Origin of the sequence: Saccharomonospora sp. CUA-673 (assembly GCF_001942305.1) — a bacterium.
Classification (GTDB): Bacteria; Actinomycetota; Actinomycetes; order Mycobacteriales; family Pseudonocardiaceae; genus Prauserella.
The window spans coordinates 1-55,403 of sequence record NZ_MKKE01000027.1; the positions used below are offsets into that span (position 1 = coordinate 1).

Here is a 55,403-nt window from a genome sequence, read left to right on the forward strand (position 1 = left end):
TACCGCTTTGGCTTTGACTTATCGCATGCCTCGGCTGTTGCAGGCTATGCGCGAGGGGCAGGTGGATCGGTATTGCGCCGAGCGGGTGCTGAATACTGTCGCGCCGGTCTCTGATCTCGATGCTCTTGAGGTTGATCGGCTGTTGGAGGAGAAGCTTTCTCGATTGTCTCTGACGGCGTGGCAGCCTCGGAATATGGCTTGGCATGCTTCGCAGATCGTCAAGCAGGTCGATCCTGGTGCCGAGACCGCCGCAGCGCGTATGGCGCACGAAGGTCGGAAGGTGACGCTCGACCATGGCGTGTATGCCCAGTCGCGGTTGTCGGCCGATCTGCCTTCCGACGTTGCCTCAGCGGCCTACGCGCGGGTGGATGCGATGGCGCGCAAGCTTCGGCTGAACGACTCCTCACGCAACCTCGACCAGCTTCGCGCTGACGTGTTCGCTGACCTACTCATCGGCAACGACCCCGGCGTCACCGTGCCGCAGTCGGCCGCGATGGTCTATCTCCACATGCCCATCGACACCGCCCTGTCGATGTCCGAGACGGGAGCCTCGATCGACGGCGTTGGACCGATCCCGGCGACCTATGCCCGCGAAATCATGACCAACCCCAAGTCCATCTGGCGCAAAGTCCTCTGCGACCCGGCCACCGGCAACCCCGTTGACCTGGGCCGCACCAGTTATCGTCCGAATTCGACGATCCGCAAGGTCGTCGAGGTCCGCGACCGCATGTGCATCGTCCCCTGGTGCCGACGACCGGCCCGGCATTGCGACTTCGACCACCACAAGCAGTGGGCCAAAGACCACGGCTCAACCGCCGTCGACAACGCGGCGCCCCGATGCCGCAAACACCACCGACTCAAGAACGCACCCGGCTGGATCCACGCCTACGACCCGCTCCACGGAACGTCGTCGGTCACCACCCCGCTCGGCGCGACCTACGCCGACAAACGCGAGACCGTCCTCGAACCCCGATCGTCGAGACCCGACCACAGCGGTGACGCCGATGGTCCGCCGTAGTCGAGGCGAGGCCTCGACTACGGCGGGATCAGACTCCGGCGTCGGCGGCGGCGTCCGTGCCCGGGAGCACGCGACCGAGGAGGTCGGCGATCGTCAACACCTGGCGGCCGTCCGGAGTGGACACGATGGCCAGGTGCTGCGACGTCTCGCGCATCCGCGTCAGCACCGTGTAGAGTGGCACATCGGGCGGCAGTTCGAGCACCGGGTGCGTCACCGGGGTGACAGGGGCGTCGTCGGGCAACATCAACGAATCGCGCACGTGGACCACAGACTTGGAGTCGACGCCGACCAGGATGCGCAGGTGACCCGACTCGCGCGCCACGCGGCGCACGTCGGCGGCTGTCGCATCGGCAGGCACCGTCACCGGTGGGCCCGACACGATGTCACCGGCACGCACCCGCTGCAGATCGAGCGCACCCGACAACTGCTCCGACGACGCGCCGTCCAGCGTGCCGGCCTCGACGGAATGCTTGACCAACTGGCGCAAACCCTCCGGCGTCTGCCCGGTCGCGACCTCGTCCGCCGGTTCCACACCCACACGTCGCACCAGGCGGTTCGCCGCGTCGTTGATCAACCGCAGCAACGGACGCAACACCGCGATCAACCCGCGCGCAGGCAGGGCCAACACCGTCGCCGACCGCTCGGGATGCGCGATCGCCCACGACTTCGGCATCATCTCGCCGATCACCAGATGCAAGAACGTCATGGCGATCAACGCCAACGTGAACGCAGCCGCATCGGCCAACCACAACGGCGCACCCACGGCATCGAGCAACGGCGTCAGCCAATGGTGCACCGCAGGCTTGCTCACCGCACCCAGCGCCAGCGTGCAGCCCGTGATCCCGAGCTGACACGCCGCCAACAACAACGTGAGCTCCCGCGAACTCCGCAACGCCGCCCGCGCCGACCGGCTCGTGGCCGCGGCCTCCTCGAGACGATGCTTCTTCGCACCGAGCGTGGCGAACTCGACGGCCACGAAGAACGCACTGGCCGCGATGATCAACACCGTCGCCGCGACGACGACCCACGGGTTACTCATCGGCTCTCCTCCTGCCCGGCCATGTCGACCCGGTCCGCGCTCGTCTCCAGCCGCAACCGCAACCGCGACGGCACGTGCGATCCACATCGAGCACCTCGATGTGCAGCTCAGGCAGCCGCGCCGGCTCGTCGAACACCAGATCCGACGCCGACGGCGGCAACTCGACCGCCACCGTCGTGCCCGGCTCGGGCAGCGAACCATGTACGGAGATCGCCAACCCGGCGATCGTTTCCACGTCCATCTCGGGCAGATCATGGCCCACGGCCCGCTCCACCTCGTCGACGTGCAGATCGCCCGACACCACCCAGGTGCCGTCGTCCTCCGGGGTCAACGGCGCAGGCTCGGCGTCGTCGTGCTCGTCCTGCAACTCGCCGACCAGCTCCTCGGCCAGGTCCTCGATCGTGAGGATGCCCGCGAAACCGCCGTACTCGTCCACGACGCACGCCAGCTCGTTGCGCGTCGTCGTGAGCAGGCGGTACGCCTCCGGCAACGCCATCGCCGTCGGCAGGATCAACGGCTTGCGCACGATCTCCGGCAGCGGCGTCGGATCGTCCTTCGGGCGCGCCAACACATCCGTCAGATGCACCACGCCGACGACATCCTCGGCGTCGTCGACCACCGGGTACCGCGTGTGACCTGCGGCCATCAGCTCACGGACGTGCGCGACCGTGTCATCGGCCTCCGCGACGTCCACGCGCGACCGCGGAATCATCGCGTGCTCCACGTCCTGATCGGGAAAGTCGAGCACCCGGTCCAACAACACCGACAGGTCGGCGGGCAGATCACCGCTCGCCCGCGAATCCGCCACGATGTGCTCGAGGTCGCGGGCGGTCGCCGAATGTTCCACATCGTGCACCGGCTCGATGCGCAACAGGCGCAACAGCGCGTTCGACGCGGTATCGAAAAACCAGATCAACCAACCGAACAGTTTCAGATACACCGTCGTCGACGTCGCCAACATCAGCGCGATGCGCTCCGGCGCGGCGATCGCCAGGTTCTTCGGGAACAGCTCACCGATGAACATCTGGACCAACGTGGACAACACCAGCGTCAGCACCGTGCCGACGGTGATCCCGACGGCCATCGGCACCCCGACGCCGCCGAGTGCGGTGCCGAGCGCGCGGCCGACCAGCGGTTCGGCGACATAACCGACGACCAGGCCGGTGACGGTGATGCCGAGCTGGGCGCCCGAGAGCATGAACGAGGTACGGCGCGTGATCGCCAGTGCACGCTTCGCGGAGCGGTCACCGGCCTCGGCGCGCGCGGCGAGACGCGAACGATCCACCGCCATGTACGCGAATTCCTGGGCCACGAAGTAGCCGTTGGCCACGATGACAGCCAGGATGACGACGATTCCGAGCAGGAGGCTGAGGGCCCAGATCATGTGAGCCACCTTCCGGTCGGCTCGTCCATGGTCCGGGTGCCGGTACTACAACTGTCGTCCATCGTCCTTCCTGGTGGGATCCCGAAACAGGGTTTCCGGCGTCGCCCGATGCGGGTCTGATCCGGGTGTAGCCGGACGGTACACGGGCGAAACGCGGTACCGAAAGCGTACCGGAATGAGGTGTCGGCGGACTGACAAATGCGACGACCGCCGCATTCCTGTTCACACCCCGCCGTTACCGCTCGTGACGACCTTCGATACGAACGGTGAGATCACCGGCGGCGGCACCGACATGAGCAGGGCGGCGGCCCCGGCGGTTCCCCCGAACCACCGCCACCGCCGCCCTGCTCACCGCCGCCGGCCAGAACGCTCCGCGCTGCCTGCCGGGCAGAGCGCTCCGCGCTGCTTACCGGCCAGAGCGCTCCGCGCTGCTTGCCGGCCAGAGCGCTCCGCGCTGCTTGCCCGTCAGAGCGCTCCGCGCTCCCATGGCCCGGTGATGGCATAGGTGATGCCCGGCGACTGGACGTTGAAGAAGAGGATCTTCCCGTCCGGGGAGAACGTCGCACCCGCGAGCTCGCTCGTGTTCGACGAGTTCAGCTCGGCGAGGTCGAAGATCTCGCCCCGGTTCGTGACGCCGCGCAGCAGATCCTTCCCGCTGCCGTCCTCGCACAGCACCAACCCGCCCGTGTTCGGCGAGACGCAGATGTTGTCCGGGCTCTCGAGCAGGTCCGGGTTTGTCGACTCGTACACCAGCGAGAGCTGGCCACCCGAGTCACCACGCGGCCGGTACTCCCACACCTGGCCGATACCGGCGTCGCCGCCGTCCGTCGAGACCAGGTAGATCGACCCGCCGCCGAACCAGCACCCCTCGAGACGTGCGAACACGGCCGCGCCCTTGGCCCAGCCCTGCCGGGCCACGGCGAGGCTGTCGTCGCTGTCCGGGTCCGGATCGTCGATGTCGACCCACTCGACCGGCAACGTCCGGTTCGGCCGCTGGCCGAGCCGCGTGTCGAACCCGGGATTGTCCTTGATCGCCAGCATCTGCAGCTTGCCGCCTGCGGCGAGCTCGCCCGGCGTGTTCGGGATGAAACGGTAAAACCCGGCGCTGCCACGGTCCTCGGTCTGGTACACGATGCCCGTCGCGTCGTCGATCGCGACGGCCTCGTGCGTGAACCGGCCCATCGCCTTGTACGGCACCGGGTCCACGGGGCCGTCCGCACCGGCCGGAACCTCGAAGACGTACCCGTGCGGAATGTCCACGTCGAGGCCGGTGAACGTCTCCTCGCACGAGAGCCACGACCCCCACGGCGTCGGGCCGCCCGCACAGTTGCGGATCGTGCCCGTGAGGCTCGGGAACGTGTCGACCAGCTCCATCGCCTCCGGGTCGAACACCATCGTGGTGGTACCGCCCGCGGCGGCCGGGTCGTACGACGGCGAGGCGAACGCCGCGCCCTCACTCTGTTCGTGGTTGCGCACGAGGCGGATGCGCCCGTCCTCGCCGGCGAACGCGGCCATGCCGTCGTGCATCGCCGGTGTGGGCGTGCCGTCGCTCATCGGCGCTCCCGTGTGCCCGAACGCGACATACGTGAAGCCCGCGGGCAGCAGCAGCTCGCCACCGGGGGCCGGCTCGAGCGGGCCGTACCCGCCGTTGTTCTCGGCCTGCTGCGGACCACGGCCCGGCTTCGCCGACGCGGTCGTGGCTCCCATCATGCCGAGCAGCGCGGACGTGGCGCCGACGGCGGCTCCGCTGCGGAGGAAACCGCGGCGGGACAGGTTGGAGGAGGTGGTGGATCTGTCGACCATGACTGACACTCCTTGAAAGTTGAAAGTCCGGGAAGGTCGGACTCACCTCACACCTCCGACATGGACCGCCGTGCAGGTCGTGATGAACGAGCTTTGAACGGCCTGCGACGCACTGTCGGCGGGTCGTCACCGGGTCGTCACCGGGTCGTCACTGCGCGTGTCGTCCGCCGATACGGGTGGTGAGCTCGTCGGCGGCGTCGCGTACCCGGTCGGCGAGCTCCGGCCAGGTCAGGCCGCACGGCGGCCCGTCGCAGCGGTGCCGGAACGTCAGGCTGATCGCAGCCAGCGGACGACCGCCGTGATCGAAGGCGGCGTGGGCGACCGAGGCGAAATCGGCGGTGACGTGGCCGTCTTCGACGGCCCAGCCGAGCCTGCGGTGCTCGGCCAGCAGGGCCCGCAGTTCGGCCAGCCCGGTCGGACCACGCTCCGTGCGGCGCACGAACGCCGACGCCGCCGGGAACAACGCGCGGACCTGCGCCTGCGGCAGGTGCGCCAACATCGCCCTGCCCGACGCCGTCAGGTGCGCGGGCAGCCGCACCCCGACGTCGGTCACCACCGTCTGCGGTTGCGGCGGCCGCTCCTTGATCAGGTACAGCAGCTCGCCGCCGTGCAGGACACCCAGGTGGGCGGTGCGGCCGGTGTCGTCGACCAGCCGGCGCAGGATCGGCCCCGCCAGCCGTTCGAGTGGATCGTGCCGCAGATACGCCGAGCCCAGCTCGAACGCCGCGATCCCCAGGCCGTAGCGCCGCTCCGCCGGCAGGTGCACGACGAAACCACCCGCCTGCAACTCGGTGAGCAGGTGATACGTCGTCGACCGGGGGATGTCGAGCTCGCGCGCCAACGCCGCCGCCGACACCGGGCCCGCATGCCGTGCCAACACCCCGAGCAGCGCCAGCCCACGCCGCAGCGCCGGCACGTTCCCCTGCGCCGGCTGATCGGGAGTCGGCTCGTCGGCCACGGGCGTTCCTGCCTGCGATCGGGATGATGCGCTGTCTGAGATCCGAGACGGAAACCGTATCGCGCCCGGTGCCGCGGGGCCGCCGACGCGATGGAATGAGGGCATGTCGAACGAGGTGGTGATCGGGGCCGGACAGCTGGGCGTCGAGGACGTCGTCGCCGTCGCCCGCGCCGGGGCGCCCGTGGCGCTCGACGCGGTGGCCGGGAAGAACGTCGCGGCGGCGCGGGCGCACATCGACGCGCTGGCCGAGTCGACGGACCCGGCCTACGGGGTGTCGACGGGTTTCGGTGCGCTGGCCGTGCGCAGCATCCCGCCGGAACGCCGCGCCGACCTGCAACGCTCGTTGATCCGCTCACACGCCGCCGGGGCGGGGCCCGCCGTCGAGCCGGAGGTCGTGCGGGCGCTGATGCTGTTGCGCCTGCGCACCCTCGCGAGCGGGCACACGGGCGTGCGCGCGGAGACCGTCGAGGCCCTCGCCGCGGTGCTGAACGCCGGGATCACGCCCGTCGTGCCCGAGTACGGGTCCCTCGGCTGCTCCGGCGACCTGGCCCCGCTGTCGGCCGTGGCGCTTACGCTCATGGGGGAGGGCGAGGTCGTCGCGGGCGGGGCGCGGATGCCCGCGGCGGAGGCGTTGCGGCAGGCGGGCATCGCACCGCTGACGCTTGCCGAGAAGGAGGGCCTCGCGCTCACCAACGGCACCGACGGCATGCTCGGCATGCTCGCGCTGGCGATCCATGACCTGCATCGGCTGCTCGACGTCGCCGATCTGACCGCCGCGATGAGCGTCGAGGCCCAGCTCGGCACCGATCGCGTCTTCGCCGAGGACCTGCAGGCGCTGCGCCCGCACCCGGGACAGGCCGAGTCCGCGCGGCGTATCCGCGAGGCCCTCGCCGGGTCGGAGATCGTCGCCAGCCACCGCGGCCCCGACTGCCGCCGCGTGCAGGACGCCTACTCGCTGCGGTGCGCACCGCAGGTCCACGGCGCCGCGCGCGACACGCTCGCCCACGCCGAGAGCGTCGCCGGCCGCGAGCTCGTGTCCGCTGTGGACAACCCGGTTGTGCTCGCCGACGGGCGGGTCGAGTCGAACGGCAACTTCCACGGCGCGCCCCTGGGCTACGTCCTGGACTTCCTGGCCATTCCCGTCGCCGACGTGGCCTCCATCGCCGAACGGCGCACCGACCGGATGCTCGACGTCGCCCGGTCCCGCGGCCTGCCCGCGTTCCTGGCCGGCGATCCCGGCGTCGACTCCGGGCACATGATCGCCCAGTACACGCAGGCGGGCGTGGTCAGCGAGCTCAAGCGGCTCGCGGTGCCGTCGTCGGTGGACTCGATCCCGAGCAGCGCGATGCAGGAGGACCACGTGTCGATGGGCTGGTCGGCCGCGCGCAAACTGCGTCGCGGCGTCGACGGCCTGCGCACCGTGCTGGCGATCGAACTGCTCACCGCCGCCCGGGCCCTCGACCTGCGCGCACCGCTGCAGCCCTCGCCCGTGACCGGGGCCGTGCGCGACCTCGTGCGCACCCGCGTCGCCGGTCCCGGGCCCGACCGCCACCTCGCGCCCGAGATCGCCGCCGTCGAGGAGCTCATCGCATCCGGAGCCGTGCTGTCCTGTGTGGAGGAGACATGACCGGCCTGACCACGAAGAACTGGCAGACCGAGGCCGCGCTGCGGAGCTGCGCAACAACCTCGACCCCGCCGTCGCCGAACGACCCGAGGACCTCGTCGTCTACGGCGGCACCGGCAAGGCCGCCCGCGACCACGCCTCCTACGAGGCCATCGTGCGCACCCTCGCCACGGTCGAACAGGACGAGACGCTGCTGGTCCAGTCGGGCAAACCCGTCGGCGTGCTGCGCACCCACGAGTGGGCGCCACGCGTGCTGATCGCCAACTCGAACCTCGTCGGCGACTGGGCGACCTGGCCCGAGTTCCGCAGGCTCGAGGCGCTCGGGCTGACCATGTACGGCCAGATGACCGCCGGTTCGTGGATCTACATCGGAACGCAGGGCATCCTGCAGGGCACCTACGAGACGTTCGCCGCCGTGGCCGAGAAACGCTTCGGCGGAACCCTCGCCGGCACGCTCACCGTCACCGCGGGCCTCGGCGGCATGGGCGGTGCGCAACCGCTTGCGGTGACGATGAACGACGGCGTGGCGCTGTGCATCGAATGCGATCCGCAGCGCGCCCGGCGCCGGCTCGACACCGCCTACCTCGACGAGCTGGCGTCCGATCTGGACGATGCGCTGCGCCGGGTCACCGCCGCGCGGTCGGCGCGCAGGCCGCTGTCGGTCGGGGTGATCGGCAACGCCGCCGACGTGCTGCCCGAGCTGCTGCGGCGCGGCGTCGAGGTCGACATCGTGACCGACCAGACCTCGGCGCACGACCCGCTGGCCTACCTGCCGTCCGGTGTGGACATCGACGACTGGCACGACTACGCCGCGGCCAAACCCGACGAGTTCACCGACCGCTCCCGCGAGTCCATGGCCGAGCACGTCGCCGCGATGGTCGGCTTCCTCGACCGCGGGGCGGAGGTCTTCGACTACGGCAACTCGCTGCGCGGCGAGGCGCAACTGGCCGGCTACGAACGCGCCTTCGACTTCCCCGGGTTCGTGCCTGCCTACATCCGGCCGCTGTTCTGCGAGGGCAAGGGACCGTTCCGCTGGGCGGCGCTGTCCGGCGACCCGGCCGACATCGCCGCCACCGACCGCGCCGTGCTGGAGCTGTTCCCCGAGAACACCTCCCTCGCACGGTGGATCCGGATGGCCGGCGAACGGGTCGCGTACCAGGGGTTGCCCGCGCGGATCTGCTGGCTTGGCCACGGCGAACGGCACCTCGCGGGACTGCGGTTCAACGAGATGGTCGCCGACGGGCGGCTGCGGGCACCCGTCGTCATCGGCCGCGACCACCTCGACGCGGGCAGCGTGGCCTCGCCGTACCGGGAGACCGAGTCCATGCAGGACGGATCCGACGCGATCGCCGACTGGCCGCTGCTCAACGCGCTCGTCAACACCGCGTCCGGCGCGACCTGGGTGTCCATCCACCACGGCGGCGGTGTCGGCATGGGCCGGTCCATCCACGCCGGACAGGTCACCGTCGCGACGGCACCGACCTCGCCGCCCGCAAACTCGAACGGGTGCTCAGCAACGATCCCGCGACGGGCGTGCTGCGGCACGTCGACGCCGGGTACGACCGGGCCGTCGACGCCGCCCGGCGCGGCGGGCTGACCGTGCCGACCGCGACGGCAGGCCCGTGACAGCCGCGCCGGCCGGGCTTGCGGTGACGGAGTACTGGTGCGAACAGGCCTGGCTGCCCGGCGGTGTGCACTCGGGGGTCGGCATCGACGTCGCCGGCGGGATGATCACGGCGGTCGAGACGGGCCGGCCGCGACGCGGGACGGTGCTGCGCGGACTCACGGTGCCGGGCATGGCCAATGCACATTCCCACGCCTTCCACCGCGCGCTGCGCGGACGTACCCACGGCGACCGCGGCACGTTCTGGACCTGGCGCACGCTGATGTACCGGCTCGCCGAGCGCCTCGACCCGGACGGCTATTACCGGCTCGCCCGCGCCGTCTACGCCGAGATGGTGCTCGCCGGCTACACGACCGTCGGCGAGTTCCACTACCTGCACCACGGGCCCGGTGGGCAGCACTACGCCGATCCGAACGCGATGGGCGCGGCCCTCGTCGCGGCAGCCCGCGACGCGGGCATCCGCATCTGCCTGCTCGACACCTGTTACCTCACGGGCGGATTCGACCGGGAACTCGAGGGCGTGCAGCTGCGGTTCGGCGACGGCGACGTCGACGCGTGGGCGGCGCGCGCAGAGGCGTTCCGTCCGGAAGGGACACACGTCCGCCTCGGCGCGGCCGCGCATTCGGTACGGGCCGTGCCGTCGGAAGCATTGTCCACAGTGGCCGAGCGGGCACGCGGAAGGCCGCTGCACATCCATCTGTCGGAACAGTCCGCCGAGAACGACGCATGCCTCGCCGCCCACGGCGTGACCCCGACGGAGCTGCTGCGGCGCACCGGTTTCCTCGCCGACAACACCGTGGCCGTGCACGCGACGCACCTGACCGCGACCGACATGTCGACACTGGGTGCGGCCGCGGCACGGGCCTGTTTCTGCCCGACCACCGAACGCGACCTCGGCGACGGCATCGGCCCGGCCCGGGCCCTCGCGACGTCGGCGTGCGGTTGTGCCTCGGCAGCGACAGCCACGCCGTCGTCGACGCCTTCGAGGAGACCCGCGCCCTCGAACTGAACGAACGCCTCGCCGCGCAGGCCCGCGGGAGGTTCACCGCGGACGAACTGCTCACCGCCGCCACCGACCACGGCGCGCTCGGCTTCCCCGACGTCGGCCGGCTCGAACCCGGGCTGCAGGCCGACCTGGTCACCGTGACACTGGATTCCGTCCGCACCGCCGGATCGTCCGCCGACGGGGCGCTGCTGGCCGCGTCCGCCGCCGACATCACCGACGTGGTGGTCGCGGGGGAGCCGGTGGTCAGCGAGGGTGTGCACACGCGGATCGAACGCCCGGCCGCCGCACTGGCCGCCGAGACCGTGCCGCTGCTGGAGCCAGGGACGGCGCGGTCAGGAACGATGTGACGAGGGACGTGATGACCATGCGGACGGCGAAGTCCACGGCCATCGTCGGGATCGGTGAGTTGACGACCAACGACCCGGGCTGGGGGTGCTGCGCGACGCGGCGCTGGTCGTGGAGGGCAGCCGGATCGTGTGGGTGGGCCGGGCGGGGGTCCCGCCGACGGCGGACTCCATTGTGGACGTCGGCGGCAGGGCGGTGCTGCCCGGTTGGGTCGACAGCCACACCCACCTGGTCTTCGCCGGCGACCGGACGGCCGAGTTCGAGGCGCGCATGGCGGGCGAGGCCTACCGGGCGGGCGGCATCGCCACGACGGTCGAACGCACCCGCGCGGCGAGCGACGACGAACTGGAGGCGACCCTGGTCCGGCACGTCGACGAGGCCGTGCGGCAGGGCACGACGTACCTCGAGACGAAGACCGGTTACGGGCTCACCGTCGACGACGAGGCGCGGTCCGCCCGGATCGCCGCCCGCCGCGCCGACGAGGTCACCTACCTGGGCGCACACCTCGTCCCGCCCGGCACCGATGCCCAGTCCTATGTGGAACTCGTGTGCGGCGACATGCTCGAGGCCGTCGCGCCGCACGTGGGCTGGGCCGACGTGTTCTGCGAGGACGGCGCGTTCGACGAGGCGCAGGCCGAGCGGGTCGTCGCCGCGGCGGCCGCGCGCGGTCTCGGGGTGCGGGTCCACGGCAACCAGCTCGGCACCGGCCCGGGCGTGCGGCTCGCGGTGCGCCACAGCGCTGCGAGCGTCGACCACTGCACCCACCTGACCGACGCCGACGTCGACGCGCTCGCCGGTTCGGACACCGTGGCGACGCTGCTGCCCGCCTGCGATCTGTCCACCCGTCAGCCCCTCGCGCCCGCACGCCGGCTGCTCGACGCCGGCGCCACCGTCGCGCTCGCCAGCAACGCCAACCCGGGCAGCTCGTACACCACGTCGATGGCGTTCTGCGTCGCCACCGCCGTGTTGCAGATGGGCATGACCGTCCGCGAGGCAGTGTGGTCGGCGACCGCAGGCGGCGCGCGGGCGCTGCGCCGGGCCACCGGCGACGGCGCCGTGGGATGCGTGCGTGCGGGCGCGCGCGCGACCTGCACGTGCTCGACGCGCCGTCGGCCACGCACCTGGCCTACCGTCCCGGCGTCCCGCTCACCTGGGCCGTGTGGCGAGCGGGCACCCGGGTCGCCTGACGGCTCCCAGCCGGTTCAGTCCGGCAGTCTCAGTCCAGCAGCGCCGTGACGCCGAGGGTCTCGGCGCGTTCCTGGGCTCGTTCGCGCAGCTCGTCGTCGAGGCCCTGGGCCAGGACCGTCGCCCTGAGCTCGTCGTCGAGGTGGGCGAGCAGGTCGAACAGTGCGTGCCACAGGTCGTACTCGTCGGCGGCACGGGCGAAGTCGACGTGCCGGTCGTCGGGGATGCGCTCGACGACGGCGCCCAGTCCGGACTTGTCGTCGACCACGAACGCGACCTCGAGCACCTGCCGTTCGTTGAGCTCGGCCAGCCCCGCCTCGGTGATCTCGGTGGGCACGCCGCCGCCGACGAACCGGCCGAGGGTGATCCAGTCCTCCCGGCGGCGCAGCTCCCTGCTGACGTCGGTCACCGTCGCCACGGGCAGCCCGGAGATGATGTGCACCGCGCGCCGCGGGTCGAGCTCGCGGGCCACGTCCGCCAGGAACGGCGCAGGCAACTTCTGCGCGATCGCCACGCCGCGCTCGGTGTCCAGCATGCCCGCCAGCCGCGCGCTGATCAGCGGGCCGAACGCCTTCTGCGCCAGCGTCGCCAGCACCGGAACCGGCACGAGACCCGCCGCCGACACGAGCTTGCGCAGCACCGACTGGTGCGCCTCCTGCAGGGCGTCGGTCGCCTGGTCGCGCAGCGCGCGAATGTCGGCCGGCGGCACGTCGTACAGGAACGCCAGGCGCTCCTCGTCCTGACCGAGGACCCGGGCGAGCTTGACGACCTCGGCCCGCGCGGCCAGGTGGTCCAGAGCGTCGGTCACAGTCCCACCGCCTTGCGCACGGCGGGCCGGATGACGAACGGAACGTGTTTCAGCGCGTCCTCGGCGGCGGTCTGCAACGTCGCGGCCTGGGCACGCCTGGCATCCCGCACCGCGTCCGCGAGCAGCTGTTTGTGCTCGTCGGACAAGGTTTCGATGCCATCGGGCAACGGCCCCACCTGCTCGGCGAGCGTGCGTGTCGTCGTCATGGTCCCCTCCTGCTAGAGGCACTGCGCTGTGGCGGATAGTTTCGCACCCCATGACACGCGAGATCGACACCTCGACCGTCCGCGTCGGTGAACAGGACGTGTACCTGGCCACACCGCGGGAATCCACCGGCGCCGGCATGCTGATCCTGCCCATGATCACCGGCATCGGCGAACGGGTGCGGGAGTTCGCAGCCGAACTCGCCGGCCACGGCGTCACCGCCCTGAGCTGGGACCCCTTCGACGGGGTGAGCATGGACGACACCCCGCTCGAGTCCATGTTCGAGCTGATGCACGGCCTCGACGACGAGCACTGCCTCGGCGAGATGCGGGAACTGCTGGACCACATGTTCGGCGAACTCGGCCTGCAGAAGGTCGGCGTCGTCGGCTACTGCCTCGGCGGGCGGTTCGCGCTGCTGCTCGGCGCCCGCGAAGCACGCCTGGCCAACGTCGTCGCCTATCACCCGACCGTCTTCCCGGAACCGGCCGCCAACCACACCGTCGACGCGTTCACCGAGAGCGCCCGCATCGCCGCCCCGACGATGATGCTCTACCCGGGCCAGGACACCGCCGTGCCCCGCGAGGTGTTCGACCGGCTCCAGGAGGCGCTCCAGTCGCGCACCGACGAACGTGCCGCGACCATCGTGCACCTCTACCCGCAGGCCCACCACGGCTTCAGCGACACCCGCAGCCACGGCGCCGAGGTCAACGAACACGCCTACGCCGTGTCCCAACCCCAGGTCCTCGCCTTCGTCGACGCCACCACCCGCTGACCGCCGCCCACAGTCCGCGCGCCGCACCCGCCTGGCCCGATCCGAGCGGCCGACGGGTGCGGCGCGGCCCACAGGTCGTGATCATTGGTGGCACAATGTGCCGCCATGACCACCGGAACGTCGCGAACCGGCCGCCGGGTGAGCATCGTCGACCTCGCGATGCTCGCGTTGGCGATCGGTTCCGTGGCGCTGCTGTCGTACGTCATGTTCTTCGACGTCCCGGAGCGCACGGCCCACACGATCTTCATCATCGACGCGGCCATCTGCGGCGTGTTCCTCATCGAGTTCGTCTGGCGGTGGCGCCAGGCCGGCTGGGACAAGATGTTCCCCGTCCGCGGGTGGTACGAGATCCTCGGCATGATCCCCATCGCCCACCCCGCGCTGCGCGGATTCCGGCTGCTGCGCATCGTCGTCGTCATCGTCCGGCTCGCCCGCACCGCGACCGGGCCTTCGGGGAACGCGTCACCAGCCGCATCGTCGAGCGCTACTCGCACACCATCGTCGACGCCATCAAGAAACCGATCACCATCGTCGTGCTCGACGAGGTCGTCCGCGTCCTCGAAACCGGCAACTACCCCGAGAACCTCGCGCGCTCCCTCGGCCAGAACAAGGAAATGCTGCGCGAGATCGTCACCGAGAAACTGCGCAACGACCCCCAAGCCGGCCGCTCCGCCGCCTGCCCTTCCACGACGAGATCGTGCACTCGGTCACCGACACCGTCATCCGCATCGTCCTCGAAGTACTCGCCGACGACCGCATCGACCACTTCTTCGCCGCCGTCGTCCGCGAGAACCGGCAACAGATCCGCCAGGCCGTCGAACTCGGACTCCACCAGAAGGACGACGACGAGCTCTCCCAGCAGCTACCCACCCGCCCCGAACGTCAACTTTTCAATTGAGGTTCGGGCTCACCAGCCGTTCGGTGCAGGTAGCGGAACCTCAGCGCGGTCCTGGCTGCGGGATCGCCTCCTCACGAATGTCCAATTCTCCTCGTCGTCGCTGTCCTCGCCAGGACCACGCTGAGAACCCGCGGCGGTGAATGCTGCGTAGGCGGTCGCAGCGGCGGCTCACCTTTGTTAGTGGATCACCATGGTTGGCGCGTCGGGAGAGCGCGTCGGGGTGGCGCGTCAGGCGGCGTAGAGGTCTTGCCTGGTGGAGGCCACGTCGGCTGCGAAGTAGGGGTTGCTGAAGTCGTAGCCGATGATCAGGTCGACGTCACGTCCGAGCAGGCGTTCGAGGTCGTCCTTGAGTCGCATCCATGCGCGGATGCGGCTGGGAGCCTCATCCAGGAATTCCACGAGGAAGTCGTAGTCGCTGCGGTCCGGGTCGAAGTCGTCGCGCAGCGCCGAGCCGAACAGCGTCAGCGACTTGACGTAGTGCCGCTGACACAGCTCGGCGATCGCCTCGGTGTCGAGCTTCCGCACCATGCTCATGGTCACAACTGTACCGGCAGGCGTCGGGTCAGCTCTTGCGTTTGGTTCGGCTGGTGGGTGGGGCTGTGCGGGGGTCGTCGGGCCAGGGGTGCTTCGGGTAACGGCCGCGCAGGTCCGCGCGCACCGACGCGTAGCCGCTGTCCCAGAACGAGTCCAGATCCGACGTCACCGCGGCCGGCCTACCCGCGGGGGACAGCAGGTGCAGCACGACCGGGGTCGTCCCGTCCGCCACCGTCGGCGTGGCCCGCAGGCCGAACATCTCTTGCAGCTTCACCGCCAGCACCGGCTGCTCACCCGAGTAGTCGACCGCGATCCGCGAGCCCGACGGCACCTCGATGCGCTCCGGGGCGAGGTCGTCGAGCCGGCGCGCCTCCTGCCACGGCACCAACCGGCGCACCGCCGACGCCGTGTCGATCTTCTCCAGGTCTGCGCGGCGACGTGCCGCCGACAGCTCCGGTTCGAGCCAGTCGTCGACCCGCGCCAGCAGTGCCTCGTCGGAGACGTCCGGCCACGGCTCGCCCAACCGCGTGTGCAGGAACGCCAACCGGTGCCGCAACCGGGTCGCCGTGTCCGACCAGCGCAGCACGCCCAGTCCCTCCTGGGCCAGACCGTCTAGCAGTGCGCCGCGCAGCCGTGCCGGGTCGGGGTTCGGCAGGGGCCGTTCGGTCAGGACGATCGCCCCGAGCGACCGCACCGACCGGGCCGTGACGTCGCCGTCGGACCACGCGACCTCGTCGGCCTCGGTCAGCAGACTCGCCGCGACGCGCGTGGCCAGTTCCTCGTCGGCCCGGGCCGCGAGGCGGATGACGGCGTGGGCGCGGCCCGGTTCACGCGTGGCCTCGGCGACGGCGAGCCACTCGGCGTCGCCGAGGCCGCTGCCCGCGGCCAGTTCCGCCGCCGTGCCACCGGCCATGAGATACACGTTCGACGTCGCGTCCCGGCGCCGCGCCAACCGCTCCGGATACGCCAACGCCACCACCGCAGCCGTGTCAGCACCCCACGTCGCCGTGTCAGCATCTCGCGTCGCCGTGTCAGCAATCTGTGTCGCCGTGTTGGCATCCCGCGTCACGAGGGCGGCGAGCCGGCGGGCCTCGCGTCGCATCCGGGACGCCTCGGGCGAGCGTGACCGGCGCAGGTCGCGCAGGGCGCCGTCGACGTCGACCTGCGCGCCGCCGCGCGAGCCGTCGAGCAACGCGGCGACCTCGGCCGCGGTGTCGGCGCCGACCTCGGCCGACCCGTCGAGCAGGGCCCGCGCCAGCCGCGGGTGGACGCCGAGCGCCGCCATGCGGCCGCCGCGGTGGTCACGGTGCCGTCGCCCGTGACCGCGCCCAGCGTGCGCAGGACCTCCCGCCCGGCGGCCAGCGCGCCGTCGGGCGGCGGGTCCCACCACGACAGCCCGCGGCCGTCGGGCGTCGACCAGCACGCGAGCTCCAGCGCCAGGCGGGTGAGCTCGGCGGTGCGGATCTCGGGTTCGGGGTAGGCGGGCAGGCTCGCCGTCTCGTGTTCGGGCCAGCAGCGATAGGCGACGCCGGGCCCCTGCCGACCGGCGCGTCCGGCGCGCTGCTCGGCGACGGCCTGCGGACTGCGCACGGTCGTCAGCCCGGACAACCCGCGCCGGTGGTCGACCCGCGGCACGCGCGAGCGGCCCGCGTCCACGACGATCCGCACGCCCGGCACCGTGAGGCTCGACTCGGCGACCGCGGTCGCCAGGACCACCCGCCGTCGAGCTCCCTCGCGCAGCGCCGCGTCCTGGTCGGCGGCCGACAGCCGGCCGTGCAGGGTCACCACGTCGACGTCCGGCAGGTCCAGTTGTGTGCGCACGCGGCCGATCTCCGCGGCACCGGGCAGGAACGCCAGCACGTCCCCGTCGGCCTCGTTCAGCGCCGCGATGATGGTCCGGGCGACGCAGCCCTCGAGCCGTTCGCCGCGCACCGGTGGGCTGTGGCGCACCTCGACCGGATACGTCCTCGCCTCGGCCGTGACGACCGGTGCAGCGCCCCCAACGTCCCCAACGCCGGTGCCGAGGAGCGCCGCGAGTCGGTCGGTGGCGACGGTCGCCGACGTCGCCAGCAGGCGCAGGTCGTCGCGCAGGCCCGCTCGCACGTCGAGCAGCAGCGCGAGGAGCAGGTCCGCGTCGAGGTGCCGTTCGTGGCATTCGTCGAGCAACACCACGGACGTCCCGGGCAGCTCGGGGTCGTGCTGCACGCGCCGCACCAGCAGGCCGGTCGTGACGACCTCGATGCGCGTGCGGGCCGAGACCTTCCGCTCGCCGCGTACCGCGTAGCCGACGGTCTCGCCGACCGGTTCGCCCAGCAGCGCGGCCATCCGCTGCGCGGCGGCGCGTGCGGCCAGGCGCCGCGGTTCGGCGACGACGATCCGTCCGCCGACGGCGTCGGCGAGGTCGAGCGGGACGACGGTTGTCTTGCCCGTGCCCGGCGGTGCGACGAGGACGGCCGAACCGTGCTCGTCCAGCGCCGCGCGCACGGTGGGCAGGACGCTGCGCACCGGCAGGTCGGGCAGCCGCATGCGCGTCTCGCTCCTCGGACAGTCGGGGGTCGGGTGGTGGACAGGGTTTTTACCCGACTTCCGTAGCCTAAGAGGCGCACGTACGTGAGGAAGGACCCCAGTGGGCGGAGCGGAACGGACCGCGCGTAAGCGGCGGCAGGAACAGCAGGCACGCAACGCGGTCGCGCAGGCGCGGGGCGGCGGAAACGGGAAGCGCATCGCCCTGATCATCGGTGTGCTCGTGCTGGTGGCGGCCGTGATCATCGGCGGTGTGCTGTGGACCAACGCCTCGCAGAACGAGACCGAGGGGCAGCAGATCCCCGCGGCCGAGCCCGTGCGGTCGGAGCACCCGGAAACGCGCGACGGCGTCGTTGTCGAGACCGGTAGTCCCGACGCCGGGGCGACCATCGACGTCTACGTCGACTTCCTGTGCCCGGCGTGTGGCCAGTTCCACGAGACGTTCGGCCAGCAGATCAACCAGAAGGTCGCCGACGGTTCGCTGCGCGTGCGCACCCACATGGTGCCGATGCTGACCGAGCAGTCCTCCCCGCCCGGCTACTCGCTCGACGCGGCGAACGCGGCGCTGCTGGCAGCCGACGAGGGCCGATTCACGCGGTTCCACGACAGCCTCTTCGAGTCCCAGCCCGCCGAGCGCCCGCGCCTACGACGACGACCAGCTCATCCAGCTCGGCCGCGACATCGGCATCGAGAGCGAGGCATTCGCCGAGGGCATCCGGGGCGGCACCTACGACCAGCAGCTGCAGGACGCGTTCGAGGAGACCGCGAACGACCGCAGCCTGCACCAGGAGGGTCCGCAGGGCACGGGCTTCAGCACGCCGACCGTGACCCACAACGGCCAGGTCGTCGAGCTCGACGAGAACTGGCTCGACCGGGTCACCTCCGGAGGGGGCAGCTGACGCTTTTCTCCCCACCTGTCCTGGCCGGGTGTTCTACGCTGTGCTGCGCGGGGAACCGCTGACGGATCGGCGACGTCGAAGTCGTGCGCGCCGAGGGGGACGAGGGAGGATTCGTGAGCACATCCGGGTTTCATGTCGACGAGGGGGCCTACGACACGTACGCCCGTGCCGTCGACCCGCACGGCGAGGCGGTGCGTAGGTCCACCGACGGCAACGTCTCGTCCAACGTCGAGCTGGGCGGCGACGGGTTCTCGGCGATGGGGTCCGAGTCCGGTTTCGCCGGCGCGTACACGGGTCGGATGCGGGCGTTGCAGGAACGGCTCGGCAAGTTGGGCGGCAACTGGACCGCCGTGGGTGAGGCGGCCCGCCGCACCGGCGCCAACTACGACGTCGTCGAGGCCGACCAGTCCGAGGTCATGACCCGGATCGGCAAGGAGCTCGGATGACCGAGACCTCCGAGCTCGTCCGGACCGGCACCGAGACGACCAACCAGTTCGAACAGAAGATGCGGACCAACGACGCCGCCATCGACACGGCGTCGGCGGGTCAGGCGCAGTTGCGCGGCGAGCTCGACGGGGTGCGCTCCGAGGCCGGTAGCGCCAACACGGTGTTGCAGGCCGGCGCGACCGGTGAGACCGCCGATCGGGCGGGGGAGACGGCGCGCAGTCTCGAGGCCGAGATCGAGGACCTGCTCGAGGAGAGCAAGCAGATCGAGGACGCCGTCACCGAGGCCGCCGAGGCGCTCAAGGTCGGCAAGATCGAGAACGAGCGGCTCCGCGAGGAGATCATCAAAGAGATCACCAGCACCATGAAGGCCGTCGAGGCCGCGAAGGCCTCGCCGAACGGCGGTGGTGCGGAGGCGCGGCAGCTGCTCGTGCAGTTGCAACGCAAGATCGCCGAGCTGACCGGGCAGGCCGCCGACAGCAGCGAACGCACGCTCAACCAGCTGACGACCATCGCGTCCGGACTGGGCGGTGACTCGGGCACGTCCGCGAGCAGCGCAGGCGGCGGAGGTGGGGGCGGGGGTGCCGCCGGCGGTGGCGGTGCCGGTGGTGGCGGCGGTCAGGTCGCCTCGTCGTTCAACTCCGTGGGCACCGGCGGTGGCGGTGGGGGAGCCGCGGCCGGCGGCGGCGGTGGCGGTGGCGGCGGTACCGCGACCAAGCCGCGGTTGCCGCAGGCCATCCCGCCGCAGCCGGGAAGCGGCGTCGAGATCAACCTGCCGGGCGGGGCGACCGTCGAGGCACCCAACGAGACCGCGGCCAAGGCCGTCCGGTCGGCGATCACGCAGCTCGGCGTGCCGTACGTGTGGGGCGGCACGGCGCGCGACTCGGGGCTCGACTGCTCCGGGCTGACGATGACCTCCTACGGCGAGGCCGGCCTGGATATCCCGCGCACCTCCGGGGAGCAGGCCGTCGGCGCCGAGGTCCCGTCGCAGGACCAGCTTCTGCCGGGGGACCTCGTCGTGTGGGAGGGCCACGTGGCGATGGTGATCGGCGACGGTCAGATGATCGAAGCGGGCGACCCTGTTCAGATCGGCCCGATTCGGACCGAAAACTCCGGTATGCCGTTCAAGGGGTTCTACCGACCGACAGGGTAATGAGGGGGAACGTGGCTGAGTTCGATGCCGACCTCGAGTCGTCGCGGGTCGCCAAGCAGGTGGAGAGCACGGCCGACCGTGCGCGGGACGGTTTCGCCCGCGTCGGCGACGTCACCGGCCGCGCGGCCTCGGCCGACGGGGCGATCCGCGTCGCCGTCGCGCCCGGCGGGATGCTCACGGACGTGAAGGTCTCACCGGTGGCGTTCCACGCCGGGATGGACCACGTGGCGCGTGAGATCGTGCAGCTCGCCCACTCCGCGACGCGCAGGGCGGGCGACCGCATGTACCGCGCGATGGCGCCCGCATTGGGCCCGGAGGGGGAGGAGCATCTCGCCTCGCTCGGCTACCAGCCGCTGCCGGAGGACCCGGAGGACGAGGCCGACGGGCCGGGCGATGTGGACCGGCCGATCATCCGGGGCCGGTGACGCATGGAGCAGCAGCCGATCCACCAGACCACGCGGGAACTCATCGACGGTGCCCGCGCGCGGCAGGAGGCGTTGTCCCGGGTCGACGAGGTCATGGCCCAGGCCACCGGGACCGCGCACGACCTCGACAACACGATGGAACTCACCGTCGACGCGCGCGGGAAACTGCTGCGGTTGACGCTCACCCCGGACGCGGCGCGGTGGGGCCCCGACCGGCTCGGCTCGTTGATCGTCGAGGTCGCGCAGGTGGCGATGCAGGAGGCCACGCAGGACGGCTACAACAAGGTCGCCCTGCTGCTGGGCGAGAACATGACCTCGCTCATCGAGCAGATCTCCGGGGTGCCCGCGCCCGCGCGCGCCGAGCACGACGACAACGGCCTGACGGCGGAGGAGTTCCAACGCCGCCGTGCCGAACGGCTCGCGGCGCAGGGCGGCGGGGCCGGAGTTGTGGCTGCCGGGGCGGTTGCGCCCGAGTCGGCGGCAACCCCCGAAGCGGCTGCCGGACCCGACGACGACTTCGACGTCCACAGCTTCGACCCCGCCACCCTGCGTTCGGACCGGTGAGGCGTCAGGCTTCGCCGGGTCGACGCCGTACTTCTCGGCGATGTCGTCGAGCATGGCGTGGGCGCCCTGCAGGCTCACCGACACGTACCAGGTCTCGTCGTCGACGTCGGCGAGCTCGCCGGAGAGCTTGCCCCACAGCGGATTCGACTCGAACCGCTTCCGCGGGTCCTCGGCCTGCTGCGTGGCGTCCGCGTAGGACGAGACGAACACCTCGTCGGCGTCCAGCTTGGCGATGTCCTCCTGGCTGACGTCGACGTTGATCTCGTCCTTGCTGTCGGGCTGGCCCTCCGGCCGCTTCAGGCCGACGTCGTTCATGACGATCGCGGGGAACGAGTTGCTCGCGTACAGCCGCACCGTCTGCTCGCCCTCCATGAACCGCACGAGCGAGTAGGTGGGCATCGAGCCCTCCTTCTGCTCGATCGCGTCCCCGATGGCCTTGGCGCGCTCCTCGTACTCGCCGATCTTGCGTTCGGCGAGGTCCTCCTTGCCGAGCGCCTCGGCGAGCAGGCGGATGTTGTCCTTCCAGGTGGCGCCCGTCGACTCGCTGAACACGGTCGGCGCCACGTTGGACAGCTTGGAGTGGATCGCCTCGTGGCGGACCTTCGCCGACACGATCAGGTCCGGTTGCACGTCGTAGAGCGCCTCGACGTTCGGCGACTCCAGCGCGCCGACGTCCTTGGCGCCCTCGAGGTACTGCTTGTCCTCGCCGAGGTAGTCGGGCAGCCCGTCCGACGAGGGGTACTTGGTGTAGGCCACGACCTCGGTCTCGAGAGAGGCTGCGGCGTCGGCGTAGCTGGAATCGAGCGCCGCGACCTTCTGCGGACGTTCCTCGACGGTGGTTTCGCCCATGGCGTCGGAAATCGTGCGCGGAAATCCGCCCGAATTTCCGGATTCGGACTCACTGTCCTCATTGGACGCACACGCGGACAAACCGAGACATACGGCCAGCCCGAGGGCCACGGCTCTGCCGAGCGCGGCTCGAGAGTGAGACAAGCGCATCATTGCCTACCTTTCCCATTCGGTTAGGCTTCCCTAACAGGCCTCGAGACCATAAGCGACGACTGTCAATTCCGGAAGAGCTGTTAAGAAATACTGCAAGGAGCCGGCGCCATGAAAATCACGCTCACGGAGCAGCGTGCGACCGGGCCCTCGGCGGCCGCGGCCGCCCTGCGCCGACTGCGCGTGCGGCGCCTGGCAGGCCTGTTCGCGCTGGTCGCGGCGTTGCTGTGCGCGGTGGCCGCGAGCCTGGCCTACGGCACCAACCCGGTGCCGCTCGAGAGCGTCTGGCAGGCGCTCGTCGCCCCGGCCGGTGAGGAGCACGACATCATCGTGCGTTCGCTCCGGGTCCCCCGCACGCTCCTCGGCGTGCTCGCGGGCATCGCCCTGGGCGTCGGAGGGGCGCTGATGCAGGGGCACACGCGCAACCCGCTCGCCGACCCCGGCCTGCTCGGCGTCAACCAGGGCGCCGCGCTCGGCGTCGTCCTCGCCGTCGTGGTCCTCGGGATCACCTCGCTGAGCACGTTCATCTGGTTCGCTTCGCCGGGGCGCTCATCGCGGCCGTGGTGGTGTTCCTGCTCGGCACGGCGCGCGGCGGCGGCACGCCCGTGACGCTCGCGCTGGCGGGCGCGGCGGTCAGCGCGCTGCTGTACGGCGTGATCTCGGCGATCGTCCTCGGCAGCAGGCAGGGCATGGACACCTACCGGTTCTGGCACGTCGGATCGATCGCGGGCCGGGAACTGGCCGTCGCCGGTCAGCTCGCGCCGTTCCTGCTCGTCGGCCTGCTGCTGGCGCTGGCCAACACGCCCGGTCTGAACAGCCTCGCGCTCGGCGCCGACGTGTCGACCGCGCTGGGCAGGGACGTCCGCCGGACCCGGATCCTCGGCATCCTGGCCGTCACACTGCTGGTCGGCGCCGCCGTCTCGGCCTGCGGGCCGATCGCGTTCGTCGGCCTGCTCGTGCCGCACATCGCGCGGGCGATCACCGGCCCCGACTACCGGTGGCTCGTCCCGTACGCCGGACTGCTCGGCGCCGTGCTCGTGCTCGTCGCCGACGTCGTCGGCCGCCTCGTCGCCGGCGATCGGCTCGAGGTCGGCATCCTGCTCGCCGCCATCGGCGCACCCGCGTTCATCTACCTGGTCCGGCGGAGGGGGCTGAGCAAGATATGAGCGCTGTCCGCGACATCGACGCCGTGCCCGGGCGCAAGCACGCGCGCGTCGGCCGGTTCGCCGCCTCGTTCCGCCCGCGATCCGTGCTCGTGCCGCTGATCTGCCTGGGTCTGCTCGTGCTGGTGGCGGCCGTGAACATCGCCCGCGGCACGTCCGACATCGAGGTCCTCGACGTCCTGCGCACGCTCGTCGGCGGCGGGGACGACCGCGAGACCGGCATCATCTTCGACCTCCGCCTGCCCCGAACCCTCGCCGGCATCCTCGTCGGCGCCGCCTTCGGACTGGCAGCGCCCTGTTCCAGACGATCGCCCGCAACCCGCTCGCCAGCCCCGACATCCTCGGCGTGACCTGGGGCGCCGGCGTCGGCGCGGTGTCGGTCATCGTCCTCGGCGGCACCGCGGGCCAGATCAGCGGCGCCGTCGCCGAACTCGGCGTTCCCCTCGCCGGCCTCGCCGGGGGACTCGTCGCCGGCATCCTGCTGTACGTCCTCGCGTGGAAACGCGGCCTCGAGGGCTACCGCATGGTGCTCGTCGGCATCGGCCTGTCGGCCATCGGCAGCAACGTCGTCTACTGGCTGCTCACCGTCGGCGACGTCGACGACGCCACCCGCGCCACCACCTGGATCGTCGGCAACCTCGCCGGCGTCGGCTGGGAATCCATCGGACCCGTGGCGCTGGCCCTCGCGCTGCTCGTCCCCGTGACCGTGGCCGCCGCACACACCCTCGGCGGCCTCCAGTTCGGCGACGACACCGCCCGCGGCCTCGGCATCCGCGTCGACGCGGCCCGCGCGACCCTGCTGCTCCTCGCGACCGCACTCGCCGCCGTCGCCACCGCCGTGGCCGGGCCGATCACCTTCGTCGCACTCGCCACCCCGCAGATCGCGCTCCGGCTCGTGCGCAGCCCCCAGCCACCGCTCGTCGGCTCCCTGGTCCTCGGCGCACTGCTCACCGTCAGCGCCGACCTCGCCGTCCGCCTCGTCGCAGGCGACCTGCCCGTCGGCGTCCTCACCGCCATCCTCGGCGCGCCGTACCTCATCTTCCTGTTCCTGCGCACCCGCAAGGAGGTCCGCCGATGACCCCATCCCGCCTGCAGGCCGACGGTGTCCGCCTCGGCTACGACGACCGCATCGTCGTCGGCGCCGAGGACGGACTCGACCTCGACATCGCCGACAACGCCATCAGCGTCATCATCGGCCCCAACGGCTGCGGCAAATCCACCCTGCTCCGAGGCATGGGCCGCCTCCTGCGCCCCCGCGGCGGAGCCGTCCTCCTCGACGGCCGGCGCATCGACCGCATGCCCACCAAAGAGGTCGCCAAGACCGTCGGCCTCCTCCCGCAAACCCCCAGCGCACCCGAGGCCTCACCGTCGGCGACCTCGTCTCCCGCGGCCGCCAACCCCACCAACACTGGTACCGCCAGTGGTCGGCCACCGACGAGGACGCCGTCGCCCACGCACTCGCCGTCACCGGCATGGACGCCCACGCCGACCGCGTCGTCGACGAACTCTCCGGCGGTCAACGTCAACGCGCCTGGATCTCCATGACCCTCGCCCAGGACACCTCACTGCTCCTGCTCGACGAGCCCATCACCTACCTCGACCTGGCCCACCAGATCGAAGTGCTCGACCTGGCCCACCGCCTGCACACCGAACGCGGCACCACCGTCGTCATGGTCCTGCACGACCTCAACCTCGCCGCCCGCTACGCCGACACCCTCGTCGCCATGCACGACGGCGCCATCGTCGCCCAAGGCCCACCCCACGAGGTCCTCACCGAACAACTACTCTCCGACGTCTTCGGCCTCGACGCCAAAGTCCTGCCCGACCCCGTCGCCGGCACCCCACTCGTCCTGCCCATCAGCGCCCACCTCCACGACGCCCCCGCGCACGACCCTGCGTGACCAACAGGGACCCCCGGTGCGAACCCCCGATGGCGGTGGGGTACATTATTTCGCACAGGCAGCGGTGCGAACCGCGAACACAACACGGGGCTATGGCGCAGTTGGTAGCGCGTCTCACTGGCAGTGAGAAGGTCAGGGGTTCGAATCCCCTTAGCTCCACCCTAGGGTTGTTATTAGAACCCGTGCCCGAGTGAACGCCCTTCAGTAGGAGGGCAACACCGGAAGTCGAAAGGCCACCTGCAGGGCGGGTGGCCTTTTTGCTGTGCGTGCTTGGCGGCTGGCTTGCGGTTGCGGTGCTCTGGGTGTGTTCGTGCTGGAGGGCGTGGAGCGCGCCGAACGGCCCCTGGAGATCGTGGCCGGTGACCTCGTCGTCCTCGATGTAGAGACCTCGGAAGATGGCCTGGTTGAGCAGGCGCCGTTGTTGTTCATCACACCGTCGGTAGAGCTCCTGCGGGTCTTCGAGGAGTTTCAGCGCGGCCTTGATGAGCTGGGCGTTGTCGGTGAGGTCGGCGTTGGCTGTCTCGAGGCGGCGGGAGAGTTTGCGGCGTTCGGTGTCGATCTCGCGGAGCTTGTCCTTGACCTTGGTTCGGGGCACGGTGCCGTCGGCCACGAGGTCGATCACGTTGGCCTCTTGAGTGTCGAGTTCTTGTAGCTGGCTGGTGAGCTGTTGATGAAGGAGCCGGACTGAGGCTTCCTGTTCGTCGATGACTGCGTCGACGGTTGCGCTGACTTCTGCGATGAACGTGGGGTGGAAGCAGATGCTGGCGTAGTGCCGTTCGACGGCTTCCTCAACGTGGTAGACGTGCATGTGCGGGCCGGGGCACAGACCGTCACGCTTGTTGCGACAGAAGAAATAGAAGTACTCGTAGCCTCGGCGGCTTACGGTGCGCTGGATCACTAGACGTTGGGTCCTGCCTGTGCGTCGACAGTATCCGCAGTACACCGATCCCTTGAGGTAGTGGTGGTGGACGCGGCGGCGTTCCTTGGCGGTGGTGCGGGAGTCGAGGATCTGTTGGACCTGGTCGAACAGGTCGTCGTCGATCAGGGCTTCGTGGCGTCCGCGGATCTGTTCTCCCTGGTAGTCGACGTAGCCGATGTAGTAGCTGTCGCGCAGCATCTGGGAGAGCTTGTTGATTGAGACCTTTTTCGCGGGGTGGCGGTTGGTGGGCCGGGTGCGGAGGCCTCGGTCGTAGAGCTCGTCGGCGAGGTCGTCGAGGGAGTAGTCGCCGGTGGCGTAGAGCTCGAAGCCGAGTTTGACCAGGGGAGCGCGGTCGGGGTCGACGATGATGGTGCGGATGACGCGGCCGTCGAAGTGGTCGATGTGGTTGAGGTAGCCGAGCTTGGCGCGCCCGAGCGTGCCACCGTTGCGGGCTTTCTGGCCCATCTTGTAGGCGATGTCGGCCCCGGATTGGCGGGATTGGTACTCGTTGAAGGTGGCGAGGATGCCGTGCATGAGTTGGCCGACCGGGGTGTCGTCGATGGCTTCGGTGGCTGCGACCAGCCTGACGCCGCGTTTGCGTAGGTCGGCCATGACGATCGCGTCGTCGTAGCGGTTTCGCGCCATCCGCGAGAGCTGGTACACGATGATGGCGTCGACGTCTTCGAGGCTCCGTACGCGGGCGAGCATCTCTTGGAATGCTTCGCGCTTGGTCATCTCGAGGGCGGAGCGTCCGGGTTCGACGTACTCGTCAACGACGGTGAGGCCGAGGTCTCGCGCTTTGCGCAGACAGGCTTCGCGCTGCGCGGGGATGGAGATGCCTTCGGCGTCGTAGTCGGTGTTGACCTGGCCGGTCGAGGACACACGCAGGTAGATGACGGTGCGTGTGCCGGGCTCTACGTCATCGACAGGACGGTGGACAGCGACCGCGGGGTCCGGCTCCGTTTCGTCGGAGGAGTCAGCGTAGGCGCTGGTCATGGGCTTCCTTCGTCGTCGCACGCGGTCGCGGGCTGGCTGTCGGCCGCGTCGGCTGTTGCCGGGTTCAGTTCGTCTCGCTTCTCCACCATGTCGGTTGCCAGGCTGGCAACGACGCGCGCGAGCATGTGGATGTCCGGCGGATCGTGCCGCACACCCTGCACCACCAACTGGCGACCGTCACGACGGCGGTTATTGCGTCGTCGTGGAGCGGCCTGGTGAGGGGTGCCAGCCCGAGGCTGGTGGCTTCGGAAGGAACCGTAACGCCGGCGCCGCTGTCTGCGCGGCGCGATTCTGCAGGTAAGGCGTCCGTGTCAGCGTGATCGTCGGAAGTGTGCGCTGACCGGTGGTCCGGGTAATCAGAGCTCACGAGGATGCACCTCCGAGCCCGCGAACTTGACGTCGTGTTGGAGTTCGCGGCGCTGGTCGCTGGTTGGGTATCGGTCGACCCGGCCGGCGCATCGGAGCCGGGCACCCGCGCTTGCCTTTGACGGGTCGGTGGGCGCGGGGCGCGCCATGATGCGCGCTGTGGTGGCAGAGGGTGCCGAGCGGAGCGGTCTCGCTGCGCTTCGTCTCCCGACGGCGCGTGGTCGCTGACCGACTGGGTCTTGGAACCCCGTCGCGGCGGCGACGGGTGCGGTCGAGTAGGTCACGTTAGTCGGGGCGTCGAGGTCATGCCGCGGTGCCGGGCTCGTTGAGCTCGTCGGGTTGCTGGTTGTTGAACCGTCGGAGGGCGATGTCGTGGTAGTCGGGTCGCAGATCGATGCCCTGGTAGAAGCGCCCCAGGTGTCGCGCGGCGAGTCCGGTTGTGCCCGCGCCGGAGAATGGGTCAAGAACGCGTCCGCCGTCGGGGCTGCCGGCGGCGATGCAGCGCAGCGGCAGGTCGATCGGGAATGGCGCGCAGTGCGCCTGGCGTAACGGGCGCGTCGAGATTGACCACATGTCGCCGGGGTTCTTTCCTTTTCCTTTCGGTGTCCACGGCGTAGCGATCGCGTTCCCTTTATTGCCACCGTAGCGACGTTTTCGCCGGAGCGGCCGGTCCGTAGTGTAGGGTTCCCGGATTGCGTCCAGGTTGAAGTAGTAATCCTGCTGCTTTGTCAGGAGGAAGACTATTTCGTATCGGCACGATAGGCGGTCGCGTACCGATTCTGGCATGGCGTTGGGTTTGTGCCAGACGATCGCGTTGCGAATGACCCATCCGTCGTATTGGAGGGCGAAGGCAACTCGCCAGGGAATTCCCACGAGGCTCTTGTGTGTGATTCCCGCGGCCGGACGGTAGGAGGGTTGACGAACATTTCTGCGGCGGGTGCAAACATAGCCGTCGCTGTTGGAGCTGTATCCGTCACCGAGATTGAGCCACAACGTGCCACGCGGATCGAGGACACGGCGTACTTCGGTGAACGTGTGACGCAGCTGGTCGACGTACTTTTCCGGCGTGGGTTCGTGCCCGTATTGACGGTCATGGCAGAGGGCGCCGCAGCGGCGACACCGTGGTTCGCGATCCTCCGCCGCGTCGGCTGTGGGCCTGGCCGTGGGTGATCGGCGTTGGTGGGGTGTGGTCCCGAGGGTGTGGCGGCATCGGGGATTGCCGCCGGTCCAGGTGGCGGTGCCGTAGTCGCGGAGCCCCCAATACGGCGGCGAGGTCACCACGCAATCCACCGAGCCGCTGGGAAGCGTGGCCATCACGTCGACGGCATCGCCGAGGTGGAGTTCGGCGGCAGCGTCGCGGTAGTAGAGGCTGGTCATTGTCCACCGCCTTGCGCTACGTGGCCTGCGGCCGGCGCCCGGAAGACCAGGACGTCCACATGAGTCGGGTGAGCGGTGGGGGTGCCGTGGATGTCGCGCGTTCGCGGGTCGGCGATTCGGTTGCGGGCCTGCCGGGCGCGGACTTGAGAGTCGTGAATGGGTGAGATCAACGCGATGCAGTGATCAGCGGGTTTCAGACCGACGGCGCTTGCTGCGTCATGGATCTGACCGGGGAGGTCGACGAGGTGCCGGCGGCGTCGCCACGGGCGGCAGGTGATGATGACGTGGCCGCCGGGCCAGACCCAGTCGACGACCGCGTCGAGGTCTTCGTAGAGGTTGACCAGAAGGCGGCTGGGGTCGCCGGCAGGTGTGGGGCGTAGCCCGGTGAGCACGAGGTCGACGGCACCAGGCAGAGACGCGGCGTGAGGGTCGTCGATGCCACCTAGCAGTGTGGCCTTCCCGGTGCTGCCCGCGAGGCGAGCGAGGTCGAGGTTTGCGTCGAGCGCTGACTGCCACCGTGGGTGCGGTGGCAGCGCGACTGCGTGACGATTGGCGCGAATGCTCTCGACGAGTGCGAGGCCCGGTCCGGGATTGGGGTCGCAGACGAGGTCGCCGGGTTCGGTGTAGGTCCGGATGATCCATTGCGCGATGGCTGGTGTGAGTGCGATGTCGCTACGAGACATGCCCACGTGCCGATCACTGACCTGTCGCCGTGGCGTGGGCTGTCCTGTGGCCCACACGCTGGATGGCCCTGCGAGGTTCTTCGGCATGGCGGCTCCCCTTACGGCCCTGTGGGGCGGAAGACATGGGCGCTTGCGTGGATGCGGCGGTGCCCGTCGCGTGCCACCGCGCGGCGCGCGCGAGTGGTAACTGGGGGCGCGGTGCTGGGGGTTTCACGCGCCACGATCAGACGGTCGGTCAAGGTCAGCCCGGCGAGCGTCGCCGCGCGCACCATGGCGCCTGAGCGTGCCGTTCGCCCTCCGCCTGGCCGGTCACTGTGTGTGAGGACGATCAAGGCACCGTCGGATGCGAGCGAGGGGGTCCAGTCGGCGATGAGACTCGGATTGGGCGGGCCCCATCCGCAGCCGCAGATGATCACATCGAATCGGTCCTGGCGTGGATCGCGCGCGGGTCGGGTCGATGCGTCGTCCGGGAGGGGCAGTCCGAAACCGGACTCGGACTCCGTCCTGGAGTCGGCGCCGCGCCTGGGGTCACCGTGCTCACCGGCGTGCTCGTCGAAGCGGCGTGGGGTGGGTTCGGTGGCGGCTCCGCGAGCGAGTCGCAGCACGGTCTCGACGAGTCGGTCGCGGTGTTCGTGAGCCGACCGCGATCCGGGCGACGCGGTGTCGGTGGCGTCGGCGAGGGCGATGCGGTCGCCGGGGGCGCTGTAGGTCGTGACGATCACGCGGACGGTCGCCGCGATCCGCTCGTGAAGGGACGCGCTGGGGTCGACGCGACAGAACCGGACACTCGCCGCAGCGGCCACAGCATGATCGCCAGGGCTACCCGCGTCGGTCCCGGCGCGCGGGGTCGGTCGGAGCCTGGCTGAGGGGCTGTGGTGCTCGGGCCCGTCCGGCGTGTGCGGTGTGGGCAGTGGGGGCATGTCAGGCGCTCCGTGATCATCGCGACGTGATGTGGACGCTCCTGAAGTCCGCGAAACACGCCCGGATTGGACAGCCCGACGAAAACTTTCCATGAGCGATCGCGTCGGCGTCGCTGGTGGCGCTGGGTAACAAGCGCGGGTTAGCCGTGACCCTGGTGCCGATCACCGCGGCGGGCGTGGCGGCGCGAGTCGTCATGGGTGGGCAGCCAGCGCTCCTGGTCACCTTCCCGGCGTAAGCAAGATCGTCTCGGCACCTCGCGGAGATCGTTTCCGTTGGTCTCTGAATGGGCCGAGTGAAGGTGACAGCGCCCAAATAAGAAGCGACTAAATCGCCAGGTGCAAGGGTTGTTTTCGGCCCGATCCGCGATCTCGAATCGCGGCGGGTTGTCGATCTTCTTGTTTCGCGGCGCGGGGGTTACCGCAAGCAGTTGGTAGTACGTGGCCGTGCGGTGCGCTGTGCTCCGCCTGGCCCTCTCGGTGGCGTTGTTATCCGCCGCTTCGAGAGGAGCCAGCCATGGCACACCGTCCCGCTTTTGGACACGAAGAGTGGCCCACCAGCCCGTTGGATGCCGCCCGCGTGGCGTTCGGATGGCTGACCGCCGGGGATCACCCGGTGACCGTGGACGGGCGCGCGTTCGACTATCTACCCGACCGTGACATCCGGGTCGACGAGCTCCGCGATCTGCTGTTGCGACGGTCCTGCCCGCGCCGCGTATGGGATCAGATCTGGCGGCACGTGATCACCCGTTCCCGCGACGAGGGCGGCACGTGGACGATCGTCGCCGTCGGACTCGCCCTGCCGATGCTGACCCCGATGGCATCCCGGCTCACCGACCGCTACGCCGGCGACCCGGCCGACATTCACGCCGAGATCGTCCGAGGCTTTCTCGACACCCTCCACACGATTGACATCACCACCGGGCGGATCACCATCCGGCTGCGGTGGGCCGCCTACCGCGCCGGGCACGCGGCCCTGATCGCCGCGCTGGACGGACCCACTCCGAAGTCGCCCGGGTTCTTCTCGGCCGAACCACGACACCCATCCGGCCACCCCGACTTGGTCTTGGCACGCGCCGTGCTGGCCGGAGTCCTGACCGAGACCGAGGCCGACGCGATCTCGGAGACCCGGCTCGGCGACACCGCGCTGAACGAGTGGGCGACGCGCCGCGGCATCGAGTTCTGGGCCGCCTACAAGACCCGCTCACGGGCCGAACACCGACTCGCCGCCTGGATCACCGAGACCGCCGACGAGTCGGCCGAGGCCGACCCCACCGGCGCCGAGGCCACCACCCACACCGACATCCATCACGCCGGGACGCGGACACACAGCGTAGCGGAAGAAGTCGATGCGGCCGTGTCCAATGCGCGCCCGAAATCCGGACTTCAGGACCGCGGGTGAGTACTGCCCGCCACCCGCTCGAGACGTCCTGGAGGTTCCTCATGCGCCCGAACGCGCCCAGTACTCGACCCACCCACCCTCGCCACATCCGGCGTCGCCGCGCGCGGCGCACCGGCGTCCTCGCGGCGGCGACGCTCGCCGTGTTGCTCACGGCCACCACGACGGCCTCGGCTGAGCCCACGCAGGTGCTCGCGTTGGCCCGCTCGGTCGATGACGTGCTCAACAACGTCCGCAACTGGATCATGGGCATCCTCGCCTTGCTCGCCACCGTGTTCCTCACCATCGGAGGCGTCCGATACGTCCTGGCCAACGGCGACCCGGGCGAGGTCGAGAAGGCCAAACAAGCGTTCAAGTCGGCCGGTTTCGGCTACGGGCTCGCCGCGCTCGCGCCGTTGGTCGTGGAGATCCTCAAAGGGATCGTCGGGGCGAGCTGATCCCATGTCGGCTACCGCACTCACCAGCCCTGGGGCCGGCCGCCGGCTCGGCCGCGCGCTCGCCGCGGTGGCCGGCCTGCTCGCCCTGATCATGGTGGCCGGCATTGCCGCGCGGGCACGGCCGCGGCCCAGCCCACACCCGCCCAGGCCCCGCCGCGCCGGAGCTCCCGGCAGCCCCTCCGCCGCTGCCGTTGCCTCCGGTCGACGACTGCGGTCCGGACTCGCCGCTGCCGGTGTGCCAGCTGCCGGATCAGCCGTCGGAACCTCCGGCGCCGTCGCAGCAGGAACGGCCGTGTGAGGGGCCCGGATGCATCCCACAGCCGACAACGTCGACCCCGCCGCCACCGGACCAGGAGCGGGATCACCCCGACCGGGACGGGACCGGAGAGGATTCCTCGTGCGGCATCACCGATATCCCGGCGTGCGTCAACGACGCGATCGACTCGTTCTTCCGGGACCTGGTCACACCGGCGTTGAACAGCCTGCTGGATTTGCTGGCCAACACACTGCTGACGACACCTACCCTGGATGACCTGCCGAGGATCGGTGAACTGTGGAATTCGTCCTGGCAGATCATGCTGGCCTGCTACGGCATGCTGATCCTCATCGCGGGAATCATCGTCATGACCTACGAGACGATGCAGACCCGAACGTCTATCAAGGAGATTCTTCCGCGCGTCGTCGTTGGTTTTCTCGCGGGCGCGCTCTCGCTCTGGGCCTGTTCTCAAGCCATCACGCTCGCCAACGCTCTCGCGAAAGCCATCATGACTGGCGGTGTCGACGAGAATTCCTCCGCCGAATCACTGAAGCGATTGGTATTGAGCTCGCTGGGCGGTGGGTTTTTCATCATTTTCATCGCGCTGTTCCTCGCGGCCATGCTCGTCGCGCTGCTGCTGACCTACATCGTCCGCGTCGCGCTCACCGTCGTGCTCATCGCGGGTGCTCCGTTGGCGCTGATGTGTCACGGCCTGCCTCATACCGAGGGCATCGCGAAGTGGTGGTGGAAAGCGTTCGGCGGATGCCTGGCCATCCAACTCGGCCAGTCCTTGACGCTGATCACCGCGATGCGGGTGTTCCTCGCTCCCGGCGGGTTCACCTTCTTCGGGCCGACGACCGACGGGCTGGTCAACCTCCTCGTGGCGCTGGCGCTGATGTACATCCTGTTCAAGATCCCCTTCTGGATCATGAGCTCGCTGCGCGGCGGCGGGGGTCGTTCCCTCGTGGGCTCGCTGGCCCGGGGCTTCATCGCCTACAAAACCTTCGGCCTGCTGCGCGGCCGCGGCGGATCCGGGCGCGCGCCCACGCCTCGGAAAACAGCGAAACCCAGCGGCACGACTGATCCGTACACCGCGACCCGCGCGACACCGTCGGGGCAATACATGCTGCCGCTGGGCCGACTCCCGCGCCGGCCCGCCGCGCGAGGTGCCCACCGCGCCGGTGCCACACCCGCCTCTGGCACCCGGCCGCGCGGCCGGGGCACGCAACTGGCGCTCCCGATGGATGGGGAGTGGCCGGAGAACAAGCCTCGGCTCGGCCGTGACGGACAGTACGCACTGCCGCTGGACGTGCGTCGCCAGCCTGCGCCCAGGGCCGGGGAGCGGGCTCCGGCTCGCCGGCCATCGGGCCGCCAAGGGCGGCAGTTGCGCTTGCCGGCCAGTGGCGAGTGGCTCGAGAACCGGCCACGGCTGGGTAAGGACGGGCAGTACCGGCTGCCGATCACCGCCCAACGAGTGCCGCGCCCGACACCACCGCCGCCGCCGCCGAGGCCGCCCCGCCCGCCGATGGCCGGTACCCAGCTGAAGCTCCCCGTCGACGGCCAGTGGCCGGAGGACAAGCCGAGACCCACTAGGCAGGGCCAGTACCCACTGCCGCTGAATGTTCGAGACGCGCCCACACCGCCACGGCCCGCTCAACGCCCAGATCCACCGTCGCAATTACCACCCGAGTCGCGGCCGCGTCCGCCATCGCCGTCAGTGCCACCGCCGTCGCCGGCTCGTCGTGGTGCGAAACCGCGTCAGCAAGCGCTCCCGCTGGATCTGCCGAAGGTCTCCCCACCGCGTCCCAGTCCTCGTCGAGAAGGAGGTGACGAGACGTGAGTCAGTACAGCGTGCGTATTCCCGCGGATGTGGACCGGGAAGACAGGATCTTGGCCGGGTTCACGGCCCGTCAGGTCGCCGTCATGGCCATCGTGGCTCTGCTGCTCTACGGCGGATGGATGGTCACCCGCGACTTCCTCCCTGTGATCGCCTATCTCGTCGTGGCTGTTCCGGTCGGCGTGGCCGCTGCGGCGCTGGTGGTGGTGCGCCGGGACGGTGTGACACTCGACCGCCTCGTCGTCGCCGCCATCCGCCAGCGACTGCAGCCCCCACGGCGCGTCACGACGGGCGCGGAGTCGACACCGGTGCCCGACTGGTTGACCGATGTCGCCGGGGGTGGTGACCCGGAGACCGGGGCGCTGGAGCTGCCCGCCCACGGGGTCAACGAGGCCGGCGTAGTCGATCTCGGCTCGGACGGGCTCGTGCTGCTGGCCGCATGCTCGACGGTCAACCCGGCCCCGCTCGTCAGCACGCAGCGATCGCACGGCAGCTGGCATCACCCGGTACCTCCCGCCGCGTTCACGGTGCCGCGCCACTGGTCGACCACCGACGACGCCGACGCTTGCGCCGTTGTGGAGCCCGGCACGCCCAACAGGGACAGGTCCTCCAGCCCGATCTCGCAGCGCACGGTGACCGCGACTGTGCTGCCCGGACGCAGCGAGCCGAGCTTCGTCGTCACGCTCAGGCCTCGGCAGCTGATGCCGGCCTGGCCGAGGGCCGCCGCAGCGGTGGTCCTCGCGTCGTCGCCTGCTTGAGTGCTGGTGCGCGCGAGAGTCGCGGCGCGGACGGCTTGATGGGCCGCGTCGTCCACGCGCAGGCGTGAGTCCGCGAGCCGGCCGCAGAACACCACGAACAACAGCAGCACGATCAACACCGGCGTGAGGAGGGTCAGCTCGGTCGCCACGGACCCACGCTCGTCTCGCCCTAACCGGGCCACAACGGCGTTCATGGGCTGGCCTCCGGTTCGACGAACCGTTCGTTCGGACCAACTGCTCGCGCGCTCACCCGCAAGTCCAGGAACGGAATCACGCGTGCCGCGTACCCAGCCACCTCCACACTGGACTGTTCCGCATCGCGTGAGACGGCGACGTGAGCCGAGTGCAATGGGCCGCCACCGAGCTGCGCGAGGACCGCGCGAGCGTGCTGCCGGCCGTCGGTATTGGTGGCGCCCTGCACGCGGGTGGACGAGAGCGCTTGGGAGGCGGCTGTTTGCGCGACGTGGGAGGCGTGTGCCCAGATCGCGAACTGCGCGATCACCAGCAGCAGTAACAGCAGCGCTGGCACGGCGACCACCAATTCCGCGGTCACCGCACCGCGTTCATCACTCCCGACACGACGCCACGCACGTCTGCGGGGGCGCGTGGAGGATCCCCGTGTGTTCACATGTTGCCCCCAATCTCGTTGGCCTTCCGGGTGATGGCCGAGACGATGATCGCGATGACCACGAGCGCCGCGGCCACCAACAGTGCGGTCACCAGCACGGTCTCGGTGGAGTAGCCTCGCTCGTCCGCGCGCAACCGCTCGATGCGTGCCCGGACGGTGGTGACGACAATGCGCAGCTGTACCAGCATGTGTTCCCCTTTCCGGTGCTAGAGCGCGCCGAGCACCGTGGCCATGGCCGGGTAGGCGATGAACACCAAGAACCCGGCGAACAAACAAATGACGGGCAAGCTCATCCGCTCCGTGGCGGCCTGGGCTTCACCTTCGGCTTCGGTCAGTTCATGGGTGCGCATCGCGGCCGCCTTCGCGGCCAACGACGCGCGCACCTTGGCGCCCTCGGTGCCGGCGAGCGAGACCGACGAGGAGAGCTCGACCAATTCGCGGATGTCGAGCTCATCGCCGAGCTGGCGCAAGGTGTCCCAGGGCGTCGTGCGGGTGAGGCGCGCGGCCATCAGCGCGCGGCGGATGCGCGCGAACGCCCACCCCCGGCCGACCGTGGCGCAATCGTTCAGCGCGCCATCAACCCCGGCGCCGCCCGCTAACGACACGCGCACCAAGTTGAGGTAAGCGCTCAACGCGTGGCGAAACGAGGTGCGCTTACGATCGGCTAGTCGACGCACCTCGAGGTCGGGAAGGACAAAGCCGCCCGCCGCACAGCCGGCGCTGACCACGAACGGCACCTGCCACGGGAACCCGACTCCCGCTGCCCACAGCAGAGCCTGTGCCACCACCGGAAGCAGGAGACCGGCCACGGCCAGCACCGCCTTCTCCGCCAACAAGGCTTTCGCGGATCGGCCGAGCATCAACAGGTCCTTGCGCTGTCGCGCGGTCGGCAGTCCCACCGCGCGTAGCGGTCGCACCGCCGGCCGGCCCCAGCGCGCGGCCCACCCACCCGCGTCGACGTCGGTAATCGTCGGCCGCGTCTGACGGGGCGTCCGCACCGCCTGCAGCGCGCTCGCCAACGACGGGCGCGGCGGGAGCAGCCACACCAGTACCGCCCACAAGCCCAGCCCGGCCCCAGCGCCCCACAGCAGCGCGGTGGTGATCACGACCGCACCTCCCGCGTCGCAGGCGGTTCGGCCCCAGCGAGGTGGGTCAGGAACCGTTCCGGTTCGCCCATGCGCGAAATGCGGGCCAACCAACTGAACGCGAGCGCGAACAGGCCGCCGACCAGCAACAACATGACCTGTCCGAACGCGCTGTCATACGGGTCGAGGTAGCCGCGGTTCAGAATCACCAGGCCCACCGCGAACGCGACGGTCGTCCCGACGATGACCCGCACACTCGTGCGCGTACGTGCTCGTCCGGACTCCACCCGCAGCCGCATCGAGACTTGTTCGCGTGCCTCGGTCGCCAGCTCGCCGAGCAGATCCGTCAGTTGCCGAGCCTGATGCTCGGATGCCAGAACCAGCGCACTGATGACCAGATCCGCCGTCGGGTCATTCAGGTCGTCGGCCAGCACTCCCAGGGCGTCGGAAAGCTTGTCCCCACGTTCGATCCGCACCGCGAGCTCGCGGACATCGTCGCGGATCGCGACGGGAGCCGTCTCGACGGTGGCGTGGATGGCCTGTTCCAAACCGGCGGCCGACGAGAGGGTGTCGCGCAGCATTTCCGTCCATGCCGCGATGGCCTCGATGCGCGCCACACGTCTGTTCTGGTCCTTGTCACGCCCGAGGAGCCGCGGCAACGTCCACACTCCCAATGCCGCGAGAACCCCGCCGACGACCCAACCGGTCAGCACCCCCACCATCACGCCGCTGACCACGCTCGCCGCCAGCCACCGCGCGGGCCCGGGCCGCCGCACATCCCCGATCCACCGTTCCCACCGGCTCGGCGCACGCGGCGCTACGGCGCGTTCGCGACCCCGGACACCGACGACGAACACGACAATCCCGAGTGCGAAGCCGATCCCCAGCAGACCGGCGAGTGCGACCGAGCCCGTCATGGGTTCCACCACCCCTCCGGCCGTTCCAGGAGTCCGGGTCGAACCCGACCTCGGCCAACCGCTCGACGGTGTCGGTGCGCAACGGGACACCGGGCACCGCGCGCCCATCCGGGCCCGGGCGGTAGACCTCGTTGGACACGACCTGTTTGTCGTCGGCGCCCACGACCTCCCGGACCGAACTGACCACGCGGGTCTTGTCATCCCGCGCTTCGGCCAGATGAACCACGACGTGTACGGCGCTGGCGACCAGCAGATTCGTCGCCTCCAGCGACAATCGCTCGGGTGACTGGGCCGCGTAGGTAGCCAGCTTGGTGAAGGCGCCGCGAGAATCGGACGCGTGCACGGTGGCCATGCTTCCGTCGTTGCCTTGCGTCATCGCGTTGGCCATCGGGATCAGTTCCGAGCCGCGAACCTCGCCGACGATGACGCGATCCGGGCTCATCCGCAGTGCCCACCGCACGAGGTCGGCCTGAGAGATCGCGCCCTCACCTTCGACGTTGGACTCGCGGGCCTGCAACGCGACGGTGTCAGGGTGGTGTGGGTCGCGGTCGAGACCCAACTCGAAGTTGTCCTCGATCGTGACCAGCCGCTCATGGGACGGGATGGCCGAGGCCAGACCCCGCAGCATCGTTGTCTTCCCGATCGCGGTTCCGCCGACGACGAGCATGTTGAATCGGGCACGGACCAGCGCGCTCAGCAGGGATTCCAAGCCGGTGTCGACGGTGCCGAGTTCACGCAGTCGCGTCAACGTGACCTGGGAGAAGCGGTGCCGGCGGATCGAGACCGACGGCCGCCCAGTCACGGCCATGACCGCGAACAGCCGGCTCCCATCGGGCAGTTCCACGTTGACACCGGGCGATCCTCGGTCGAAGCGGCGTTCCTCGACACCCGATCGGGCCGCGAGCGAACGCACGAGATCGACAAGCTCCTCGTCGGAGGCGGCGACCGGTGGCATCTGCGCGCGGCGGCCGTCGCTGTAGCGCACGAACACGCGATCGCACCCGTTGACGTTGATGTTCTCGATGGCCTCATCGGCCAGCAGCGGCTGCAGCCCTGCCATACCGAAGACCTCGTCGATGACCGACGCGATGACGTGGCGCTCGACGTCGTCTGGTGGCAGCCCGGCGCCGGTCGGCTGGGCCAGCTCCGCATTGGCGTAGGCATCGGCCGCGTCGGCGGCCAAGCCCAGCGCGAGGTTGCGCCGGGCTTGATAATCCAGCGGCGGTCTGCCGAACTGCTCATCGGCGCGCACCCGCTCGGCCAACCCTTCCGACACCGCTTCGCGCACGCGGGTGCGCAACGCCGCCGTCGCCGGATGATCCCAGGAAGAGCCCGCGGCTCCAGGCGGCGATTCCGACGAGTGATCCGGCACGGGTGTGTCCGGAGCGGGGAGGTTGTGGTCGTAGGAGTGGGTCGTCATCGCGGTGACCCCCCATTTCCGTTCGCGGTCACGAACTCCGCGACCTCGTCGTGGGACGGCGCGGCGGAGCTCGGCGGGTGTTGGGCCTGGGCCACCAAGTTGGCGGCGATGCGCGCGGCGGCCCTGCCGATGGCTGACTTTTCCGGCGCACGCCCGCGTTGGCGACCACACAGCGGCGCGGCGCCCGGCGCGTCGTCGGGCATGGTGCCCATCACCGGTACGCGCAGTTCGTGTTCGACCTCGGCGCGGCTATATCCGTCTCCGACGAGTAGTAGGGCCGGCATGCGTGCCCATTTCGGAATGTCGCCGAGCATGGTCGCCACATGAGAGAGCTCGTCGGCGCGCGGCCGGGCCACCACGACCAGCGAGTCCGCGCCGCGTACGAGAGGCAGCGCTGGCGACGAGGAATCGAGGCGGCCGACATCGACCAGGATGGCGGCATCCGGCGCCGCGGCGGCCGCCCGGGTCGCTCGCACGCCGCGCGTGGTGAGCACGCCAAGTGCCGCGCGGGCTTGTTCGGCGGCGACCGGACCGGGAACGACACGCAGGCCACCGGGGAGGCGTTGACTGTGCTGGGCCAGCAATGCGGCGCTGGACTGGCGGCGAGCCGCCGCGGCCAGTGACACCAAACCCGGGTTCGCGGGAAGGTGGTGGCGCGCCGCGAGATCGCCGCCAGCGGGATCGGCCTCGACCACCAGCGGATCACCCGTGGGCCAGCGCGCCGCCAACGCCAGTGCCGTCGTCGTCACCCCGGGTGAGCCTTTCACCGAGCAGAGTCCCACGAGCATCATCGACCGCCCCTCGCAACGACGACCAGTGACAGCTGCCCCGGCGGCATCGAGGCGACTTGCCGCGCGCTGGCTGTGGGCAGTTGCAACGAGACGACCGTCGACTGGTCATGGGCGGCCGGTTCCACATCCACCACCGCCGCGTCCCAGGGACCGGCGGACGAGGCGTCTTGTGCTGAACCGTCGGCGGTACTCGCACCGCTGTCCGGTGTGACGATCACCGACACGGTCGTGCCCGGGGAGATACCGGGAGGCACGTGGCCGGCTTCGAGTGCCACCGCGACCACACCCTGTCCCGCAGGAGGAATCTGAGGACTCCCGAGCGCTGAGTGGGATAGCAGCGCGCCGGAGGGCAGGGAGTACGCGACCGGTTGCCCGAGGACCGAGGACGATTGGCTCGCCGGCACGAGATCCGCCCCGGAGTCAACCGACATCGGCACCTGCCGGAGATCTTGCGGCGCGAGGACATGTCCCACCTCGACCGGCCGCGCCAGCGCGAGCATCGGCTCACGGTCACCGGCCTGCTGCACGGCGACGATGGCTCCGGCCGCGCACACCACGACCAGGAGCGAACCCAACACCAGATAGGGCACCCGTCGGCGACGTCCGGTGCCGCCGGAGATACGCGAAGGCGCGCCGGGCTTGCGGCCCGCCCACGACCGCGAGGCGGCGGGCGGGCCCTGGGCGGGCTGATGAGTCGAGGTGGTGGTGGACATCGAACGCCTCCAGGCAATGCGGTACCCCGCACCCCTTTCCGATGCGGAAAAGGGGTGTTCTCTCGTGTGGAATCTCGTTATGTCTACAGCGGACTGAGAATCGTCAGCGCGGTGCTTGGTTGAGTGCCTGCGATTCCGCCACTGAGAACGTCGTGTTCGACGTCGTTGTCAGGCCCGGGAACGTGCCCCGTTGGCCAGCTCCGGACCATGTCACCGTCCAATCGACAGTCGCGGAAACCGGGAAACTGTCGTTCCCCTGTCCCCGTGAGCTCTGCCGATAGGTGTGGCCGCAATCCGGGCTCGCGGCCTGGGGGTCACTACCGGGCGGGAACGGAGTACCCGCACCGTCACAGGTGACGCTCGCTCCGTCTCCCATCGACCACGTCACGGATTTCGGGGTCGCCGTCGCGGTCACCGACACACCAGGCACGGACGCGGACGCCGTAACCGGCCGCCATTGACCGCTATCCATCCACAGCCACGTCGGGAGATTCACCAACTGCCGCTCCGCCGGCGAGGCGTGAATACCCAGCGAAGGAAGGCGCAGCTGGTTGTAGGCCTGCCGCGCCAGCTGCTCAGGAGAAGGGGCCGGCCGCGGTCGAGGCCGCTCGCCGTCGGCGATCCACACCGGCGCCCGGTAGAGAGCGTCGGCATAACCCTCACCCGAACACTGGTACACGTACCACGCGCCCGATTGCCTGGGTTGAGGTTGCTGTTGTTGCGCGGGTCGAACCCGCGATCCCGACGCCGCGGGCCGGTACACCGCCGGCGTGACCGTGACCGCGCCCCCGTCGTTCAGAGGACGGTACGAGACCGTGGTCGTCCCCTGAGCCGGCGGCTGGTAATCACTACGCACGTATCGGCAATCAGCCAAGTTCGGTTCGCTCAGAAGCTGATCACCCTGCGGACGCGGCGCATCGCCAGATGTCCCGCCGTCAGCATCAGACCCGCCACCGTGCTCCGGCGGAGCCTGTGGCATCGCAGGAGGCTGTGCGGGCGGGCCGTCCGCTCCGGCACCCAAACCGCAGCCGGTGTAGTTGGTCTGCCCGCAGTCCACGCCGCCCCAGATATCAGCGAACGCGACACCGGAACCGGCGACCATGAGCGTGGACACCGATACGGCGACGACCGAGACCCGTCTCAGCATGTGCCCACTCCCTCCACGGCGAACCGCTTGACCCGCCAGGCGCCGTCCTGCTGTTTGACGACCTCGGCGGTGATCGACCGCGACCGCCGTCAACGTCGCCAGGCGCGCGCTTCCCGCTGTCCTCCATGACCTTCGAGGTCCCGGACGAATCGCCGCAGTCGGAGATCATCACCGTCGTCGGTTCGTTTGGCGGGTCAGCCGATGTCACGCGCGGAGAGTTCTTCGGCGCTCCGCGCGTGACGACGTTGTTGTAGTGGTCTGCATACAACGACCTGGTGATCGTCGTCAGCGCGTTGCCCGTGGCGTAGCGGGAAAGCTCCGGCGCTTTCCAGCCCGAGGTCCGCCCCGCGCGAGCCATCGCCTGCCACATCCCCGTATACGCGTCCGTCGCCCGCTCTCTAGCGGCATCGGCCGTGCTCGGTGCTGTGGACGACGTCGCGGTGGTTTGCTCGACAGGCCGCGGCGAGCTCGCGGCGGCCGGCGCAGGCGGCTCGTTCGACGTGCACGCTCCTACGACGGAGCACAGCACTGCTGACGAAGCGGCCAGCGCGGCTAGCCGAACGATCGGACTACGCATACGACCCCCAGTGCGTTTCCCCCGACGCGGCGTCGTCGACGACGATCGGATCGACGTACCCACAACGTGTACCCCGGATGACCTCGGTCACATCAACCAGACCCAGGGGTGAATTACCGCCTACCGCGCTTCGCCGCCGATTTTTCACTCGATTGGATTAGGCATTCGCGACGGAAGCCGTTGCGGGGTTCACTGGACTACCTACCCGCGCTGCGGTGGCCGACTGCACGCGCGACGTCAGGTTGTGCATCCCATTCGGAGCGTCGCTCTCGTGAACTTGTCTCTCCCCGCCCTCGTGTCGAGCCTGACCGGCCTGGTTCTGGGCGCGATGGTCGCTTTGGCGGTGCGAACGCGTGAGCCGAAGACACCGTGGGCACAGCTCGTCGCGCAGGTTGCCCTGACGACCGCGCTCGTCGGTGTGGTCATGTGGCGTCAACGGGCCGGTGTGGAGAACTTGGTGGCGGTGGGATACGCCCTCGCTGCGGTGCCGCTGGCGTTGATCGACCTGCGTACAGGACGGCTGCCCAATTGGCTGATGTCGTTGGCCTACGCCTTGACGTTCGCCGGTCTTGTCGTGGCGGTTCTGTCTGGGTCTCGAGCCGATGGTCTTGTCGCGGTGGGCATCGGCGTTGTCGCTTCGCCGTGCTGTACGGCGCGTGGTACGTACTTCTAGCCGACCAGCTTGGAGGCGGTGACCTGAAACTCGCCGTCGTATCCGGCGCGGTGTTGGGATGGCAGGAATGGCCGGCTGTCGCGGACCAGCATTTCGTGACTGCGGCGTTCGAACTCGTCGTCCGGCTCGGTGGCGCGCTGTTGCTGATCTGGTCGCTCCAAGCGATTGTCTACCTCGCTGCCCGTGAGACCCACGTTCGCCGGCTCGACTTGGCTCTCCGACACGGTCCGTTTCTGGCGTTCGGCACGCTGGGCTTGGTCTTGGCGTGAGGATGTCCGGCCGGGCTCCCGCATTACCCGCGACCGGCCACGGTCATGACGTGCGCTGCGCTCATACGTGAACCGCACTGGATCTGCCGGCACCCGAGTGTCACTGTCAGGCTTGACCTCACGGTTCTGTGGCGCCACATCGGGTCCCTCCGCGCGCGGCAAGCGGTGCCCGACATACCAGGCGTGCGACATAGAACGATCCGGCCTGATCGGCTCGGTGCGGCGGGATCTGCACGGTGATGATCGGAGTCGATAGTCTGTGCCATGTGGATCAGCGGTGGGAACGGGCAGCGATCGACATCTACGCCACCAAAGGCACCGTCGTGCGGCACCGTGCCCAATGCCGCTATGTCGCCGACCAACTAGCCGACGCTGACGTCCTTCCACCGTGGCCAGTGTCAGGGCCGAGCGACGGACTTGCTTTGTGCGCGGAGTACTACTGGTACCGCCAGGTATTGGAAGCACCGCTGGTGGATACCGCGTTGGACTGCGGCAAGTGGCTCACCGACCACGCCGACGAGCACACGGCCGCGGTACTGGGCCGGCGATGGGCGCTGGGGTTCGGTTCTGCGCTTCGCGCCACCGTCGACTCCGACACCGACCTCGACAGCGCCGTCGGTTCGTACCTCGCGACTGCACCCGAACAGACCAGCCCGGCCGCTGCATGGTTCGCCGTCGCCTTCCACGCCACCAAACTGCAGGCCAACCTGCATGGCCTCGAGCTGGCTTCCTTCCTTGACCATTCACGCCTGGCCCTGGCAGCTAGCCCGCATTCAACGCGTTCTCCGCTGCCGGCGCTGCGCACCTTCGCGGCACTACGCGCCGGGGAATACGGCGCCGTTAGGCGGGCACGTGGCTATCTGTCGACTACGGATGACCCTGACGGCGATGACACCGCCATCGTGCTGGCCGGTTTGATGCTCGTCGACGCACGGGGCGACACTCTGGTACATGACGCCGCTCGCGCGGCTGCTCGATGGGCCACAAATGCTCTGCTCCACGCCCTCCACGCGGAGGCTCTCGCTTCGCGCGACCCACGCCGAGCTCTCGATGCCATCGACGAAGCCATTCGTCGGCTCGCCCGGGAAGGACGCCACGATTTCGCACACCGGGAGCGACGCTTCCACGCGCTCCGATCCTTCATCGACAGCTGCGTGCGTACCGGACTACACGGCTGACACTTTCCAGTGGCTGCTTTGCCGCGCGCACAGGACCCGTCGCGGCCATATCACCGAGACAGGCTCCTGCGTGTGATGCGGCGTCTTCTCCTACATGTCCCACTTTTCGCGCATAAGCTCAAGGACGCGGGCCAACTGGTGGCCGTCTAGGGGTGGTGGTTGCCATCGGCGGGGCTGTTGTGTCGGCGCCTGTTCTGTCGAAGGACGTTCGGCAAGGACGTTGTCTGAACAGTGCCCCTGTACCCTGCCGTGTGGGTCGTCCATATCGTCCATGGGCCAGTCTGGTTCGATGTCGGAGGTCGTCGGCAACGCTTGAGCGGGAGTTCCTAGGAGAGCCCTTTCGGCGGCCAGGAACGGGTTGGTGGGCGCCGCCATGGTTTCCGCGCTGTGGACTTCACCGCTGTCGTTAACCGGTGTCGTCGTGACCGGATTTCCTGCGCTGTCACGCAGTTCGTGCCGTCCCACAGCAACCTCTATCCACGGCGTGACATTCGTAGTCAGGGCGCGATGCTCACCGGCGTGCGTGCGCGGAGCGGGGACGAGACGTGGGCTTCACGTGCGGTTGCCAGTCGATCTCTGCACTCCGCACACACAGGCATTTCCTGATCGTCGTTCACGGTTGGTGGCACCAGACACCTGCGGGAACACAGCGATGACATGACGATCTGGTGTTGACCCCACAATCCGTTGCTGACGTAGGGCATCGTCACGGGCCGACCAGCCACCGTTCGTGGGTAGTGTCTCGTCCTGGTGTCATGGACGCCGGGGCAGGGCGTGGTCTCCGTGACTTCTTCAAAGGTGATGTGCATGCGGTGGCCTTCCGTAGGTGATGGAGGATTCGCGCGGTTGCAGGTGACGCGCCGTTGATAGGTGGCTGTGGGCACTTCACGCTGCCCGGATGAAGGTGCGGTCCGGGTCGATGACTGGCCATTGAGGTGGGCTGCCCGAGTCATGGTGGGGCGTCGCACCTTGCTCGGGCTGGGGCTGGACAGGCGGCGCAGTGTCCGGCGGGGCGGATTTGGCCGTGTATCGCCCGGTGCGTGCGGGCGCGCTCGGTCAGTGTGGCGAGGTGGAGGCGGCTGCTCAGGCACGAGCGGAGCACGCACCAACAATGCGTCGCGGAGGGCGGCGCGAAGTTGACCAGTTCCGACGGGAGTGAGTGTGAGTCGCCCTGAGCTGGACGGCATTATCGTGATTCCGTCCAGAGATATGCCAACTCGCAACTTCACTGTGTGGCCTTGTTCGTCACGACAGCGCACAGTCCAGGTGTCGGAAGCTCTCCAGCCAGCACGCGCGAGTACTCCCAGAACGGTGTTCACGAGCCTGCGTCGTTTCATGGCGCCCGCCAGGTAACGGGGACAACCGTGGGCCCCGGCGGGCAGACGGAGGTCGGGGTCAGTGCCTGCCCGCCGGGTGTCAGAGAGGCCATGGCGGTCCCAACGGCGTTCGGGGCACCGATGGGGCCGCATGGTGGGGCCCTGACCGATCCACTCGGGGGACCACCGCGCACGCGGCAGTGGATCGTCAGGGAGTCGGGAGAGTCGCGATCCTGGAAGCCGGGGCCTGGCTGCTCTCCTCCATCGCGCTACGGCTGTCAAGTTCGCTGGGCATGGTGACCCCGCAGGCACTGCGGCCGGGCAAGCTCGCGATCCGGGACGAGGTTGGCGCTGACCGAATCGAGTTGCGAACTGCGGACGGTCGGCTCTCGGTGTCGCAGAAGCGAGCCAGTAGTCGTCGGAGCCCATCGAGATCACCCCTGAATGTCGGCCGAGTACCCCGTACATACTCAGATGAGAGCGGACATCATCGTGAGTACAATCAGAGTAAGTAGAGAGTACTCATGACGGTATGCTCCAAACGTGTGTACTTGTTGTTCCCTTGCTGTGATACTGAGATCGGTGCACGACGTACTCAGAACAAACCTGCAGGGAGCGCCACGATGGGAAATGCGCCGATGTCGAGCACGGTGCAAGCGCTCGAGCTGGGCCTACGGCTGCGCGAGCGTCGTGAGCAGCTGGGCTTGACGCTCAGTGCGGTGGGCAAGGAAACCGGCATCGGCGGCAACAACCTGTCGTCGATCGAGATCGCCAAGCGCAAGCTGACGGCGCCCAAGTTGGAAGCGTTGGTCCAGATCTACGGGTTGTCCGAGGAACAAGCCGACGAGCTTGAGGTTCTACGGAGCCGCACCGAGCAGCGGGAATGGTGGGACGACTACGCCCGTCTCTACTCGGAGGAGTTCCTCCGCTTCATCGGCTTGGAGGCTGGCAGTAGTGCCTTCCGTCAGTACACCGCGGAGACCATCCCTGGGCTGCTGCAGACCGCTGACTATGCCCGGGCGATGATCCGCGGTGGCTCTCCCTACATCAAACCCGTCGACGTCGGTCCGCGAATCGAGTCCCGGCTCGCCCGCCAAGCACGGCTCGAGGGGCCGGATCCGATCGACCTGACCGTCGTCATCGGCCAGACGGCCCTGCGGCAGGAGGTCGGCGGCCGCGACATCATGGTCCACCAGCTCTCCCGCCTGGCGAGCCTGGCCGAGGAACGCCGCGACCACATCAAGATCCATGTGATGCCCTACAGCGCGGGTGCCCACCCGGTCATCGGTGGCGGGTTGACGATCCTCTCGTTCCACTCGCAGCTCCTGCCGGACATGGTCTGGCAGGAGGCCGTCACCACCGGCGCGCTCATCGATAAGCCGCACATCGTTCGCGAACTGAGCGCGAGCCTGGACGAAGCTATCGACCGTGCGCTGGATCTCGACGCCTCCCTTGAGATCATTCACGAGGTCCGCAAAGAGATGGAGAGACAGCCATGAACAACACTCAATCCGCCAGCTCGGCACGAGGCTGGTTCAAGAGCTCGTTCAGCAACCCGTCCCAGGAATGCGTCGAGGTCAGGTTCGACGGCGACGTCGTCCATGTTCGGGACACCAAGGACCATGGAACCGGACCGGTCCTGAGCGTGCCGGCTGGCTACTGGGCTGACTTCCTCGAAGAAGTCATGGGACGAGCCCCAGCTGGTTCTAACACGGCCATTGAGATCGTCGTCCATGCTGACGGGGGAGTCGACCTGCGGACACACCACCACGCGGCCGGCCGCCTCTCCTATACCGCAGGTGAGTGGTCCGCGTTCGTTGCGGGGGTGCGGGGCTCCGAGTTCGATCTCCCCGTGGGCGGTCTGCTGGCAGTTTGAACGGCCGTCACGGGCGCATGAAAGGGCGGCGAACCAAGGCCTGACCGCCGCGTAAGCGGCGCTGCGGACTGTCACGCACGGTCTTGAAACAGTGGCCGAGTTGCGCCGGTCGATTCGTGTGAACGCACAGGAACTGCCGAGACTGCTTACACGCTTCTCACTGCGGTCAGTGCGACCGAACGCTCGCCGAGCGTTCACGGCCTGCAAGATCGTGCGGCCGAGGTGGCCAGCACGCTCTAGCTGCGCATGTCGCGGGGCGGTAGCGCCGTGGCGAGGTAGGGATTTCCGGTCGTTCCGTCGATGCAACGGTCTCGTCGGCGTCCGCTGTCGTCGCTTGGTTGTCGTGGGTGTGGTTGATCAGGTGCCGGAGCGGTGGAGATTCCGGTGAAACCGAGCCAACGAATGATTGATGCGCTCTGTTGCCTCCCAAGTAGACGCCATTCGGGTGATCGTCGTAGAACCCGGTCACACACAAGTGGAGCTGTCCGTAAGGTCCGTCGTTTGGGTCATGATCGCCTGACGCACTCAAGGAGAAGGACCGCAACGGACCATGTCAGCCGAGTATCTCGACCTCGACGGCAGCAACCTCGTTGTGGAGCGCAACGTACCTGCGCCCAGCGACATGTCGATCGTGGAACGCAAGGGGTGGGGGCACCCGGACACGCTTGCCGACCACCTTGCCGAACGCCTGTCGCGCGCCTACAGCCGCTACACGTTAGAAGAGTTCGGGGCCGTACTGCACCACAACTTCGACAAGCTGGCCCTGTTGGGTGGTTCTTCGGAGGTGCGGTACGGGGCGGGCCGGATGGTTGATCCGGTTCGGGTCTTGGTCAACGGGCGTGCTGCACGTGAGTGCGGTGGAGTGGCGGTCCCGGTAGACGAGCTCATCAGTACGGAGGTTGACGCATTCTTCGCCGAGCGACTACCGGAACTCGATGGACACTTGTCCATTGAACTCAACGTCACCAGTAACTCCAGCCCCGGCGCCGTACTGACCGACAGCAGTGGCCCGTCCGATCGGGAGCGCTGGTTTACGCCGAGATCGAGTGATGACCTGCGGGAACGACGTCAGTTACTCGCCAATGACACAAGTCTCGGCACCGGCTGGGCACCGCAGAACCGCACGGAAGAATTCGCGCGACTACTGGCCTATCACTTCTCGTCGCCGGAGGGCTTTCGAGCTTCCCAACCGTGGTGCGGTAGCGATGTGAAGGTCATGGTCCACAGCGTCGGTCGTGAGCTGGACGTGGTGCTTGCGGTTCCGCAGAAATGCGCGCACGCGGCCAGCCGAGCCGAGTACCTGGAGAACAAGGACGCTGTGCTGGCCGAATGCCACCGGCTGGCAGCCCGATACCTGCCCGGGATGCAGGCACGGTTTCGGCTCAATGCCCGCGATTTGCCCGAGCGAGACGAGCTATACCTGACCTACACCGGCTCATCGATCGAGTCCGGCGATGAGGGCGTCGTTGGACGCGGCAACCGGGTCAATGGGCTGATTACACCTCTACGTCCGATGAACGTGGAAGGCGCGAATGGCAAGAACCCCGTCTACCACGTTGGCAAGCTCTACAACGTCGCCGCGAACAGGATTGCCCAGCGGCTACACGACGCCACCGGCGGATACGTCGAAGTCCACCTGATCAGCGCCACTGGCCAACGGCTGGACCGCCCCTGGCGGGTCCTGGTCCGCCTCGCCGAGGACGGCGAGAGCTTGGCCGACGACAAACTGCGGGCACTGCTATTGGAGACCCTGGACGCGTTCCCTGCCTTGACCGACGAGCTTCTGACCGACGACGGCCCGACGTTGGCATGAGCAACCACACAACGTATCTGCTCCGCCATGGCCCCACCGCCTACAGCTCGGCCTACCGGGTCAACGGCAACCGTATGATCGACGTACCGCTGACCAGCGAAGGCGTGGCCGCCTGCTACGCGGCGCGCCCCCTGTTGCCGAGCGGCGAGGCGGTGGCGTGCGTGAGCAGCATGTTCGACCGGTGTGTGCGCACTGCTGAGTTGGTCACCGCTGGACGGGGAGAGGTGTCCCCTGAGGCTCACTTGAACGAGCTGGACTACGGGACGTTCGAGGGCTGCGCCTTCCTCGATTACGCCTACTGGCTGGCCGAGCATGGCCCGCACGTCGTGCCACCAGGTGGGCGTGAGTCGCAGCTCGAGGGAATCGTACGAATGCTCACCGGTCTACGCTGCGCAATGGAGCAACCTGGGCCGCGCGTGGTGGTTGCTCACGGGCTGATCGTATCCGTGATCAACTGGGCGCTGCTCCATCCAGGCTGCTCGCTGACCGACGTGTTTCTCCCCGCCGCGCCGTGTCTGAAGCCGCTGGTCATCGGCGACGAACAGCTGGACGCGCTGACCCGCTGGCTGATTGGCGATCTTCACCGGGCTGCGCGCGAGCACCGTCCGTGGCGGGTCAACCTGGGGGTATTCCCGCGAGAGGACGTCCTGGACTTGCTACCGTCGGTGCACACGCTTCAGTACATGGAAACGAGGACGAGGCGACTCATGCATGATGCCCGCACCCTGCTTGACCTGGGCGAAGACGCTGTGCGTTCGCTGGCCCGGCGGGGCTACACGCTCGACCTAGCCACGATTCAGGACCTGTTCACCCGCCGGAACTCCTCGATCAAGAGCGCGGACGAGCTGCGGGCTGAGTCGAAGAAGGTCGCTACTGAAGTGGGCAAAGCCAGCCGGGCCGGCGACGACGCCTCGGAGCTGAAGGAGCGGGCTCGAGCGCTCAAGGACCGCGTGCGCGAGCTGGAGGAGGAGCAGGAAAAGGTCGAGGGCGAGCTGCAGGAGGAGCTGCTTTCGATCCCGAACTTCCCGGCTGAGGATGTTCCCGACGGTGCGTCTGACGAGTTCAACGTCGAGATCCGCCAGCACGGCACTCCGCCGAGTTTCAGCTTCGACCCGAAGGACCATGTGGACCTCGGCGAAGCGATGGGCATCTTCGACTTCGGTCGGGCTGCCAAGCTTTCCGGCTCGCGATTCAGCGTCACGCGGGGCGCCGGCGCTGCACTGGAGCGTGCGCTCGCCACGTTCTTCTTGAGCCTGCATACCGGGCGTCATGGCTACCAGGAAATCAGCGTTCCCAACCTGGTGAACCGGACCACGATGACCGGCACCGGCCAGTTGCCGAAGTTCGAGGAAGATCTGTTTCGTACCGGGGTCGCTGACCGGGAGCTGTTCTTGATCCCGACCGCCGAGGTGCCGCTGACGAACCTGCACGCCGACGAGATCCTGCCTACCGAAGAGCTGCCCTACTCCTACACGGCGTGGACGCCGTGCTTCCGCTCGGAGGCCGGATCGTACGGGCGGGACACGCGCGGCATCCTGCGTCTGCACCAGTTCTCCAAGGTCGAGCTGGTGCGGGTGGTACGTCCCGAGGAATCGCGCGCGGAGCTGGAGAAAATGCTCGGCCACGCCGAAGCGTGCCTGAAGGAACTCGGGTTGGCGTACCGCGTGGTGGCCCTTGCGACCGGCGACCTCGGGTTCTCTGCAACGTTCACCTACGACATCGAGGTGTGGCTACCCAGCCAGAACAGCTACCGTGAGATCAGCTCCTGCTCCGACTGCGGCACGTTCCAGGCACGCCGCGCCGCGATCCGCACCAAGTCGAAGGACGGCCAGCGCGGGCTCGCCGCGACGTTGAACGGATCGGGTTTGCCGATCGGGCGCGCCTTGGCAGCACTGCTGGAGCAGAACCAACAGCAGGACGGCTCGGTCGTGCTGCCCGAGGCCCTGGTTCCATTCGCAGGATTCCGCAGGATCGCAGCAGACGGCACGCCCGAGTCCTGACAGCTCATGCTCGTCGGCGTCTGCGACTTCCCAGGCGACTATCCCTTCCCGCCGCCAGGATACGGAGGGATTGAACGGTGGCTGTGGGCGGTCGCGGTAGGTGCACGTGCCGCCGAGGCAGACGTGCACCTACTTGGCCCGCAGTGGCGGCCGGAACTGGCTACTGAATGGGAGATGCGGCTGGTTCGGCTGGAGGACATGAGCCTCGGCCGGCAGCAGGCCCGCAACGTTCGGAACACGGGCTACGACTTGTTGGTGGTCGGTCACGAATACCCTTCATTGCCTGCATGGAGGGCAGTGTGGGAGTCCTTGGACGCCGACGTGGCCACCTTCCAGCACTGGCCGTATTTTCAGCACCAGCCTGATGCCTTTGACGGTGTCCATTCACGGCTGTATTGCTACTCCGACCAGATGTGCGACCGCTACGCCGAACATCAGCCTATTCCGGAGCTTGCCGTGCACGTTGGGCTGGGAGAGGCCGAGCTACCCGCACAGGATGGTGGTGCGCTGCTGTGGATGGGACGAATCGACCAGCAGAAGGCGCCGCATCTGGCCATCCGTGCGGCCGCACTCGCAGGTCGGGAGATCATCCTCGCTGGACCGGTGTTCGACCACGACTACGTGCAGGCCCACAGCGCGGACTTCGGCGCCGAGCACGTCACCATGGTCGGCGAAGTCGGTGGCGACACGAAGAGTCGCCTTTTGGCCGAGGCGGGAACATTGATCTACACCTGCGCGCGGGAGTACATCGAAGCCGGAGCTGCCACCTTCGGCGAGGCCCTGCGCGCAGGGACGCCGGTCGTCGCGTTGGCGTGGCAATCAGGTACCTGCGCAGCGGCAGCATTATGCGCACGGACCGGCGTCGTGGTCCAACTCGATCGCGACGACGATGACGAAACCGCAGCCAAGGCGCTCGCGGACGCAATCGAGCAGATGGAGCCCGCCCGAGCCGCCGAGGTCCAGGAGATCGGACTCGCCCGATTCGATCCAGCCCGGCACTTCCGCGCACTGGCCACGCGACCATGTTGACTGGACGCGCTGTCGAGCTGCTCGCAGCGCTACGGCGGACCTTTCCGCGCTGGGACTGCACCCTCGACGGCGACCACATGAGACTCACTTACGGGAGCCCCGCTCCCACCTACCAACCCCCGCGCGCCGGCCATCCTGGCCCGAGATGATCGCGACGCTGACGGACGCCTGCGCCGCCCACGGCATCCAGCGCGGGCGGCTGCTGCCTTTGAAAGGGTTGGACGATGCCGAGCTGACCTTCTCCGCCGTCCAAGCCCTCGACCCGTACCTCAAGCACCGTCGGCGAGATGTCCTCACGCACGGGTTCATTCCACAACCGGTCGTACGATTTACGGGCCCACGAGACGCACACGGGGCGTTGCTGCCGGGTTTTGCGACATCATTCGTCAACGTGTCGATCGTCGAACCAATCGACACGATAGGCGATCACGCGGCTTTGATCGACACATGGATCAGCGCGCTCTCCCACCTCGGCTTCCACACCCGACACCTCACCATTAGCGGCAGACTCGCCATATGGCAGCGCGCCCCGGTCAGCGGAATCACGCTGCGGTTCCACCACGAAGACCGCGAACTCGGGGACGCCGTGTTGCTGTGGAACCACGAAGACCCCTCACAGCTGGCGACCGACATCGGATCGGGCCTGGAACGGCTTGCCTGGCTACTCACCTGCCAAAACTGGGACAAAGTCGTGTATGGCGCGCTAGCAGAGCAGGCAGCGCCGCGCGTGCTCGACGCCATACGCACTGCGACTCTCATCGTCGGCAGCGGCACTCGACCTGCCGCACGCGGGCCCGGCAGTGCTGTTCGCCGCCTGCTTCGCCTCGAAGACGAACGCATCGACGGCCTCGGATTCAGCCGAATCGTGCGGTGGGCGCACGCCTACTGGAATCGGATCGCGCCACTCCCGCTGCCCTGGCCACAGGTCTGCCAAATCATCGACGAGGAGACGCTCGACCACTCCGCATCCGGGGAGACACCGTGGCTCGCCTGACGAAGCAAATTCCTGCGGGAACGCACAACCGACTGATCGAGCACTATGGCCCGACCGTCCGCACCTGGCTACGCGGTGCCGAGGAAAACATCTCGGCTACGGCCGCGCGCTTCGGCCTCACAGTCGATGGATTCCATGATGCTGGCTGGGCTTCCGCGATCGGCGTGGGGCGCTTTCCGGACAATCAACCCGTGATCCTGAAAGCGTTCCCAGATCCTGAACGCTATGCCAACGAGCGAACAGCCCTGGAACATTGGGCAGGACACGCGGCATGCCGCCTGCTCGGTTCCGACAACGCAACCAGCGTTCTACTGATCGAACTGATCGGTGACACGGTGGGCGGATCGCCACGGCCGAGCGATGACATCCAACGGATCGCAAATGCGCTGCCTCAGCTCCATCAGGCCGAAGTGACGGGCAATAGCTCAGTCCCCACGCTTCGTGACTACTGCCGTCGAACGGTCTTGCCGAGGATCGAGGAACGCGCATCCCGCTTCGGCACGATACTCGGTGAGCACACCGTTCGCCGAGCCTTGAGTCTCGGCGCCGATCTGTGCGCGGAACCACAGCGCCCTGCGATGCTGCACACGGATCTCTACGCAGAGAACATCGTCTTCAACTCCGACCACGAACCCGTGTTCATTGACCCGCACCCCAAGATCGGCACTCCGGCCTTCGACTGGGCAGTCTGGTGCGTTTACTACCGAGACAACGATGGATTCACCAACAGGTTCGACCTTTGCCGGTCGCAGGCTCCGGCCCTCGCGGATGAAGCGCTGGCATGGTCACTCACCCTGGCAGTAGACGGAGCCTTGTACTACTCGGACAAGGAAGATCCCCGAGTGGCAACGACGCTATCGATTCTCGAATCGCCGGAGTTGGCGAACCTTTGCCGCTGACAACAGCATCGTTGCATCCAACTATTCATGGTCCAGTGACTGGAGCCAGCTACCATTGGACCTTGAAGCGCTTCCTGCCCGCCGGCGCCACACTCGTCATCTATGGTCCCGTAGGGAGCCCATACAGATGCGAAGGGAAGCGCGCGTCGTGACGCTCCAAGCTCAGTGCTGGGTCCACGACGCCGGCCAGCCACCGGTCGAGAAGGTTGCAGAGCTGGCGACCAGTGAAGAGGTCCGGGCGTTCGTGACGACGCTCGCCGACGAGACGGTGAGTGACGCGATCCTGACCCACTTCTCGCGTCCCCGTGTCGACACGGGGATTCCCGATGACGATGCTCCGCGCGGTTATCTCACAATGCCGGATCACTCGGTCATCGTCGGCATCCACGGAGACCGAGGGGCGCTCTCGTACCGCGGCAACGACGGGCGCGGCTCCGACCCCGTTCATCTCTACAGTCGCGGTGATGGTCCGGATCAGCCGGTGCTGTACGAGACCGACGAGTTCCCGCCCCACTGCGAGGTCCCGATCGAGGCGGTTGCCGACGCTCTGATCGAGTTCCTCGACACCGCGAAACGCCCCCTCAACCTCGCTTGGCAACCCGAGAGCGCCCCCGCAGCGGGCTAGGTCCGTTGCTGCCGTGAATCGTAGGCGGCCCCTGCTCCCTTACGCGGTTCGCGCGGGGACGATCTCGGTCCACGGTTCCCTGAGCGTTCGCAGGTGAAGGCCTGCTGCCTCTAGAGTCGTGCGGTCGAGGCTGCCGTGACTGGGCCCCGTTTGGTGGTCCAGTGGTTATGAGAGTGCGGGTTGGTTGGTGATCCACTGCTCGCGGAAGGTGGTCGGGGGTTGGCCGCCGAGCGAG

44 protein-coding genes, 1 tRNA gene and 11 pseudogenes are annotated in these 55,403 nt (G+C 68.8%); 33 read left to right on the forward strand and 23 right to left on the reverse strand.

Features of this window, described 5'->3' with window-relative positions; translation table 11 throughout:
* Positions 1-13: 13 nt before the first annotated feature.
* On the forward strand, positions 14-1,018 hold the full coding sequence (locus BJF85_RS13645; RefSeq protein ID WP_255375620.1) for an HNH endonuclease signature motif containing protein: 1,005 nt from the start codon (positions 14-16) through the stop codon (positions 1,016-1,018).
* Between the two features lie 28 nt (positions 1,019-1,046).
* On the opposite strand, the gene BJF85_RS13650 is transcribed toward BJF85_RS13645, so the two are convergent.
* From BJF85_RS13650 to BJF85_RS13665, 4 genes are all read right to left on the reverse strand, one after another.
* Positions 1,047-2,057, reverse strand: coding sequence for a CNNM domain-containing protein (locus BJF85_RS13650; RefSeq protein ID WP_075847919.1), 1,011 nt, complete (start codon positions 2,055-2,057; stop codon positions 1,047-1,049).
* Positions 2,050-3,441: a hemolysin family protein gene (locus tag BJF85_RS13655; protein ID WP_222844552.1), complete on the reverse strand. Its 1,392-nt coding sequence runs from the start codon at positions 3,439-3,441 to the stop codon at positions 2,050-2,052. The genes BJF85_RS13650 and BJF85_RS13655 overlap by 8 nt, the downstream gene beginning before the upstream one ends.
* Positions 3,442-3,906: 465 nt before the next feature.
* Complete coding sequence (locus BJF85_RS13660; protein ID WP_075847921.1) at positions 3,907-5,244, reverse strand: alkaline phosphatase PhoX; 1,338 nt, start codon at positions 5,242-5,244, stop codon at positions 3,907-3,909.
* Positions 5,245-5,392: 148 nt separating this feature from the next.
* Positions 5,393-6,202 carry an IclR family transcriptional regulator gene (locus tag BJF85_RS13665; protein ID WP_255375615.1) on the reverse strand — a complete coding sequence of 270 codons (810 nt, stop codon included), beginning with the start codon at positions 6,200-6,202 and terminating at the stop codon, positions 5,393-5,395.
* Positions 6,203-6,305: 103 nt separating this feature from the next.
* On the opposite strand from BJF85_RS13665, the gene hutH reads away from it, so the two are divergent.
* From hutH to hutI, 4 genes and pseudogenes are all read left to right on the forward strand, one after another.
* Positions 6,306-7,829: a histidine ammonia-lyase gene (hutH, locus tag BJF85_RS13670; protein WP_075847923.1), complete on the forward strand. Its 1,524-nt coding sequence runs from the start codon at positions 6,306-6,308 to the stop codon at positions 7,827-7,829.
* Positions 7,826-9,452, forward strand: a pseudogene (locus BJF85_RS13675) (urocanate hydratase). The gene hutH and the pseudogene BJF85_RS13675 overlap by 4 nt, the downstream one beginning before the upstream one ends.
* Positions 9,453-9,475: 23 nt before the next feature.
* Positions 9,476-10,803, forward strand: a pseudogene (locus BJF85_RS13680) (formimidoylglutamate deiminase).
* 17 nt (positions 10,804-10,820) lie between these two features.
* Positions 10,821-11,988: pseudogene (gene hutI, locus BJF85_RS13685) on the forward strand (imidazolonepropionase).
* Between the two features lie 29 nt (positions 11,989-12,017).
* Here hutI and BJF85_RS28015 read toward each other — a convergent pair.
* A complete protein-coding gene (locus tag BJF85_RS28015; protein WP_075847925.1) occupies positions 12,018-12,794 on the reverse strand; it encodes a hypothetical protein in 777 nt (258 codons plus the stop codon).
* Complete coding sequence (locus BJF85_RS13695) at positions 12,791-13,000, reverse strand: hypothetical protein (RefSeq protein ID WP_075847927.1); 210 nt, start codon at positions 12,998-13,000, stop codon at positions 12,791-12,793. The genes BJF85_RS28015 and BJF85_RS13695 overlap by 4 nt, the downstream gene beginning before the upstream one ends.
* 50 nt (positions 13,001-13,050) lie before the next feature.
* On the opposite strand from BJF85_RS13695, the gene BJF85_RS13700 reads away from it, so the two are divergent.
* Complete coding sequence (locus BJF85_RS13700; protein WP_075847929.1) at positions 13,051-13,770, forward strand: dienelactone hydrolase family protein; 720 nt, start codon at positions 13,051-13,053, stop codon at positions 13,768-13,770.
* A 105-nt stretch (positions 13,771-13,875) separates the two neighbouring features.
* Positions 13,876-14,668 (forward strand): annotated as a pseudogene (locus tag BJF85_RS13705) (ion transporter).
* A gap of 228 nt (positions 14,669-14,896) precedes the next feature.
* Here the strand turns inward: BJF85_RS13705 and BJF85_RS13710 are convergent.
* Positions 14,897-15,202 (reverse strand): nucleotidyltransferase family protein, encoded by a 306-nt coding sequence (locus BJF85_RS13710; RefSeq protein WP_075847975.1) that lies wholly within the window; start codon positions 15,200-15,202, stop codon positions 14,897-14,899.
* 28 nt (positions 15,203-15,230) lie between these two features.
* A pseudogene (gene hrpB, locus BJF85_RS13715) lies at positions 15,231-17,728 on the reverse strand (ATP-dependent helicase HrpB).
* Between the two features lie 100 nt (positions 17,729-17,828).
* Here hrpB and BJF85_RS13720 point away from each other — a divergent pair.
* From BJF85_RS13720 to BJF85_RS13740, 4 genes are all read left to right on the forward strand, one after another.
* A complete protein-coding gene (locus BJF85_RS13720; RefSeq protein ID WP_369822166.1) occupies positions 17,829-18,686 on the forward strand; it encodes a thioredoxin domain-containing protein in 858 nt (285 codons plus the stop codon).
* Between the two features lie 51 nt (positions 18,687-18,737).
* On the forward strand, positions 18,738-19,070 hold the full coding sequence (locus BJF85_RS13725; RefSeq protein WP_075847977.1) for a hypothetical protein: 333 nt from the start codon (positions 18,738-18,740) through the stop codon (positions 19,068-19,070).
* The gene (locus BJF85_RS13730; protein ID WP_075847931.1) at positions 19,067-20,221 is read left to right on the forward strand and encodes an NlpC/P60 family protein; all 1,155 of its coding nucleotides are present in this window, start codon (positions 19,067-19,069) and stop codon (positions 20,219-20,221) included. The genes BJF85_RS13725 and BJF85_RS13730 overlap by 4 nt, the downstream gene beginning before the upstream one ends.
* A 428-nt stretch (positions 20,222-20,649) precedes the next feature.
* The gene (locus tag BJF85_RS13740) at positions 20,650-21,210 is read left to right on the forward strand and encodes a YbaB/EbfC family nucleoid-associated protein (protein ID WP_075847979.1); all 561 of its coding nucleotides are present in this window, start codon (positions 20,650-20,652) and stop codon (positions 21,208-21,210) included.
* Between the two features lie 135 nt (positions 21,211-21,345).
* Here BJF85_RS13740 and BJF85_RS13745 read toward each other — a convergent pair.
* Positions 21,346-22,212, reverse strand: a pseudogene (locus tag BJF85_RS13745) (ABC transporter substrate-binding protein); the annotation flags it as partial.
* A gap of 108 nt (positions 22,213-22,320) precedes the next feature.
* Here BJF85_RS13745 and BJF85_RS13750 point away from each other — a divergent pair.
* The 6 genes and pseudogenes from BJF85_RS13750 (at position 22,321) to BJF85_RS31440 (ending at position 26,411) form a co-directional block, all read left to right on the forward strand.
* A pseudogene (locus BJF85_RS13750) lies at positions 22,321-23,375 on the forward strand (FecCD family ABC transporter permease).
* A pseudogene (locus BJF85_RS13755) lies at positions 23,372-24,450 on the forward strand (FecCD family ABC transporter permease). The pseudogenes BJF85_RS13750 and BJF85_RS13755 overlap by 4 nt, the downstream one beginning before the upstream one ends.
* Positions 24,447-25,273 (forward strand): annotated as a pseudogene (locus BJF85_RS13760) (ABC transporter ATP-binding protein). Before BJF85_RS13755 ends, BJF85_RS13760 begins: the two co-directional pseudogenes overlap by 4 nt.
* An 86-nt stretch (positions 25,274-25,359) precedes the next feature.
* A tRNA-Ala gene (locus tag BJF85_RS13765) sits at positions 25,360-25,432 on the forward strand.
* A 145-nt stretch (positions 25,433-25,577) separates the two neighbouring features.
* Positions 25,578-25,925 carry a hypothetical protein gene (locus BJF85_RS30100; RefSeq protein WP_255375616.1) on the forward strand — a complete coding sequence of 116 codons (348 nt, stop codon included), beginning with the start codon at positions 25,578-25,580 and terminating at the stop codon, positions 25,923-25,925.
* A 306-nt stretch (positions 25,926-26,231) separates the two neighbouring features.
* Positions 26,232-26,411: a hypothetical protein gene (locus tag BJF85_RS31440; RefSeq protein WP_369822167.1), complete on the forward strand. Its 180-nt coding sequence runs from the start codon at positions 26,232-26,234 to the stop codon at positions 26,409-26,411.
* On the opposite strand, the pseudogene BJF85_RS30105 reads toward BJF85_RS31440, so the two are convergent.
* The 5 genes and pseudogenes from BJF85_RS30105 to BJF85_RS13785 form a co-directional block, all read right to left on the reverse strand.
* Positions 26,328-27,188 (reverse strand): annotated as a pseudogene (locus BJF85_RS30105) (recombinase family protein); the annotation flags it as partial. The gene BJF85_RS31440 and the pseudogene BJF85_RS30105 overlap by 84 nt on opposite strands.
* Positions 27,185-27,352 (reverse strand): hypothetical protein, encoded by a 168-nt coding sequence (locus BJF85_RS28020; RefSeq protein WP_158056943.1) that lies wholly within the window; start codon positions 27,350-27,352, stop codon positions 27,185-27,187. The gene BJF85_RS28020 and the pseudogene BJF85_RS30105, both read right to left, overlap by 4 nt.
* Positions 27,353-27,857: 505 nt before the next feature.
* Positions 27,858-28,931 carry a site-specific DNA-methyltransferase gene (locus BJF85_RS13775; RefSeq protein ID WP_075847935.1) on the reverse strand — a complete coding sequence of 358 codons (1,074 nt, stop codon included), beginning with the start codon at positions 28,929-28,931 and terminating at the stop codon, positions 27,858-27,860.
* The gene (locus BJF85_RS13780) at positions 28,928-29,701 is read right to left on the reverse strand and encodes a DNA modification methylase (RefSeq protein WP_075847937.1); all 774 of its coding nucleotides are present in this window, start codon (positions 29,699-29,701) and stop codon (positions 28,928-28,930) included. The genes BJF85_RS13775 and BJF85_RS13780 overlap by 4 nt, the downstream gene beginning before the upstream one ends.
* A gap of 11 nt (positions 29,702-29,712) precedes the next feature.
* The gene (locus tag BJF85_RS13785; protein WP_075847939.1) at positions 29,713-30,417 is read right to left on the reverse strand and encodes a hypothetical protein; all 705 of its coding nucleotides are present in this window, start codon (positions 30,415-30,417) and stop codon (positions 29,713-29,715) included.
* 631 nt (positions 30,418-31,048) lie between these two features.
* Between BJF85_RS13785 and BJF85_RS13790 the strand changes: the two genes are divergently transcribed.
* The 4 genes from BJF85_RS13790 (at position 31,049) to BJF85_RS30115 (ending at position 35,218) form a co-directional block, all read left to right on the forward strand.
* Positions 31,049-31,933, forward strand: a complete 885-nt coding sequence (locus BJF85_RS13790; RefSeq protein ID WP_075847941.1) for a hypothetical protein — start codon at positions 31,049-31,051, stop codon at positions 31,931-31,933.
* 41 nt (positions 31,934-31,974) lie between these two features.
* Positions 31,975-32,367 carry a pilin gene (locus BJF85_RS13795; RefSeq protein ID WP_369822169.1) on the forward strand — a complete coding sequence of 131 codons (393 nt, stop codon included), beginning with the start codon at positions 31,975-31,977 and terminating at the stop codon, positions 32,365-32,367.
* A gap of 473 nt (positions 32,368-32,840) precedes the next feature.
* Complete coding sequence (locus BJF85_RS30110) at positions 32,841-34,463, forward strand: hypothetical protein (RefSeq protein WP_139320617.1); 1,623 nt, start codon at positions 32,841-32,843, stop codon at positions 34,461-34,463.
* Positions 34,460-35,218, forward strand: a complete 759-nt coding sequence (locus BJF85_RS30115) for a PrgI family protein (RefSeq protein ID WP_075847943.1) — start codon at positions 34,460-34,462, stop codon at positions 35,216-35,218. The genes BJF85_RS30110 and BJF85_RS30115 overlap by 4 nt, the downstream gene beginning before the upstream one ends.
* Positions 35,219-35,256: 38 nt before the next feature.
* Here BJF85_RS30115 and BJF85_RS30120 read toward each other — a convergent pair.
* The 9 genes and pseudogenes from BJF85_RS30120 to BJF85_RS13850 form a co-directional block, all read right to left on the reverse strand.
* Positions 35,257-35,412 (reverse strand): annotated as a pseudogene (locus tag BJF85_RS30120) (TadE/TadG family type IV pilus assembly protein); the annotation flags it as partial.
* Positions 35,409-35,771 carry a TadE/TadG family type IV pilus assembly protein gene (locus tag BJF85_RS13815; RefSeq protein ID WP_255375617.1) on the reverse strand — a complete coding sequence of 121 codons (363 nt, stop codon included), beginning with the start codon at positions 35,769-35,771 and terminating at the stop codon, positions 35,409-35,411. The pseudogene BJF85_RS30120 and the gene BJF85_RS13815, both read right to left, overlap by 4 nt.
* A gap of 71 nt (positions 35,772-35,842) precedes the next feature.
* On the reverse strand, positions 35,843-36,034 hold the full coding sequence (locus BJF85_RS13820; protein WP_075847949.1) for a hypothetical protein: 192 nt from the start codon (positions 36,032-36,034) through the stop codon (positions 35,843-35,845).
* 18 nt (positions 36,035-36,052) lie between these two features.
* On the reverse strand, positions 36,053-36,949 hold the full coding sequence (locus tag BJF85_RS13825) for a type II secretion system F family protein (RefSeq protein ID WP_075847985.1): 897 nt from the start codon (positions 36,947-36,949) through the stop codon (positions 36,053-36,055).
* A complete protein-coding gene (locus BJF85_RS13830) occupies positions 36,949-37,548 on the reverse strand; it encodes a type II secretion system F family protein (RefSeq protein ID WP_255375621.1) in 600 nt (199 codons plus the stop codon). The genes BJF85_RS13825 and BJF85_RS13830 overlap by 1 nt, the downstream gene beginning before the upstream one ends.
* Before the next feature lie 19 nt (positions 37,549-37,567).
* A complete protein-coding gene (locus BJF85_RS13835; RefSeq protein WP_139320618.1) occupies positions 37,568-39,268 on the reverse strand; it encodes an ATPase, T2SS/T4P/T4SS family in 1,701 nt (566 codons plus the stop codon).
* On the reverse strand, positions 39,265-39,963 hold the full coding sequence (locus BJF85_RS13840; protein WP_187346914.1) for a chromosome partitioning protein: 699 nt from the start codon (positions 39,961-39,963) through the stop codon (positions 39,265-39,267). Before BJF85_RS13840 ends, BJF85_RS13835 begins: the two co-directional genes overlap by 4 nt.
* 92 nt (positions 39,964-40,055) lie before the next feature.
* The gene (locus tag BJF85_RS13845; RefSeq protein ID WP_075847953.1) at positions 40,056-40,772 is read right to left on the reverse strand and encodes a hypothetical protein; all 717 of its coding nucleotides are present in this window, start codon (positions 40,770-40,772) and stop codon (positions 40,056-40,058) included.
* Between the two features lie 103 nt (positions 40,773-40,875).
* Complete coding sequence (locus BJF85_RS13850) at positions 40,876-41,919, reverse strand: hypothetical protein (RefSeq protein WP_075847955.1); 1,044 nt, start codon at positions 41,917-41,919, stop codon at positions 40,876-40,878.
* A gap of 125 nt (positions 41,920-42,044) precedes the next feature.
* Between BJF85_RS13850 and BJF85_RS30125 the strand changes: the two genes are divergently transcribed.
* From BJF85_RS30125 to BJF85_RS13915, 12 genes are all read left to right on the forward strand, one after another.
* Positions 42,045-42,173 carry a hypothetical protein gene (locus BJF85_RS30125; protein WP_255375618.1) on the forward strand — a complete coding sequence of 43 codons (129 nt, stop codon included), beginning with the start codon at positions 42,045-42,047 and terminating at the stop codon, positions 42,171-42,173.
* 594 nt (positions 42,174-42,767) lie between these two features.
* A complete protein-coding gene (locus BJF85_RS13860; RefSeq protein WP_139320619.1) occupies positions 42,768-43,169 on the forward strand; it encodes a hypothetical protein in 402 nt (133 codons plus the stop codon).
* Positions 43,139-43,438, forward strand: coding sequence for a hypothetical protein (locus BJF85_RS13865; RefSeq protein ID WP_139320620.1), 300 nt, complete (start codon positions 43,139-43,141; stop codon positions 43,436-43,438). The genes BJF85_RS13860 and BJF85_RS13865 overlap by 31 nt, the downstream gene beginning before the upstream one ends.
* A gap of 239 nt (positions 43,439-43,677) precedes the next feature.
* Positions 43,678-44,616 carry a hypothetical protein gene (locus BJF85_RS27355; protein ID WP_139320621.1) on the forward strand — a complete coding sequence of 313 codons (939 nt, stop codon included), beginning with the start codon at positions 43,678-43,680 and terminating at the stop codon, positions 44,614-44,616.
* A 1,954-nt stretch (positions 44,617-46,570) separates the two neighbouring features.
* Entirely contained in the window at positions 46,571-47,431 is an 861-nt protein-coding gene (locus tag BJF85_RS13875) for a helix-turn-helix transcriptional regulator (RefSeq protein ID WP_255375619.1), read from the forward strand.
* A complete protein-coding gene (locus BJF85_RS13880) occupies positions 47,428-47,808 on the forward strand; it encodes a DUF397 domain-containing protein (protein WP_075847965.1) in 381 nt (126 codons plus the stop codon). The genes BJF85_RS13875 and BJF85_RS13880 overlap by 4 nt, the downstream gene beginning before the upstream one ends.
* A 550-nt stretch (positions 47,809-48,358) precedes the next feature.
* Positions 48,359-49,621, forward strand: a complete 1,263-nt coding sequence (locus BJF85_RS13885; RefSeq protein ID WP_075847967.1) for a methionine adenosyltransferase — start codon at positions 48,359-48,361, stop codon at positions 49,619-49,621.
* Entirely contained in the window at positions 49,618-51,621 is a 2,004-nt protein-coding gene (serS, locus tag BJF85_RS26625; RefSeq protein WP_083666355.1) for a serine--tRNA ligase, read from the forward strand. Before BJF85_RS13885 ends, serS begins: the two co-directional genes overlap by 4 nt.
* Before the next feature lie 6 nt (positions 51,622-51,627).
* On the forward strand, positions 51,628-52,650 hold the full coding sequence (locus BJF85_RS13900; RefSeq protein WP_075847969.1) for a glycosyltransferase: 1,023 nt from the start codon (positions 51,628-51,630) through the stop codon (positions 52,648-52,650).
* 145 nt (positions 52,651-52,795) lie between these two features.
* Complete coding sequence (locus BJF85_RS28025) at positions 52,796-53,644, forward strand: hypothetical protein (RefSeq protein ID WP_158056945.1); 849 nt, start codon at positions 52,796-52,798, stop codon at positions 53,642-53,644.
* Positions 53,632-54,543 (forward strand): aminoglycoside phosphotransferase family protein, encoded by a 912-nt coding sequence (locus tag BJF85_RS13910; RefSeq protein ID WP_075847971.1) that lies wholly within the window; start codon positions 53,632-53,634, stop codon positions 54,541-54,543. The genes BJF85_RS28025 and BJF85_RS13910 overlap by 13 nt, the downstream gene beginning before the upstream one ends.
* Positions 54,544-54,691: 148 nt before the next feature.
* Positions 54,692-55,168 (forward strand): Imm1 family immunity protein, encoded by a 477-nt coding sequence (locus tag BJF85_RS13915; protein WP_075847993.1) that lies wholly within the window; start codon positions 54,692-54,694, stop codon positions 55,166-55,168.
* The last annotated feature ends 235 nt before the right edge of the window (positions 55,169-55,403 follow it).

What these genes read in the sequence shown, in the direction of transcription:
- BJF85_RS13875 (WP_255375619.1), top strand. Translation starts at nt 46,571, where the DNA reads ATGTCGAGCACGGTGCAAGCGCTCGAGCTGGGCCTACGGCTGCGCGAG.
- BJF85_RS28025 (WP_158056945.1), top strand. Translation starts at nt 52,796, where the DNA reads ATGATCGCGACGCTGACGGACGCCTGCGCCGCCCACGGCATCCAGCGC.
- BJF85_RS13650 (WP_075847919.1), bottom strand. Translation starts at nt 2,057, where the DNA reads ATGAGTAACCCGTGGGTCGTCGTCGCGGCGACGGTGTTGATCATCGCG.
- BJF85_RS13885 (WP_075847967.1), top strand. Translation starts at nt 48,359, where the DNA reads ATGTCAGCCGAGTATCTCGACCTCGACGGCAGCAACCTCGTTGTGGAG.
- BJF85_RS27355 (WP_139320621.1), top strand. Translation starts at nt 43,678, where the DNA reads ATGATCGGAGTCGATAGTCTGTGCCATGTGGATCAGCGGTGGGAACGG.
- BJF85_RS13710 (WP_075847975.1), bottom strand. Translation starts at nt 15,202, where the DNA reads ATGAGCATGGTGCGGAAGCTCGACACCGAGGCGATCGCCGAGCTGTGT.
- BJF85_RS13695 (WP_075847927.1), bottom strand. Translation starts at nt 13,000, where the DNA reads ATGACGACGACACGCACGCTCGCCGAGCAGGTGGGGCCGTTGCCCGAT.
- BJF85_RS13820 (WP_075847949.1), bottom strand. Translation starts at nt 36,034, where the DNA reads ATGCTGGTACAGCTGCGCATTGTCGTCACCACCGTCCGGGCACGCATC.
- BJF85_RS13700 (WP_075847929.1), top strand. Translation starts at nt 13,051, where the DNA reads ATGACACGCGAGATCGACACCTCGACCGTCCGCGTCGGTGAACAGGAC.
- BJF85_RS13845 (WP_075847953.1), bottom strand. Translation starts at nt 40,772, where the DNA reads ATGTCCACCACCACCTCGACTCATCAGCCCGCCCAGGGCCCGCCCGCC.
- BJF85_RS13790 (WP_075847941.1), top strand. Translation starts at nt 31,049, where the DNA reads ATGGCACACCGTCCCGCTTTTGGACACGAAGAGTGGCCCACCAGCCCG.
- BJF85_RS13795 (WP_369822169.1), top strand. Translation starts at nt 31,975, where the DNA reads ATGCGCCCGAACGCGCCCAGTACTCGACCCACCCACCCTCGCCACATC.
- BJF85_RS13850 (WP_075847955.1), bottom strand. Translation starts at nt 41,919, where the DNA reads ATGCTGAGACGGGTCTCGGTCGTCGCCGTATCGGTGTCCACGCTCATG.
- BJF85_RS13900 (WP_075847969.1), top strand. Translation starts at nt 51,628, where the DNA reads ATGCTCGTCGGCGTCTGCGACTTCCCAGGCGACTATCCCTTCCCGCCG.
- BJF85_RS13880 (WP_075847965.1), top strand. Translation starts at nt 47,428, where the DNA reads ATGAACAACACTCAATCCGCCAGCTCGGCACGAGGCTGGTTCAAGAGC.
- BJF85_RS13740 (WP_075847979.1), top strand. Translation starts at nt 20,650, where the DNA reads ATGGAGCAGCAGCCGATCCACCAGACCACGCGGGAACTCATCGACGGT.
- BJF85_RS13775 (WP_075847935.1), bottom strand. Translation starts at nt 28,931, where the DNA reads ATGACCAGCCTCTACTACCGCGACGCTGCCGCCGAACTCCACCTCGGC.
- serS (WP_083666355.1), top strand. Translation starts at nt 49,618, where the DNA reads ATGAGCAACCACACAACGTATCTGCTCCGCCATGGCCCCACCGCCTAC.
- BJF85_RS13730 (WP_075847931.1), top strand. Translation starts at nt 19,067, where the DNA reads ATGACCGAGACCTCCGAGCTCGTCCGGACCGGCACCGAGACGACCAAC.
- BJF85_RS13835 (WP_139320618.1), bottom strand. Translation starts at nt 39,268, where the DNA reads ATGACGACCCACTCCTACGACCACAACCTCCCCGCTCCGGACACACCC.
- BJF85_RS13655 (WP_222844552.1), bottom strand. Translation starts at nt 3,441, where the DNA reads ATGATCTGGGCCCTCAGCCTCCTGCTCGGAATCGTCGTCATCCTGGCT.
- BJF85_RS13780 (WP_075847937.1), bottom strand. Translation starts at nt 29,701, where the DNA reads ATGCCGAAGAACCTCGCAGGGCCATCCAGCGTGTGGGCCACAGGACAG.
- BJF85_RS30125 (WP_255375618.1), top strand. Translation starts at nt 42,045, where the DNA reads ATGACCTTCGAGGTCCCGGACGAATCGCCGCAGTCGGAGATCATCACC.
- BJF85_RS13660 (WP_075847921.1), bottom strand. Translation starts at nt 5,244, where the DNA reads ATGGTCGACAGATCCACCACCTCCTCCAACCTGTCCCGCCGCGGTTTC.
- hutH (WP_075847923.1), top strand. Translation starts at nt 6,306, where the DNA reads ATGTCGAACGAGGTGGTGATCGGGGCCGGACAGCTGGGCGTCGAGGAC.